Here is a 55,250-nt window from a genome sequence, read left to right as displayed (position 1 = left end):
TAGGCGGTCTGTGCGAGGAGCATGTCCAACCCCTTCTCTCTGGTCTGCCGGTCCGCCCGTGCGGGCGTTCCGGGTCAGGGGCCGGAGTCGCTCCGGCCGGTGGTCCCCGGCGTCGTCGCGGCGGCCGTCGCCGGTGCCGTGGCCCGGTCCTGACGATCGCCCGTGACCGACACCGACGTGCCATCCCGGACGGGTGATTGCGGGTCCGCGACGGCGTCCGCGTCCGAGGTGGGCGGCGTCGGGAGTGCCCGCTCAGGCGCGCGCGGCTGGTCGAGGAACTGCACGATCCCGAGCAGGACCACCAGCGCGACGACGATCCACAGGACGTCCCAGCCCGACGGCCGGTCGATCAGCACGAGCACGAGCGCGGCGAGGACCACCAGGCCCGTCCGCAGCAGGGTGAGGTGGGCGTGCACCCACGGCCCGACCGGACCCTCGGCGAGCCACCGGCCGACCGCGCCGCGCCGCAGCGACGCGACGCCGCCGGCGAGCGCGGCCCGGAGCCGGACCGCGGCGGGCGAGGGGCCCGTGACCCACGCCGCCAGCGTGACCACCAGGCCGATCACGAACAGCGTGCGCAACGCGGCCCGGACGAAGCGCACCACGATGTCGAAGGCCGAGGACACCGCGGCGGCCGACGACTCGGCGACGCCGCCGACGACGAGCCCCCGCACCGCGAACAGGGCCAGGGCCAGCACGAACATCGTCGCCATCACCCCGATGCCGACGACCATGGTCGCGCGCCGCCGGCGCCGGGCCAGCAGGACCCCTCCGATCAACAGGGCCAGGGTGACCCAGGGCAGCCACGTGGCCGTGACGTCGAGCAGGTGGTACAGCGTCTGGGCGCGGATCAGGGTGCTGGCCGGGAAGAGGTCGATCGTGGGATGGATCGCGGGGATGCGCGCCGCGAGCTCGAACCCCGACGCGACGAGCCGCTGCTTCGCGGCCTCGATGAACGGGTAGAGGTCGAGGACGACCTTCCCGCCCTGGATGCCGATCGCCGAGGACTGCCCCTCCAGCACCGCGGCCATCTGCTGGTGCGACAGCGTGAGCGCCTGCTGCGCCGCGGCGACGAAGGCGGGGCTGGCCACCACCTCGTGCACCTTGTCGCCGACGAAGGAGCGGGTGCCGTCCGCGAGCGGGCCGGTGAGCCCGTGCAGCCGGTCGGCGATCGGTGCGGGCAGCCCCTGGGCGGCCAGCGCGTCCACCGCCTGGTTCGCGAGCTGCTGCACGTCGACCTGGGCGAAGATCTCGGCGGTGACCCGGTCGGACACCACCGTCTGCACCGCCGGGTCCTGGAGGACCGGCCCCACGGTCGCCACGAACCGGTCCGTGTCGGCGAGCTGGTTGTGCGTCCACACCGCCAGCACGGACACCGGGACCAGCAGCAGGCCCAGGACCAGCAGCACCGCCGAGCCGACCGAGGCCCACCGGATCGGGCCGCGCCGACGCTTCGGCGGCGGCGGTGGCGGCGGTGCGGCACGCAGCGCGGCGAGCTCGGCACGCAGCCGCTCCAGCTCCGCCCGTTCCTCGGCGGTCAGCGGCGCCACCGGTGCGGCGGTACCGGTCGCGGCCGCCCGATCGGGCGGAACGGGCTGGTCGGGTCGGTCGACGACGGACATCGTGGCCCTCCTCGCCTGCGGCGCCCGGACCAGCGCACCATCCGACGGGCGGCGCCGGCCGGCATCACCTCGTCCGGGCGAGCGGACCGTCGCCGTCCGCTCAGGGGAGCGGATCCGGCAGGACCGAGACGAGCGTGAGCCCGAGGGCGTCGAGCTGGGCGATGATCCCGTGCAGGTGCGAGTCGTCCAGCACCTCGCCGTCGATCACCGTCTGCGGGGGCAGCTCCGTGATCCGCATGTCGCCGAGGGCGGCACGCGCCTCCTCGGACAGGACGCCGTCGACGCGGAACTCGTAGTGCATGGGGCATCGGCTCCGTTCTCGTCGGCGGCGCGGTCAGCCGGAAGCGAGGCTGCCCGGCGCCGGGGGGCCGGTCCTCATCCGTGACGAGTGAACGGGCCGTGTGGCCCGGCCGCTGCGGTCACCGCGGGCCGGCACCCGCCACCAACGGGAACCCCCGCAGGATCTGCTGCAGGTGCATGACCTGCCGGGGAAAGTCGGCGATGGTGAACCCGACGACGTCCACGACCCGGTCGAGGTCCGCCACCACCCGCCTGGCCTCGGCGCTGGTGAGCCCGCCCGGCTCGGCGCCCAGCCCCAGCGGCTCATGACGGGCCTCCCTCCGCGCCGCCCCCTCAGCCTGCCACCGCGCGGTAGCGGCCGGGCTCCACCTCCGCGACGACCCCCGTGCGGACGAGCCGGGCGATGTGCTGCTCGGCGGTGCGCGCCTCGACGCTCTCCACGTGCGGGGCCTCGACGTGCGGCCGGTAGACGAACCGGTGGTCGACGACGTCGGCGAGGCTCCGCGGCTCGGCCAGGAACTCCGTCAGCGCCTCGTCCCGCCGCCCGATCACCTCCCGGTACGCCCGCAGCCGGCGGCGGAACTCGTCCGCCCCCTCGACCACGCCCTTCTGGTGGAAGGTGCCGAACCAGCGCGCGTCGACGGACCCGCAGATCTCGATCGACCGTTCGAAGCCCTCGAGGCTGCTCACCCGGTCCCCGTAGTACGGCCCGAACGAGGTGAGGTCGATGTCGGCGATGTAGAGGAAGCCGTCCGGCTCGACCAGCAGCCCGCAGTGCCCCGCGGTGTGCCCGGGCAGGTGCACGACGGTCGCCGTGCGGTCGCCGAGGTCGAACCGGTGACCGTCCGGCACGCCCACGGCGTCCGGGCGGCTGCGCACCCTGAACTCCGCGGCCAGGGAGTCCGCGAGCTCCGCCGTGGCGTCCGCGGGCAGGCCGTAGCCGGCGAGCAGCACCTGCGTGTCGCGGACCGCGGGCAGGTCGGCGGTGTGCACGTGGACCGGGGCGTCGAACGCGTCGATCGCCACCAGATGGTCCTCGTGGGCGTGGCTGACGACGACCGCGTCCGCCGCCGGGAGGGCGTCCTGCTCGACCAGCGCGAGCGACGGGTCCACGAGGAGCGTGCCCGCGCTGCCCCGGACCAGCAGCGAGTTCCCGTACGGGTAGCCGCCGCCGTTCGCCGCCCGCAGCAGCGTCACCTGCCCGTACTCCTCGGGTGTCCAGCCCGTCGTCCCCATCGACGCCTCCCGTCGCGCACCATCGCCTCCCGCTAGTTCTGCCTTGTGGCCACGGCCCGCGTCAAACGGCCTGCACTAACCTCGGGGCGTGGATCGGGGGAACCTGCGGATCTCGGACACCGACCGTGAGGCCGCCGCGCAGAGGCTGCACCTCGCGATGTCCGAGGGCCGCATCACGCTGGCCGAGCTCGAGGAGCGCCTGGGCGCCGTCTACGCGGCCAGGACCTACGCCGAGCTGGAACCGCCGTTGGCGGACCTGCCCGCGCCGTCCGGCCCGCCCGCCGCACCGCAGGTACAGGTCCCCGCCGTCCGCGAGGACGTGCACCTGAACACCGAGATGGGGTCGATCAAGCGGACGGGCGACTGGCCCGTCCCGCCGAACCTCCGGCTGACGACCAGCATGGGCTCGATCCACCTGGACCTGACCGGGACCGCGACGCCGCCCCGGATCGCCGTCGACGTCGCCACCGGGATGGGGTCGATCACGATCGTCCTGCCGCCCGGCGGCTCGGCGGACGTCGACGGCGTCACGACCTCCTGGGGAACCGTGTCGACCAAGGTCCCGCACACGCCCTCCGGGTCCGGGCCGCACCTCGTGGTGACGGGCAGCGCCGGGATGGGCAGTGTGACGATCCGGCACGCCCGCAAGGGGTTGAAGGACTGGTTCGGCGCCTGATCAGCCGAGCGTCGTCTCCGCGGCACCCGACGGTTCGGGGTCCGGGAGCCGCCGCATCCGCAGGGAGTTGGTGACCCCGAGCGCGGCGGCGAGCAACGGTACGAGCAACCCGATCTGCAGCGCGAACGGGCGGGCCTCGGTGTTGATCCGGATGATCTCCTGCCGGATCGCCTCGGGCTGCGTGGCGAGCAGCTCCGCGAGCCGGGTGTTGCTCATCAGCTCGGCGTCCTCCTCCAGCACCTGCGCCACCTGCTGTTTCTCGGCGGGCGGCAGCACCGTGCTCGCCTCGGTCTCCGCCGTGAAGGTGTAGGCCAGGGCGGCCAGCATGATCGCGCCGGCGAAGGCGAGGCCGAAGGAGAGCCCGAACGACCCGGCCGCCGAGTTGACCCCGGCCGCCTCGCTCACCCGCTCCTCCGGGACCGGGGACAGCGTGTAGTTGTTCAGCTGCGACACCAGCAGGCCCAGCCCCGCCCCGGCGATCACGAGCGGGCCCACGAGCACCCAGCCCGTGTCGGCGCGCGGCACGAGCGGCAGCAGGACGAGGATCCCGATCACCACCAGCCCGAAGCCGACGCCCACCACGGTGGCGGGTCGGCGCTTCCCGCTGCGCTTCCCGGCCAGGATGGCCAGCCCGAACATGCTCAGCGACAGCGGCGCGATCGTGAGGCCGGCCTCCATGGCGTCGTACTCGAGGACCATCTGCAGGAAGATCGGGAGCACGATCATGGTGCCGCCCAGCGCGACCTGCTGCAGCAGCTGCTGGGAGACGCCGACCCGGAAGTGCGCCGAGGAGAACAGCGCGGGGTCCAGCAGGGCCGGCTCCGCCCGGCGCGCCCGGTGCCGCAGCCAGAACACCAGGCCCACGAGCCCGAGGACGCCGATCGCCAGGACGAGGCCGACCCGCTCGCCGCCCTCCTGCCACACCAGGATGCCGAGGACCAGGCCGCCCATCCCGACGACCGAGAGGCCCGCGCCGACGACGTCGACGCCCCGCGGCCCGGCGTAGGGGACGTCGCGCACGAGCTTCGCGCCCCCGAGCACCACCGCGATCACCACGACCTCGAGCACGAACCCGACCCGCCAGGACAGGTAGGTCGTGATGAAGCCGCCGAGCAGCGGGCCCACGGCGGCGGCGATCGCGGCGGCGGCCCCGACCAGGGCGTACACCTGCTTGCGCGCCGCGCCGTCGAAGTTGCCGTGGATGAGCGACTGCATCGCGGGCAGCAGCAGCGACGCGCCGATCCCGCCGATCACCGCCCAGAACACGATCACCGCGGTCAGGCCCTGCGCGAAGGCCATCGCCGTCGCGCCCACCGCGTAGCCGAGCAGCCCGAGCACGTAGGCACGCTTGCGCCCGATGAGGTCGCCGACCTTGCCGCCGATCAGGATGAACGCGGCGGACACCAGCGCCTCGAGCGCGATCGCCGACTGCACTCCGCTGACCGTCGTCCCCAGGTCGCGGACCACGGCGGAGATCGACACGTTCATCAGCGACGTGTCGACCACCAGCACGAACATCGCCATGGCGAGCAGGAGTCCGAGGAGACGGCTGCCTCCCGCGCCCTCCGCCGCCCGCGGGTCGTCCCCGCCGCTGCTCACGTCCCGGTCCCGGCCGCGCCGTCAGGCCTGCTCGGCGTGGTACGGGACGAGCGCCCAGATCACGATCACGTTCAGCGCGATGAGCATCAGGCCCCAGACCGGGAAGTGCGGGAGGAACGCGAAGTGCGCCACGATGTTCAGCGCGGCCGCCGTGATGCCGAGCGCCCGCGCCCAGGACGCACCCCACAGCACGCCGGCGCCCGCCGCACCGAGCAGCACGGCCAGCACCAGGTGGATCCAGCCCCAGGTGGTCAGGTCGAGCATGTAGGTGTACTGCGGCGTCCGCACCACGACCTGGTCCTGGACGATCGACGCGATGCCGGTCAGGACGCCGCAGGCTCCGGCGAGCAGCATCAGGACGGCGGCGAACAGCGCGAAGGTGGTCGTGTACTCCGTCCGGCCCCCGGGCGTCGCCGCTCCGCCCGACTCGGCGCGATGCGGCGTGGCGTGCGTGCTCATCGTGGACTCCCTCCGGCGGTCCGGGTCTCGGGCGTCACGCTGACCCCTCCGCACCGCCGCGGCCCCATCCCGGACGGGTGAATCGACTTCCGCCCGCGGGTCGCAGACTCCGCTCCGGGTGGACGACGGCGACGGGGAGGCGCGGTGGGCGCGGAGAGCGAGCGGGTGCGGGGGTTCGCGAGCCTCGACGAGGGGCTGCGGTCGGGGGACCCGTGGTACCGCTGGGGGCCCTACCTGAGCGAACGGCAGTGGGGCACGGTCCGCGAGGACTACAGCCCGGACGGCGAGGCCTGGTCCTACCTGCCGCACGACCGGGCCCGTTCCCAGGCCTACCGCTGGGGCGAGGACGGCCTGGCCGGGTTCTCCGACGTCGAGCAGCGGCTCTGCCTCGGCCTCGCGCTGTGGAACGGGCGCGACCCGATCCTCAAGGAACGGATCTTCGGGCTGACCGGCCCCGAGGGGAACCACGGCGAGGACGCCAAGGAGTACTGGTGGTACCTCGACGCCGTCCCGTCCCACGCCTGGAACCGCTGGCGGTACCACTACCCCCAGGGCGCCTTCCCCTACGAGGACCTGGTGGCGACCAACGGGGCGCGCGGCCGGCACGACCCGGAGTACGAGCTGCTCGACACCGGCGTCTTCGACGACGACCGCTACTGGGTCGTCGAGGTCCACTACGCCAAGGCGGACCCGGACGACCTGCTGGTCACCGTCGAGGTCACGAACGCCGGCCCCGGACGGGCCGAGCTGCACGTCCTGCCGACGTTCTGGTTCCGCAACACCTGGTCCTGGGAGCCGGACGCCACGCCGCCGGCGATGCGGGCGACCGGGCCCGCGACGGTCGCCGTGCCGCACCCCTTCCTCGGCGACCTGGAGCTGGCCGCCGGCCCGGCCCCCGATGGCGCCGGACCCGAGTTGTTGTTCTGCGACAACGAGACCAACCTCCGGCGCCTCTACGGGACACCCGGGCCGGAGTACCCGAAGGACGGGATCAACGACCACGTCGTGCACGGCGCGGCCACGGTGAACCCGGAGGGCGCCGGGACCAAGTGCGCGGTCCGGTACCGGCTGGCCGTCGACCCCGGCGCGACCGTGGAGCTACGGCTGCGGCTGCGCCCGGCGGACCGGCCGGGCGACCTGGGCGAGGACTTCGCGCGGGTCCGCGACCGGCGGCGCGCGGAGGCGGACGAGTTCTACGCCGAGCTGACGCCCGCGGCGGCCTCCGCCGACGAGGCGAACGTGATGCGCCAGGCCTTCGCCGGGCTGCTGTGGAGCAAGCAGTTCTACCACTACGACGTCGCCCGCTGGCTCGACGGCGACCCGGGCCAGCCCCGGCCGCCCGCCTCCCGGGAGCACGGGCGCAACGCCCGGTGGCGGACCTTCAACTCCTTCGACGTCATGTCCATGCCGGACAAGTGGGAGTACCCCTGGTTCGCCTCCTGGGACCTCGCCTTCCACTGCGTCGCGCTGGCGCACGTCGACCCGGGCTTCGCCAAGTACCAGCTGATCCTGGTGTGCCGGGAGTGGTTCCAGCACCCCGACGGCGCCCTGCCCGCCTACGAGTGGGACTTCGGCGACATCAACCCGCCGGTGCAGGCGTGGGCCGCGCTCGAGGTGTTCGCCCTCGACGGCGCCCGCGACGTCGACTTCCTCTCCCGGGTCTTCGACAAGCTCCTGGTCAACTTCACCTGGTGGGTCAACCTGCAGGACTCCGACGGCTCGAACGTCTTCGAGGGCGGCTTCCTCGGCCTGGACAACATCGGCCCCATCGACCGCTCGCACCTGCCCCCGGGTTTCGTGCTGGAGCAGTCCGACGCGACCGGCTGGATGGCCGCCTACGCACTGGCCATGGCCGTCATGGCGGCCGTGCTGCGGGCGTCCGGCCAGCGGCCCGCCGACGACCTGGTGCGCAAGTTCCTCGAGCACCTCGCCGCCATCCGCGGCGCCGTCGAGGCCGAGGGCCTGTGGGACGCGGAGACCGGCCTGTTCGCCGACCGGCTCGTCGCCCCCGACGGCACGGTCGTGCCCGTCGCGGTGCGCTCGATGGTCGGTGTGATCCCGATGCTCGCCGCCGGGGTCGCGGACGAGACGACGCTGCGGCGCGCGGCTGCCGCGGGCAAGCACGTCTCCCGGCTCCTGGACCGCAAGGGCCTCGGCGACGAGGCCGACCTCGCCGCGCGCGGGCTGCTGCGCGGCGGGCCGGGGAACCGGCAGCTGCTGCTCGGCGTGGTCGGCGTCGACAAGCTCGAGAGCCTCTTCACCCAGCTCTTCGACCCGGCGGAGTTCCTCTCGCCGCACGGCCTGCGCTCGGTGTCCGCCTACCACCGCGAGCACCCGTACGTGCTCGACGCGCCCGGCCTGCACGCCGAGATCGACTACGAGCCGGCCGAGTCGACCGTCGCGATGTTCGGCGGCAACTCCAACTGGCGCGGGCCCGTGTGGTTCCCCGTCAACCACCTCGTGGTGACCTCGCTGGAGCGCTACCACCGCTTCTTCGGCGACGACCACACCGTCGAGTACCCCACCGGCTCCGGCAAGCGGCTGCGCCTGGACGAGGTCGTGGCGGACCTGTGGGAGCGGCTGGTGTCGCTGTTCCTGGTCGGCGACGGCGGCCGCCGGCCCTGCTTCGGCGGGGTCGAGCGGCTGCAGCGCGACCCGCGTTGGAAGGACAACCTGCTGTTCAACGAGTACTTCCACGGCGACGACGGCGCGGGGCTGGGCGCGTCGCACCAGACCGGCTGGACCGGGCTGGTCGCCGACGTGATCCGCCGCCGGCACGGCGCCGTCGACCCGGTCGGGGACGTGCTGCGCACGCTGCGGGAGCAGGGGCCGGACCGGTGAGCGGGTGCCCTGTGCTGCCCGGGTCCGTCGCCCCGCTGGGGGCCACCGTGCGCGCGGGTGGCACGAACTTCGCCGTGGCCTCGCGGGCCGACGCGGTCGAGCTCTGTCTGTTCGACGGCGTGGACGAGCGCCGGCTCGTCCTGCCCGAGTACGACGCCGGGGTCTGGCACGGCTTCGTCCCGGGCGTCGGTCCCGGTCAGGCCTACGGCTTCCGCGCCCACGGGCCCTACGAGCCCGCCCGCGGCCTGCGCTACAACCCGGCCAAGCTGCTGCTCGACCCGTACGCGCGGGCGGTGACCGGCGAGGTCCGCTTCGGCCCGGAGGTGCTCGGGCACGACCCGGACGACCCCGGACGAGCGAGCATGCTGGACTCGGCCGCGCACGTCCCCCGCAGCCTGGTCGTCGGCCGCCCGGCGACGACCTCCGAGCCGGCGCCGCTGTACTCCTACGCCGACACCGTCGTCTACGAGGTGCACGTCAAGGGGTTCACTGCGACCCATCCCGGCGTGCCGCCCGCGCTGCGCGGCACCTACGCCGGGCTGGGGCACGACGCCGCCGTGGCCCACCTCGTCGGGCTGGGCGTGACCACCGTGGAGCTGCTCCCGGTGCACCACCACGTGTCCGAGGCGTTCCTCCCGGCGCGAGGGCTCACGAACTACTGGGGCTACAACACGATCGGCTACCTCGCCCCGCACCCCGGGTACTCCGCCGAGGTCCGGCGCGGGCGGCCCGGCGGGGAGGTCGCCGAGTTCCGGGCGATGGTCGAGGCGCTGCACCGGGCGGGTCTGGAGGTCGTGCTCGACGTCGTGTTCAACCACACCGGGGAGGGCGACCCGCACGGCCCGACCCTGTGCCACCGCGGCCTCGACAACGCCGGCTACTACCGGCTCGACCCCGCCGACCCGCGCCGCTACCTCGACACCACCGGCTGCGGCAACTCCCTCAACACGACGGACCCGTTCACGCTGCAACTGGTCATGGACTCGTTGCGGTACTGGCTGACCGTGATGGGCGTCGACGGGTTCCGCTTCGACCTGGCCCCCACCCTCGCCCGCGACGACGGCGGGTTCGACCGCCTCGCCGCCTTCTTCGACCTCGTCTCCCAGGACCCGGTGGTGTCGCGGGCCAAGCTGATCGCCGAGCCGTGGGACGTCGGGCGGGCGGACAGCTACGACCTGGGCCGGTTCCCGCCGCTGTGGCGGGAGTGGAACGGCCGGTACCGCGACACGATCCGCGACTTCTGGCGCAGCCACGACGGCCTGCTCGGCGAGTTCGCGACCCGCTTCGCCGGCTCCGCCGACCTCTACGGCGGCCGCGGCCGCCGGCCCACCGCCTCGGTCAACTTCGTCACCGCGCACGACGGGTTCACCCTCGCCGACCTCGTGGCCTACGACCGCAAGCACAACGAGGCCAACGGCGACGACAACCGCGACGGGACGGACGACAACCGCTCGTGGAACTGCGGCCAGGAGGGCCCGACCGACGACCCCGAGGTGCGGGCACTGCGGGCCCGGCAGCAGCGCGCCCTGCTCACCACGCTGCTGCTCTCGTTCGGGGTCCCGATGCTGCTGGGTGGCGACGAGCTCGGCCGCACCCAGCGCGGCAACAACAACGCCTACTGCCACGACGACGAGCTCACCTGGTTCGACTGGGCCCACGTCGACGGCGACCTGCTCGCCTTCACCCGCACGCTGATCGCCCTGCGGCGGTCCCATCCCGTGTTCCGCCGGCGCCGGTTCCTGTCCGGCGTCGACTGGCGGAACCTGCGCTGGTACAGCCCCGCCGGCACGATCCTGACCGCCGCCGAGTGGGCGGACCCGTCCGCCCACTGTGTCGCGACGTACCTCGACGGCCGGGACTCTCCCGACCGGGACGCCGAGGGCCGGCTGCTGCTCGACGACGACTTCCTCGTCCTGGTCAACGCCTGGTGGAAGCCCGTCGGGTTCACCGTGCCGGCGCTGCGCACCGGCCAGGTGTGGGAGCCCGAGATCGACACCTTCGACCCCGCCGCGCCGGGCGCCCACGGCAAGCCCACGGCCGGCGACGTCGTGACCGCGGGGCCGCGCTCGGTCGTCGTCCTGCGGGCCCCCGCCGACTGAGGTGCCGCGGGCCGCTCGTGAGGGGCGGCGTGCGGCCGCGTAACCCCGGTGTGATCGGGTGCGACCTTGGCCGCATGACGGTCATCGAGCGCGTCCGTTCGGCCGACGGCACCGAGATCGCCCTCGAGCAGGTGACCGACGGGCCCCGGCGCCTGCTGCTGGTCCCGGGCGGTCCCGCCGGCCGGCGCCGCTGGGCCCGCACCGCAGCCCTGCTCGACGGCCACTACGCCTGCTGGCTGATGGACCGCCGCGGCAAGGGCGACTCCGGCGACACCCTGCCCTACGCGTTCGCCCGCGAGTTCGAGGACCTCCGGGCCGCGACCGGGCGCCTGGCGAGCCAGGGGCCGCTGAGCGTGGGGGCGAACTCCAGCGGCGCCTCCGTGGTCCTCGGTGCCGCGGTGCGCGGCCTCCCGGTCTCCGAGCTGTTCCTCTACGAGCCGCCGTGGCCGGTCGACGGCCCGCTGACCCCGCCGGCGACCATCGACGCCCTCGACGTGATGATCACCGACGGCGACCGGGCGGGGGCGGTGACGCGGGCCCTGACCGAGGTCGTCGGCGTGCCGGCCGCCGCCGTGCCCGGCCTGCGCACGCTGCCCACCTGGGCCGAACGCGTCGCGCTGGTGCACACGTGGACCCGCGAGATGCGCGAGGTCGACCGGCTCCCCGGGATCGACGCCCTGGCCGCGGTCGACGTGCCCGTGTTGCTGCTGCTCGGCGACCGCAGCCCGGACCACCTGCGCCGGGCCACGACGGCGATCGCGGCCGTGCTCCCGCGCGCGACGGTCGTCCCCCTCCCGGGCCAGGGCCACGGCGCGCTCGACGAGGCGCCGTCGGTCGTCGCCGAGGCCCTGCTCGCCCGGGTCACACCGAACTAGTCCTCAGCGCGGCCCGGCCAGCCCCGCGGCGGTGTCGTCGAGCGACACCGCGGCCCGGCCCGCCTCGAGGCGGGCCACCGGGACCCGGAACGGGCTGCACGAGACGTAGTCCAGCCCGATGTGGTGGAAGAAGTGCACCGAGTCCGGGTCGCCGCCGTGCTCGCCGCAGACCCCCATCTTCAGCCCGGGCCGGGTCCGCCTGCCCTCCTCGACGGCGAGCCGGACGAGCCGCCCGACGCCGATCTCGTCGAGGGTCTCGAAGGGCGACACCGTGAACACGCCCTTGTCCAGGTACAGGGCGAAGAACGCGGCCTCGACGTCGTCGCGGGAGAAGCCCCACGCCGTCTGCGTCAGGTCGTTGGTGCCGAACGAGAAGAAGTCGGCGGCCTCGGCGATCCGCCCGGCGGTGAGCGCGGCCCGCGGCAGCTCGATCATCGTCCCGACCGGGATGTCGAGCGCGACGCCCTCGCGCTCGGCGATCTCGGTGAGGATCCCGTCGGTCTCGTCCCGGATCAGGTGCAGCTCCATCACCGACCCGACGAGCGGCACCATGATCTCCACCTGGGGCCGGCCGCCGGCCGCGATCCGCTCCGCGGCCGCCTCGGCGGCGGCCCGGACCTGCATCGCGAACAGCCCGGGCACCACGAGGCCGAGCCGCACGCCGCGCAGCCCCAGCATCGGGTTCGACTCGTGCAGGCGCTCGACCGCGGCGAGCAGCGCCTCGTCCGCGGCGGGATCCTCCCCGCGTTCCCGGGCCACGGCCACGCGGACCGCCAGCTCGGTGCGGTCGGGCAGGAACTCGTGCAGCGGCGGGTCCAGCAGCCGCACGGTCACCGGCAGGCCGTCCATCGCCGCGAACAGGTCGGCGAAGTCGCCGCGCTGCAACGGCCGCAACGCGTCGAGCGCGGCGGCACGGGCCTCGGCCGAGTCGGCGAGGACGAGCCGCTCGATCAGCGCCCGCCGCTCCCCGAGGAACATGTGCTCGGTGCGGCACAGGCCGATGCCCTGGGCCCCGAGCCGGCGGGCCCGGGCGGCGTCCTCCGCCGTGTCGGCGTTGCCGCGCACGCGCAGCCGCCGGGTGGCGTCGGCGTGGGACAGGATGCGGTGCACAGCGACCACCAGCTCGGCGGTCTCCTCGTCCGCGCTGTCCAGCACCGCGTCGAGACCCTCCTCGAGGTAGCGGGCCACGGGCGACGGGATCACGGGGACGTCGCCGAGGAAGACCTCGCCGGTGGAGCCGTCGATCGCGACCATGTCGCCCTCGCGCACCACGACCTCGCCGACCCGGGCCGTGCGGGCCGCCGCGTCGACGTCGATCGCCTCGGCCCCGCACACGCAGGTGCGGCCCATCCCCCGCGCGACGACGGCGGCGTGCGAGGTCTTGCCGCCGCGGCTGGTCAGCACCCCGGCCGCGGCGATCATGCCCTCGAGGTCGTCCGGGTTGGTCTCGCGGCGGACCAGGATCACGTGCTCGCCCGCCGCGTGCCGGGCGACGGCGGCGGCCGAGTCGAACACCGCCGCCCCGACCGCGGCGCCCGGCGACGCCGCCAGGCCCGTCGCGAGCCGGGTCCGCTCGGCGGACGGGTCGAACTGCGGGAACATCAGCCGCGCGAGCTGCTCGCCGGTGACCCGGTGCAGCGCCTCGTCCAGGGTGATCAGCTGTTCGTCGACGAGCTGGGCCGCGATCCGGAACGCCGCGGCGGCGGTCCGCTTGCCGACCCGGGTCTGCAGCATCCAGAGCGTGCCGCGCTCGATGGTGAACTCGATGTCGCAGAGGTCGCGGTAGTGCGTCTCCAGCCGGCGCATCACGGAGTACAGCTGGTCCGCCGACGCCCGGTCCCGCTGGGCGAGGTCGGCGAGGGTGAGCGTGTTGCGGATGCCGGCGACCACGTCCTCGCCCTGCGCGTTGGGCAGGTAGTCGCCGTAGACGCCCTGCTTGCCGGTGGCGGGGTCGCGCGTGAAGCACACCCCGGTGCCGGAGTCCGCGCCGAGGTTGCCGAACACCATGGTGCAGACGTTCACCGCGGTGCCGAGGTCGTGCGGGATCCGCTCCCGACGGCGGTAGAGCCGGGCCCGCTCGGTGTTCCAGGAGTCGAACACGGCCTTGATCGCCAGGTCGAGCTGCTCGCGCGGGTGCTGCGGGAAGGGCCGGCCGGTCTCCTGCTGCACCACCTTCTTGTAGGCCTCGACCAGCTCCTCGAGATCGCCCGCGGTGAGGTCGACGTCCTGGCTCACCCCGCGCTCGCCCTTCATCGCGTCCATCGCGTCGGCGAACAGCTCGCCGTCGATGTCGAGCACGGTCTTGCCGAACATCGCGATCAGCCGCCGGTAGGAGTCCCAGGCGAACCGCTCGTCCCCGGCCACCGCGGCCAGCCCGCGCACCGACGCGTCGTTGAGCCCGATGTTGAGGACGGTCTCCATCATCCCGGGCATCGAGAACTTGGCGCCCGACCGCACCGAGACGAGCAGCGGGTCCTCGGGGTCGCCGAGCTGACGGCCGATCCGGTCCTCCAGGGCCCGCAGCGCCCGGGTCACCTGCACCCGCAGTTCGGCCGGTACCACGCCGTCGGCCAGGTAGCGCCGGCACGCCTCGGTGGTCACCGTGAAGCCCGGCGGCACCGGCAGCCCCAGCCGGGTCATCTCCGCGAGGTTGGCACCCTTGCCGCCCAACAGGTCCTTCTGGTCCTTGCCGCCCTCGGTGAACTCGTAGACGTACTTCTGCATCGGCCACCTCACACGTCGTCGGGCAGAGGATCCTCGCCCCGCAGTCGAGCCGGGGATCCGATGCTGCCGCGCCGCGGGCCCGGGGGCCAGACCCGGACGCCGGATCACCGCGGCCGCGACGCGCGCGAGGGGCCCGCCTCCCCCGGCGGGAGGAGGCGGGCCACGCGCGGCGATGGACCCGTACGGGCACCGCGGTGGGAGCGGACCGGCGAACACGGACGGGCCGGGGTGGGTCGCGCACCACCCCGGCTCCGGGTCCGGCACTCTGACGTCGGCCCGGTCCGCGTCCCGCACCTGGGGGGCGGGTGTGGGCTGCACGCACCGGGTCGACCTGGTTCCAGCGTGCGGCGGCGCGGCCCGCCGGGCAACGGCCGAACCTGCGCATTCGAACCTGCCGTCTCGCTGCGCCCGGGGCCGGGGAGCGGCACCCTGATCCCGTGCCAGTCGCCGCACCGGACCACACGGATCGTCCGCTGACGATCCAGCAGGTCAGCGCGCTGCTCGCGGTGCCGGTCTCCACGCTGCGCACGTGGGAGCACCGCTACTCGGTGCCCGGCGTCGTCCGCACCCAGGGCGGGCACCGCCGCTACCCGGCGCAGGTGATCGACGAGCTGCGGATCATCCGGGACGAGATCGCCCGCGGCCGGCGCGCCGGCGACGCCGCGACGACCGCCCGTCTGCTGGTGGACTCCGACGAACCCGGCCGCGACCTGGTGGAGCGTTTCCTGGAGGCGGCGCGCGCCATGGACCAGGGCGGGGTCCGTTCCTGTCTCGACGACGCCGCCGGGCGGCTGGGCCTGGGCGCCACGGTCGACCTCGTGCTCGTGCCCGCGATGCGCCGGATCGGGCACTGGTGGGAGATCGGGAGCTGCGACGTCGGCCACGAGCACCTGGCCACCGAGGCCGCGCGCACCTGGCTGTCGCGGATCGTGGCCTTCGCGCCCGAGCCGCGCCCGGGCGGGTGCGTCCTGCTGGCCTGCGGCCCGCGTGACCTGCACTCGCTGGGGCTGGAGGCGTTCGGCATGCTCCTCGCCTCGGACGGACGGTCCTGCCGCGTCCTCGGTGCGCGGACCCCCGTCCCGACCCTGACGATCGCGGCGGAGACGCTGGACGCGGCCGCCGTCGTGGTGGTCTCCCACCTGGCCGTCGGCCGGCGTCCGGCGGTCGCCGCCCTGTCCGCCATGGCGGCCCAGGGCAGGCCGTCCTTCTACGCCGGCAACGCGTTCCTCACCCGCCCGTCCCGCCGCCGGGTCCCCGGCCGCTATCTGGGTGAGAGCCACCGCGAGGCGGTCCACCTGCTCGAGGAGGCCCTGGCCGAACGGCCGCTCGACGAGCCGGGCTGACCGCCGGGGTGCGGGCGGGCCGACCGCCCGTCCCCCGCCGTTCACCCTCCTGTCGCCCACGTGGGTGAGGCTGGCGCCATGGACGACGAACACGGCGCCGGGCCCCGAGGTGCCGGGGACGCTCGCGATCCCGGGTGCGCGGTACGAGGTGGACGACTCCGACGACGACCCCGTGAGGACTACACCGAGGCCACGGAGGCCATGTTCTTCTACACCGACACCGCGGACGCCCCGTGGACGGTGATCAAGAGCAACGACAAGAAGCGGGCCCGGCTGGAGGCGATCCGGCACGTGCTGGGGCTGTTCGGCTATCCCGGCAAGGACCCGAGCGTCGCGACCCCGCCGGACCCGCTGATCGTCGGGCCCGCCGCGTCCGCCTTCGAGGCGGGTGAGGGCCGCGCCGTGTTCCCGCCGCCGGCCGTCCACCCGCCGCGCTGACGCCGCTCCGCCCGGCGGGCCGACCTCTCCCGCAGCCTCAGGGCGGCCCGGTCGCGCAGCTCGTCGATCCCCTTGATCGCCGTCTGGACGAACGGGATCAGATCGCGGATCACGTCCGTCACCGCTGCGACGGCGTCGCGTCGCCCGGTCGACGAGATCCACGTGCTCGGCACGAGTGCCACGGTGTCCACCCCTTCGCTACGGCCCTGACGGTGGAGCCGTAGTCAACCCCGGATGGAGCAGCGGCGCCACGGCTGAGGGCCCTCCCGGCCACCTGTTCACCGACAGGTCAGGTCGAGGCCACCTCGACCGGCCGATCGGCGCCTACCCTCCGTACCGGGGCTCGTCCCGGCACACCTGCCCGGGCCCGCGCGGAGGGAGGCCGACGTGACCGTCCGGGGATCCGGCGTCGGTCTGCGCCTCGTCCGGGCGTGGGCCCGGCTCGTCGGCGCCGTGGTCGTCGGCGGCCTGACGGCCGCGGTGGCGGTCGCGTGGGCCGGCGCCGAGCTGGGCCGGGCGGTGCGTGGCGAGCGGCGGCGGAGCACGCCGGGCCGGCGGCCGGGCTGCGTCTGGTGCGGGTACCGGCACACCCGCCATCCCGTCCGCGTGCACGCGGACGGGATGGCCGTCCGGCTCTACGAGCGGGTCACGGCGTAGCGGCCGGGCCGCAGTGCAGCCGGGCCCGAGCCCGTCGAGCACGATCGCGAGCCCGCTCGCGACCACCCGGAACGGATGACGAGGCCGGGGGACCGGCCGTCGACACTTCCCTCGGATGCCCGACGAGCCGTCCGGGCCCGCGACCGATCCCGATCGGAGACGACGATGTCCGACGTCGAGGTGACCTACAAGGAGCCCGTGACGCGGGAGCAGACCGCCCGCACCCTGTCCGCGCTGGCCGAGGCCCTCGCCGACACCGGGAAGGTCGAGCTCACGCTGGGCACCACGAGCATGACCGTGCGCGTGCCCGGCGAGGTGCAGTGCAAGGTCGAGGTGGAGATCGACGAGGACGAGGTGGAGTTCGAGGTGGAGCTCCGCTGGTCGACGGCGAAGCGCCGGCACCCGGACCTCGCCGAGCCCCCGGCCCAGGCGAGCGGCGACGGCGGGCGGACCGAACCCGCCGCGGACGCCGCGGACGCCGTCGACTCCACCGAGTCCGGTGACTCGGGTGACTCGGGCGACTCCGCCGACTCGGGTGACTCCGGCGACTCCGCCGACTCCGCCGACTCGGCCGACTCGGCCGACACCGGCGACACCGGCGACACCGGCGACACCGCGAAGCCCAAGGCGACCAGGCACGACGGCGCGCAGGAGACCCCCGCACCCGCCAAGCGCCCGGGGCACCGCCGCAAGGCCGGGGCGCGCTGAGCCGGGTGCCGACCCGGCCCGGCCGGCCGCCCGAACCCTGTCGTCAGCTTCCCGTCGCGGTATCCCGCCCCGGGCCCGGCCGCTCTGAGGCAGCACGGAACTCCGGCGGTGGGAGGGCGGCATGAGCACGGGCACGACGACGGACATCGAACGCGGGGAGTACCTGCTCGACAATCGCGAGGTGGGGGCGGCGGCCCGGTTCGCCGCGCTGTCCGCGCTGTTCGACGGGACGACCTTCCGGCACGTGGACGCGCTCGGGCTCGCGCCCGGCGCCCGCGTCTGGGAGGTGGGGGCGGGCGGCCCCTCCGTCCCGCGCGGCCTCGCCGAGCGCGTGGGGCCGGACGGGCTGGTGGTGGCCACCGACATCGCGCCCGAGGCCTTGACGGCGGTGGAGGCGCCCGGCGTGCGCGTGCTGCGACACGACGTGACCGCCGACGACCCGCCCGGCACCTTCGACCTGGTGCACGCCCGGCTGGTCCTCACGCACCTGCCGGACCGCGCGGAGGCTTTGCGGCGCATGGTCTCCGCCGTCCGTGTCGGCGGGCACCTGCTCGTGGAGGACTTCGACGTCGACCTGCAGTCCGCGCCGTGCCTCACGCGCTCGACCGGCCCGGACGATCTCGTGCAGGACCGGGCGCGCCGGGTCCGGAAGGCGTTCCTCGCCCTGCTCCTCGGCCGGGGTGCGGACCTGAGCTACGGCCGGGAGCTCCCCGCGCTCCTCCGCGAGGCGGGGCTCCGGGAGGTCGGCGCCGACGCCGTGCTGCCCCTGCCCTCGCCGGCGGGCGCGATCCTCGAGGCCGCCAACGTCACGCAGCTGCGCGCCCTGCTGCCCCGAACGGGGCTCGTCACCGATGCCGAGGTCGCCGCCCACATCGACGACCTGACCAGCGGGGCCCTGCCGGTCGCCGTCCCGCCGCTCGTCTCGGCGTGGGGGCGCCGCTGAGCGTCACCGGCGACTCGCGGTGCGTCAGGTCGCGACGCCGTGGTGGGCCAGCTGTGCGTGGTGGGCGTGGCCCTCGGGTCCGTGCGGGCTCACGTGCAGCGTGGCGTCGACCAGCTTCGGCACCTCGTGCAGCAGGCGGTGCTTGGCCTCGGCGGCGATCGCGTGCGCGGCGACCACCGACAGGCTGCTGTCGACCTCGAGGCCGGCCTCGGCGCGCACCCGGTGCCCGACCCAGCGCAGCCGCAGCTGCTCGATCCCGCGCACCCCGGGCACCGCACGCAGGGCCGCGTCCGCCCGGTCGACGAGCTCCGGGTCCACGGCGTCCATGAGCCGCCGGTAGATGTCCCGCGCCGCGCCCCGCAGGACGACGAGGATCGCGACCGTGATCAGGATGCCGACGATCGGATCAGCCAGCGGGAACCCGGCCAGCACCCCGAGCGCGCCCACGACCACGGCGAGCGAGGTGAACCCGTCGGTACGGGCGTGCAGCCCGTCGGCTACCAGCGCGGCCGAGCCGATGCGCCGGCCCACCCGGATCCGGTAGGCCGCGACGAGCTCGTTGCCCGCGAACCCGATCAGGCCGGCCGCGACGAGCACGCCGAGGTTGCCGACCGGCTGCGGATCGACGAGGCGGCGGACGGACTCGTACCCGGCGACCACGGCCGACAGGGCGATCATCGCCACGATGAACACCCCGGCCAGGTCCTCGGCGCGGCCGTAGCCGTAGGTGTAGCGCCGGGTGGGCCGGCGCCGCCCCAGCACGAACGCGATCCACAGCGGGACGGCGGTCAGCGCGTCGGAGAAGTTGTGGATCGTGTCGGCCAGCAGCGCCACCGACCCGGTCAGCACCACAACGGCGGCCTGCGCCAGCGCCGTCACCAGCAGCGCCGCCAGGCTGATCTTGAGGGCGCGGATGCCGTCGGCGCTGGCCTCCAGCGCTGAGTCGACGGAGTCCGCCGCGTCGTGGCTGTGCGGCGTGACGACCGAGCGGAGGAGCCGGAGCAGGCCGCCGGACCGGTGGCCCTCATGTCCGTGTCCGTGCCCGTGCCCGTGGCCGTGGCCGTGCTGTCGAGCGGCGCCCCGCACCTCCGTCATGGTTGGCAGGATGCCCAGCTCAGGGGCATTATGCAACCATGCGCGCGCACAAGGACATCGCAGCTGCCAGTCCCGTGCGGGAGCCACTGGATGCCGACGTGGTGGCCCTCGCCGCCGATGTCCTGCGGCAGTTGGGCGACGCGACCCGGTTCCACCTGCTCGGCCTGCTCGCCGAGGGCCAGCAGGACGTGACCACGCTCACCGCGCGGGTGGCCGCGTCACGTTCCTCGGTGTCGCAGCACCTCGGTCGGTTGCGCCTGGCCGGGCTGGTCGGCGCCCGCCGCGAGGGGCGGCGGATGGTCTACCGGCTCACCAGCGACCACGTGCGGAGGCTGGTGGAGGAGACGTACGCGTTCGCCGAGCACGTCGGCCATCGCATCCCCCACCACGACTCGGAGTGACGGCGGCACCCCCGGCCGTGCGTGACCCCGATGCCGTATTGCTCCGGACCGGTGACGCTGATCTGATGGCGGTCCCGGAGGCGCCCGGCCTCCGGTCGCGGTCCAGGGCCCGGTCAAGCAGTCGGCCGTCTTCTTCCTCGTGCAGGAGGTGGCGATGCCGGATGTGTGCGCGGACGACCCTTGCGGTGCCGGGGCCGGCGATCCGTTCGTCCCCCACCTGACCACCGCTGCCGAGGCGCGCGGCGACGCGGTCGTGGTCCACGTGACCGGGGAGATCGACGCGGAGACCGCCGCGGAGTTCCGGGACGCCGTGACGCGGCTCCTCGACGGACGGCTGATGGTCGTGGTCCTGATCGGCGTGGCCTTCCTGGGCTCGGCCGGGTTGGCCGCGCTCCTCGGGATCCGGGACCGGGCCGTCGCGTCGGGGGCCGTCGTCCGGTTCGTGGTGGGCGGCAACCGGGTGGTGATCCGGCCGCTGACGATCACCGGCGTGGCCCGCGAGCTCGAGCTGTACGACGAGCTCGGGCCGGCCCTCCGGGATCCCGCACCGGGCGCCGCCTGAGTCCGAGCGGCGTCGGAGCGGCGTCAGTCCCCGACCGGCGTCCGTGCCCCCGGATCGGCCGGCCCCCCGAACTCATCGGTGCGCGCCGACCGCCGCCGGAGCGCGGTCGGGGGCCGCGGCGACGGCCTCGCCCAGGTCCTGGGCGGGGTTCCCGCCCCAGTGCGCCCCGGCCGGGACGTCCTCGCCCTTCATGACGAACGAGTCCGGCTCGATCTCCACGGCGTCGCCGACCGACACGCCGTAGTGGACGAGGGCACCGACGCCGAGGGTGACCCCGGCGCCGAGTGCGGAGCGGTCGGACTTGAAGGCGCCGTCCTCCTGCGAGTGGCACTGGATGATGCTGCCGATGTTGAGCACGCAGTCGTCGCCGACGGCTACCATGGTGCGCTCGGTGATCGACGCACCGTCGTCGAACACGCGCCGGCCGATCCGCAGGCCGAGCATCCGGGCGACGATGTTGTGGTACGGAGTGCCGGCCAGCAGCCGCTCCAGGGGCGGCATCGTGAGCTTCCAGTAGCGCTCGTGCCGCCAGAAGCGCACGTCGTAGATCGAGCAGGACTTCGGCCGGAGGGGACGGAAGCCCGCCACCGCCCGCTCCCAGAAGATGTACCAGAGCAGCGAGAACAGCACGCTTGCGGCGACCTCGGCGGCGAAGGCGACCGCGCCGAGATCGGCGTAGTGGTCCACGGCCACCATCGCCAGCAGCAGCAGCCCGAACACGTGACCCCACCGGACGAGCAGGGCGAGGGCGAGCGTGACGGCGTTGTGCGTGTTCTTCCGGCGCAGCAGCCGGCGCCGTTCGTCCCGGGTGATCTCGAATCCCCGGTCCCGCTGGACGGTCCTGGGGATCTCGAACGCGGGTGACCCGAGCAGGCCGACGCCCTCTCGGACCGGCCCGTCGATCGGGATCGCGACCTTGGTGGCGAGCAGGCAGTCGTCGCCGGTCCGGCCGCCGATGGGGTACGCGACGTGGTTGCCGAGGAAGTTCCGGGCACCGATCGAGACCCTGGAGGTCCGGAACGAGGTGTTCGAGAAGTCGGCGTTGTTCACCGACAGCCCGTCCGCGATGACGGTGCCGGTGCCCACCGAGACGAGGAACGGCGTCTCCTGCCCCACCAGGGAACCGAAGTTCGAGCCGGTCTGCTCGACCTTCCCCAGGTCGTAGCCGAGCAGTGAGAGATAGCCGACGATGTACGAGCTGTCACCGAAGAGCGTGACGAACAGCTTGACGTTGGTCAGCCGGGTGACGGTGCGGTGCAACGAGTACCGGATCCCGTGCACCGGGTACACGCGGTCCGGCCGCACGAACGGGGCGAGCAGCCGCGGCACCGTCAGCACGACCACCAGCCCGACGATCAGGCCGCCGAACACGATCGCGACCGACCCGAAGAGCGCGTCGAGGTAGAACTCCGGCGTGGTGTACCCGACAGCGCCGGGATCCACCAGGGTCCGCAGCCGCGGCACCTCGGTCAGCAGGAGGAACAGCCCGCCGAACCCGAGCGGCAGGTAGATCGCGAACAGCGTGAACAACTGGCTCGTCACGTAGGTGACCCTGCGCAGAGGCTGCACCCGGAGCGCGGGCACGGCCCGGAAGTCGGTCTGCGTCGGGACCGGCGGCGAGCCGTGCCGGCGCTCCCCCGCCGGCACGGACTGCCCACGGTGCAGGGAGGAGGCGTGCCCCAGCTGGGCGCCGTCGCCCATCGCGGTGCCGATGTCGAGCACGCACTTCTCCCCGACCACGACGTCGCGGCCGAGCGTGACAGGTCCCTGCTGGATCTTCCCGGCGTGCGCGCGGTAGCCCAGCAGGTAGGCGTCCTTGCGGACCACGGTCCCGGCGCCCAGCGAGATCAGGTCCGTGCAGATCGGCACGAAGCGGGTGAGGATCACGACGTTCGGCCCGACCTTCGCGCCGAGCAGGCGCAGGTACAGCGTGTACAGCGGCGACCCCACCATGAGCAGCACCAGCGGGTTGCCCCGCACGAGCGTCTTGACCAGCCAGAACCGGACGTAGCGCAGGCTCCAGACCGGGAACTCCGTCTCCTTCCAGCGCCCGATCAGCAGCCACTTCGCCACGACCGGCATCAGGGTGAGGGCCAGGAAGGCCACGGCTCCCGCCACGAGCGAGCGGAGGTAGATCTCGACCAGCCCGACGCTCGACGAGATCCAGATGTAGGCACGGTCCATGACGAAGCCCGTGCCCGTGACGTAGAGCAGGAAGATCAGCAGCTGCAGGACGCCCGTGAGCACGTATCCCGCGGTGCTGTGCCGGACCGGGACGACGGCCGCCGGGGCGGCCGGGGCGGGCGGCGCCGCGCCCGTCGGGCCGGCAGCAGCGGCGGCCATGCCGTCGAGCGTCGGGGTGGCGTAGACGTCGCGGATCGAGATCGACGGCAGGTCGTCGCGCTTGCGCAGCCGCGCGCAGAACCGGGTCATCACCATCGAGTCGGCGCCGAGGTCGTCGAACACGTTCCGATCGGTCGGCACCTGCTCGACGCCCAGCACCTCGGCCAGCACCCGGGCGAGCCCCTGCACGACGTCGGCGCGGGACGTCGAGGGCGCGGGCACCTGCGGCACGGGCGTGGCTGCCGCGGCGAGCCCGGCGAGCGTCGGGTGCGCGTAGACCTCCTTGATGGAGATCGACGGCAGGTCCGGCCGCGTGCGCAGGCGCGCGCAGAACCGGGTCATCACCATCGAGTCGGCGCCGAGGTCGTCGAAGACGTTGCGGTCGGTCGGGACGTGCTCCACCGCGAGGACATCGGCGAGCACGCCGGCCAGCGCCGCGGCCAGGCCCGCGTCCGCTGGGGCCCCGGGCCTCGGCGCCGGGCGCGCCGCCGGGGCGGTCGGCGCCGGGAGGCCCGCGCGGTCGACGTGCCCGTCGGGTCCGATCGGGAGGGCGTCGAGCCGGACCAGGACCGCCGGGACGGGGCTCCCGGTCAGGCGTTCGCGGAGCCGGGACGAGACGGTCCGCTCGTCGAGCGGGGACGCGTCGGCGCGGCAGGTGTAGAAGCCGACCAGCCCGGGGTCGTCCGGGGCGAGGTCCCGCACCGCGGCGGCCGCGGAGCCGACGCCGGGCACGGCCAGCATCGCCGACTCGACCGCGCCGAGGTCGACCCGCTCGCCGCGGAGGTCCGCCTGCAGGCCGAGCCGGCCGCGGTACTCGATCCGCCCGGTGTCGTCGACCCGCCCGAGATCGCCGGTCCGGTGGATCCGGCCGGACGGGTTGCCGGGGATCCCGAGGAAGTCCTCGACCTCCGCCGGACCTCCCGGCCGGTACCCGCAGGCGAGCCCGAGCCCGGCGAACCCGACCTCCCCGGTCTCGCCGTGCCGCAGGGCGATCGGGAAGTCGGGATCGAGCACGACGCCCGCGTAGGTCGGCAGCGGTACGCCGATCGATGCCGGGGTGTCCGGGTCGGCCTCGGTCCAGGCGGCCGCCACCGCCGCGCCCTCGGGCACGTACGCGGTGAGGAGGCGCCGGCCGGGCCGGTACCACCGCGCGACGAGGGGCTGCGGGCACGGTTCCCCCGCGACGACCAGCAATCGCAACGCGGGCAGGTCCGGCTCGACCGTCGAGAGCAGGGTCGGGGTGGTGCACCACGCGGTCACGCGACGATCGGCGATCTCGGTGTGCAGCGCGCGCCCGGACAGGGTGGGATCACCGGGCACGAGGGTCGCGCCCGCGACCCACGCCATCCACGTCTCCGCGATCCCGCCTCCGGTGAAGAGCGGTCGCCCCTGGTACACGCGGTGGCCGCCGATCCCGAACGTCTCCGACGCGATCCGCACCGCGTTGCAGAGGCCGCGGTGGTCGATCGCCACCGCCTCCGGGACGTCCGAGGCGCCGGGCGCGTACAGCACGAAGGCGGGCAGGTCGGCGCGCTCACCCCGCTCGGCCGGCTGCAGCCGGCCGGGGCTCATCTCCGCGATCAGCCGCGCGGCGGCGTCGATCGCGACGACCTCCCCCGTGCTCTGCCGCAGCGCGTCCCGCAGGTGACTGCGCCCGAGCACCACGCGCGCCCCCGAGTCGGCGACGACGAAGGCCAGCCGGTCCGCCGGAGCGCCGGGATCGAGGGGCACGCAGGTCCCGCCGATGGTGAACACGGCGAGCTGGGCGACGCAGGCGTCGACGGGGTCGTCGAACAGCAGCGCGACCCGGTCACCCGCGCCGGTCCCGCGCACCCGCAGGTAGCGGGCGAGCCGGTTGGCCCGCGCGTCGAGCTCGTCGAAGGTCAGCGCGGCGCCGGGGGCGTCGACGGCGAGCTGGGTCGCGCGCCCGTACTCCCGGATCCAGTCGCACCGCTCCTCGAACACGGCGTCGAGCCGCTCGTGGCGGCGCACCCGCCAGCCCTGCGCCTCGTGCCGGTCGACGACCACGAGGTCCGACAGCGGGACGTCCGGGCGACGGACGGCACCCGGGAGCTCGGGACCGGGGTCCCGTGGCGTGACGATCGACATGAGGCCCCCACCCCAGCACGACATCTGCTGCGCCACACGACGGAGATCGTCGCTGCGACGGTTCGTCTGGGCCGTCCGAGGGTGTCCCCGGCGGGGCCCTCGGAACAATGGGGACAAGTACCCGGCGACGAGATTTTGCCGTCGTCTCACCTGGGGCTTCCGTGATGAAACAGACATATCGAAGAATGGCCGGGATTCGGCCCCGTCGCCGTTCCGCGAATCGGACGAGGCGCTCTACCCGAGCGTTGCGCCGAACAGCACTCCCAGGCCGTAGGTGACCAGGGCTGCGCCCCCGCCGATCGCGAGCTGGCGCAGTGCACGGCGCAACGGGGGACCGCCGGAGAGCACGCCGACGACGGCGCCGGTGAGCATCAGCGCGATCCCGACGAGCACTCCCGAGACCGCGACGGCGAGACCGCCCGCCAGGCCGACGAAGAACGGCAGGATCGGGATGGCGGCACCGGAGGCGAAGAACAGGAAGCTCGACAGCGCGGCGCCGAGGCTGCTGCCCACCACGTCGTGCCCCTCCGGGGCGGGGTTCGTCGCGGCCACCGCGAGGGCGGGGTCGTTGCTGCGCAACACCTGCTCGGCCCGCCGGCGGGCCTCGTCGGCGCTCAGCCCGCGGGCCCGGTAGACCAGGGCGAGCTCGTTGGCGTCGACGTCGAGCTGCGGCAGGACCCGGGAGGCGTCGCTGATGTCCGGGGCCGAGGCCGCCAGCAGCTCGCGCTGCGAGCGCACCGACACGTACTCCCCCGCCCCCATCGACAGCGCCCCCGCGAGCAGCCCGGCGAGGCCGGTGAGCAGGACCGCCGTGCGGCTCGCCCCGCCGCCGATCACGCCGAGGACGAGCGAGAGGTTGCTGACCAGGCCGTCGTTCGCGCCGAAGACGGCGGCGCGGAAGGTGCCGGACACGCGCGCCCGGCCGCGGACCGCCAGGCCCCGGACGACCTCCTCGTGGATGCGCTCGTCGGCCGCCATCGCCGGGGTGGCGTCGACGTCCGAGCGGTAGGTCGAGCGGGTCTCCGCCCGTTGCGCCAGCGCCAGCACGAACACCGAGCCGAACCGCCGTCCGAGCAGCGCCAGCAGCCGCATCCGCAGCGAGCCGCGCCCGGCCGAGGCCGCGTCGTCACCGAGCAGGTTCGCCCAGTGGGCGATGTGCCGCTCCTCCGCCTCGGCGAGCCCGAGCAGGATCTCCCGCTCGTCGCCGCTGCGCCGGGCGGCCAGGTCGCGGTAGACCTTGGCCTCCTCGCGCTCGTCGGCCAGCATGCGGCGCCACCGGCGGCGGCTGGCGCGGGACGTCCGTGCCGGAGGCTCGTTCCCCGTAGGGCTGTCGGGCATGGGCGACAGTCTGCGCCCGACCGGTGGTCCGCGCGTAACCCTCACCCCCGCCCGGGCGACCTCCCCGGGGTCGGAAGAGGTGAGCGCGATGGTGCAGAGCTCGACCCCACGTTCCCGGCTCCGCCGCGGCCTCGGCGTGTGGGAGGCGATCGGGCTCTCCCTGGCGCTGATGGCGCCCTCGATGGCCGCGAACATCAACCCGCAGGGCACGGCGAGCTCGGTCGGCCGCGCGGTCCCCCTGGCCTTCGCGCTGGCGACGGTCGGCGTCCTGCTCGTCGCCTACACGTTCGTGCGGCTGTGCCAGCGGTTCCACCACGCGGGCAGCGTCTACGGCTTCGTCGGCGCCACCCTCGGCCCGCGCGCCGGTGTGGTCGCCGGGTGGTCGCTGCTGGGCACGTACGTGTTCTACGGGGTCGTCACCTCGACGGCGGCGGGCATCTTCGGCGCGGACGCCCTGCGGGTGCTGGGGATCTGGCCCGACCAGCCCCGCTGGGCGGGGTTCGCCCTGGCGGCGATCGCCCTGCTCGGCGTGCTGGCCCTCGCCGTCGTCCGGGTGCGCGGCGGCACGCGGGTGCTGCTGACGATCGAGGGCGTGACCGTCGGGTTGATCCTCGCGGTGTGCGTGGTGGTCCTCGTCAGGCTGGCCGGCGGGACGGCGCCGGGCGGGCACACCCTGGACGGATCGGTGTTCAGCGTCGCGCCCGGCACCGGGGTGTCCGCACTGTTCCTCGGCGTGGTGTTCGGGTTCCTCTCCTTCGCCGGCTTCGAGGCCGCGGCCACGCTCGGCGAGGAGGCCCGCGACCCGCGCCGCAGCATCCCGCGGGCGATCCTGGGCACGGCCGTCTTCGGCGGCGTCTACTTCGTGTTCGTGACCACCGTCGAGGTGATGGGCTTCGGCACCGACCCGGCGGGGATCGCGGCGTTCACGGCGTCGTCGTCGCTGCTCGGCGACCTCGGGGCGGACTACGTCGCCGGCTGGGTCGGTCACCTGATCACGGTGGGCGCGGCGGTCAGTGCGTTCGGCTGCGCGCTCGCCTGTGCCGTCGGCGCCTCCCGGCTCCTGTTCGCCCTGACCCGCGACGGCGTCGGGCCGGCCGCGCTCGCGGAGGTCTCCCCGCAGCGCGGCACCCCGGTGCGGGCGACGTGCGTGGTGGTGGGCGCGATGTACCTCGAGGTCGCGCTCGCGTGGTTCGTGCTGGGCTCGGCGCCGTTCACGCTGTTCCAGGCCTCGGCGACGATCGGCACGCTGATCCTGCTGGTGGTCTACGCGCTCGCCACGATCGGCGCCGCCCGGCTGCTGTTCTTCTCGGGGCACCGGGAGGTGGCGGCATGGGAGGTGGTGGTCCCGGCGCTCGCGCTTGTCCTGCTGGGGTACACGCTGTTCCGCAACATCGTCCCGTACCCGGAGAGCGGCGCGGGGAGCTATCCCGCGATCTCCGCGGCCTGGATCCTGCTCGGTGTCTTCTGGGTGCTCACCCGGCCCGGCAGGGCCCGCGCGGCCGGCGCCCGGCTCACCGCGAACGAGGGGCTCGCTCCCGCGGTCACCCCGCCGGGATGAGGTCGACGCGATCTTCCGCGCGGCACGCTCCGCTCGGCGGCCGGTCGGAGGGGGTGGCACCGCGGTGCGACGACGGCGGTTCACGACGCTGCTCGGCCTGCTCGTCGTCCTGGGCCTCGCTCTGGCACCCGGTTCCGCCGCCGGGTTCGGCACGATCGACAGCGGCGGGCAGAGCCGCGAGCACGAGCGGATCACCCGGGCCGCTCTGAGCTGCGCCGGCACGGCCGGTTCCGACCCGGACTGCTTCCAACCGTTGACCATGGACTACCTCGCCGGGCACGACCGCGAGTTCGGGGCCGTCGGCTCGCCGGACCGCGACGAGCTGTCCGACCCGGCCGCGCACTGCGACGACGCGGACTACGTGGCGGGCACCTACCCCCGCACCCGCGACCAGGCCACCGCCTCGCTCGTCGACTGCCTGAACCACATGCGCATGCGGTTCGGCGAGGGGCTGGAGGACGCGCAGGGCCTGCTCGGTCCCGACGGCGAGGTGCTCCCGGCCGAGGTCGGGTCGCACCCGGAGTGCCGGTCCCGCGAGCAGCGGGAGGAACGGGCCAAGTGCGCGACCCTGGAGGCGTTCGGCCGGGCCCTGCACGGCGCGCAGGACTTCTACGCCCACAGCAACTGGGCCGACGAGCCCGACCCGGCGCGCCCGATCGGGGACGAGAACCCGCCCGGGCTCGCCCTCCCCGCGCCCAGTCCCCTGCTCGACCTGCGCGGCAGTGCGGCGCCCGACCCGCCCGACGCGCTCAGCACCGGGTGCTTCGTGGCCCGGGACGAGGTCCCCGGCGTCGGGGCCTGCCAGCTGCGCGTCACCCACGCCGGGCTCAACAAGGACCGCGGGCAGATCGACCCCGTCACCGGCGCGGCGACGGACCCGACGACGTCGCGCGGGATGGTCGGCACCAACTTCGCCAGGGCCGTGACCGGCGCCGTCACCGAGACCCACCGCCAGTGGCAGGACTTCCGCTCCGAGCTGGTCGCGCGGTACGGGACCGAGCGGGGCGAGCGCATGGCCTGCGCGCTCAGCCACGACGACCCCGTCAACGACTGCGCGGGCACGAACCTGACGGTGGCCGTCGCCGTCGCCGTCGGGCTCGTCGTCGTGGCGGTCGCGGCGATCCTCTGGCTCCGGCGCTCGATCAGGCGATCGGGACGCGGTCCGGACGGATCGGCCGGGGCAGCAGGTCCCGCCCGGTGAGGTAGGCGTCGACCGCGGCGGCCGCGGCGCGGCCCTCGGCGATCGCCCACACGATCAGCGACTGGCCGCGCCCCATGTCCCCGGCGACGAAGACGCCCTCGGCGGTGGACATGAAGTCCTCGTCGCGCAGGACGTTGCCGCGCCCGTCGAGCCGGACGTCCAGCTGCGCGAGGAGGTCGCCCTGCTCGGGGCCGGTGAACCCGAGGGCGATCAGCGCGAGCTGGGCGGGGACCTGCGTGGTCGCCCCGGCGGGGTGGAAGCGCTTGGTCTCGTCGCGGAAACCCTCCACGAGCGTGACCGCCCGCAGTCCGCCGTCGGCGTCCCCGTGGAACTCGACGGTGTCGACCGAGAACAGGCGCGCCCCGCCCTCCTCGTGCGCCGGCGACGTGCGCAGCACCGCCGGATAGGTCGGCCACGGCATCTCGGGGGTGCGCCGCTCCGGCGGGCGGGGCCGGATGTCGACGTGCGCCACCGAACGGGCGGCCTGGCGGTGCACGGTGCCCAGGCAGTCGGTCCCGGTGTCGCCGCCCCCGATGATCACGACGTCCTTGCCCTCGGCACTGATCGGGGACTCGCCCAGATCCCCCTCCTGCACCCGGTCCGCCCAGGTCAGGTAGTCCATCGCGAGGTGCACCCCGGCCAGGTGCCGGCCCGGCACTGGCAGCTCGCGCGGGGCGGTGGCGCCGCAGGCCAGCACGACGGCGTCGGACTCGTCGCGCAGCCGGTCGGCGTGCACGTCGACGCCGACCTCAACCCCGGCCCGGAACGCCGTGCCCTCGGCGAGCATCTGCGCGAGCCGCCGGTCGAGCCGGCGCTTCTCCATCTTGAACGCGGGGATGCCGTAGCGGAGCAGGCCGCCGATCCGGTCGGCCCGTTCGCAGACCACCACGTCGTGACCCGCGCGCGTGAGCTGCTGGGCGGCGGCCAGCCCGGCCGGGCCCGACCCGATCACCGCGACCGACCGGCCCGTCCGACGCGGCGGCGGGAGCGGCCGCACCCACCCCTGGCCCCAGGCGTGGTCGACGATCTGCAGCTCCACCTGCTTGATCGACACCGCGTCGGCGTTGATGGCCAGCACGCACGACTCCTCGCAGGGGGCCGGGCACAGCACGCCGGTGAACTCGGGGAAGTTGTTCGTGGCGTGCAGCCGCTCGCTCGCCTCGCGCCAGCGCCCGCGGCGGACCAGGTCGTTCCACTCGGGGATGAGGTTGCCCAGCGGGCACTCCGCGTGGCAGAACGGGACGCCGCAGTCCATGCAGCGCCCGGCCTGCGCGCGCAGCGCCGGCTCCGGTAGCGGCTCGTACACCTCGCGCCAGTCGCGCAGCCGCACGTCCACCGGCCGCCGCGGCGTGGGCCGGCGTTCGGTGCGCAGAAAACCCCAGGGGTCAGCCACGGCGGGCCTCCCGTCGGTGTGGTCCACGTACGGTGCACCCCCGGGCGGCGCCTGACAACGCCCTACTTCGTGCGGACCCGGTCGGCGGACGTTGCGTGCCGGAATCCGCACTAGCATGACCGGGGTCACAGCGCGCGCACCGGAGGTCGAGCCGATGACGTCTGCACCCGCGACCGCTCCCGAGGACATCGCCGTCGAGGAGGCGGGCCACGTCGACGTCCTCATCGTCGGCGCCGGAGTCTCCGGCATCGGGGCCGCTCATCACCTGCAGGAGAGCTTCCCCGACCGGACCTTCCTCCTGCTCGACGCCCAGCCGGACCGCGGCGGGACCTGGTGGACCCACCGGTACCCGGGCGTGCGCTCGGACAGCGACCTGTTCACCTACGGCTACCGGTTCAAGCCGTGGCGCGGCCCGTCGATCGCCGCCGGGGAGGAGATCCTCGCGTACCTCGACGAGGTCCTCGACGAGGACGACCTGCGCCGGCACATCCGCTACCGGCACCGGGTCGTCGCGGCCACCTGGTCCTCCGAGGAGCGCCGGTGGGCCGTCGAGGTCGACCAGGAGGAGACGGGTCGGCGCCTGCGCTTCACCACGGACTTCCTGTGGATGTGCCAGGGCTACTACAACCACGCCGAGCCGTACCGACCGGAGTGGGAGGGCGTGGACCGCTTCGGCGGCACGATCGTGCATCCCCAGGACTGGCCCGAGGACCTCGATCTCACGGGCAAACGCGTGATCGTCATCGGCTCGGGCTCGACCGCCTCGACGCTGATCCCGGCGATCGCCGAGACGGCCGACCACGTGACGATGCTGCAGCGCTCGCCGTCCTACTACTACGCCCCGCCCCTCACGCACGAGCTCGCCGTCCAGCTGCGGGCGCTGGACATCCCGGAGGAGTGGACCCACGAGATCCTGCGCCGCCAGTACATGTCTCAGTACCACTGGCTGGCCCGGACGTCGCTGGACGCGCCCGACGAGGTCCACACCTATCTCATGGAGTCGATGCGCCCGCTGCTGCCGGAGGGCTTCGACGTCGAGAAACACCTCACCCCGCGCTACCGCCCGTGGCAGCAGCGCATCGCCATCGTGCCGGACGGCGACTTCTTCGCCGCCCTGCGCGCGGGGAAGGCGTCGATCGTCACCGACGGCATCGCGGAGTTCACCGAGACCGGGATCCGGACGGCCTCGGGCCAGGAGCTCGAGGCGGACGTCGTGGTCACCGCCACCGGCTTCAACCTCTCGGCCTTCGGCGACGTGGCGTTCACCGTCGACGGCGAGCCGGTCGACTTCACGCGGAAGGTCACCTGGCGCGGGGTCATGATCAGCGACGTGCCGAACATGGCCTACGTGTTCGGCTACTTCCGGCACAGCTGGACGCTGCGCGTCGACCTCGTCGCCGACCTGGTGTGCCGGCTGTGGGAGCACATGCAGGACAAGGGCGCCACGATGGTCGTCCCGACGCTGCGGCCGGGCGACGCCGACATGCCGCTGCTCCCGTGGTCGGACCCGGAGAACTTCAACTCCGGCTACGTGATGCGCTCCCAGCACGTGCTCTTCAAGCAGGGTGACCGCGAGCCGTGGACGCACATGCTCGAGCACGAGGAGGAACAGGAGATCCTGCCGAAGGCCGACCTCGACGACGGCCTCGTCTACCGCTGAGTCCGCCGGTGTCCGCCACGCTCACGACCACGGACCGGGTTCCCGTCGGTGGCGGGGTGATCGTGGCGGAGCGCGGGGTGGTGGTGACGCAGCCGGTGGAGGGCACGTTCGTCGCCTTCTCCACGACCTGCCCCCACCGCGGCTGCGCGGTCCGGGCCGTGGCCGCCGGGACGATCAACTGCTTCTGCCACGGCAGCCGCTTCCGCATCGCCGACGGCGCCGTCGTCGGCGGGCCGGCGGAGGAGCCGCTGCGGCGGCTGCCGGTCGTGGTGGTCGGTGCGGAGATCAGGGTGGGTGACGAGGCGGCCGACCCGGGCTGAGCGACGTCAGCCGGTCGGCGCGGGCGGGGTCGGCCGACCGCCGTGGGCGACGGTGGTGGCCTGGTCGACGACGGCGGCCCGCCACTCCGGCGGGACCACGGCGAACACGCCGTCGTCGACTGCACTCAGGGCCTCGCGGGCGACGTCGGCGGGGTCGGCGCCGACCGGGGACATCCCGGTCGCCACCAGGGCCGGACAGATCATGCTGATCCCGACCGGCGTGCCCTCGAGCGCCATCGCCGTGTGCGCGACGACCGCCGCCACCGCGTGCTTCGACGGGCCGTACGCGCCGCCTCCGGGGAAGACCGTCATCCCGGCGAGGGACGCGGTGACCAGCACGTGCGCGGACTCCGCCGCCGCGAGCAGCCTCGGCACGAAGGCCCGCAGGCCGTTGACCACGCCAGCGACGTTCACCCCGAAGACCCGGTCCCACTCCGCGGCCGGCACCTCCCAGGGCGCGCCGACCGACGGTCCGACGATCCCGGCGTTGAGGCAGACGAACCGGGCGCCGGACGCGTGCTCGGCGAGCCGCTCCACCGCCTCCGGGTCGGCGACGTCCACGACCACACCGGACCCGCCGAGCCGCTCGGCCGCCGCGTGCACACCCGCCTCGTCGACGTCCGCGAGGACCGGCTCGGCGCCCCGCCCGCGCAACTGCTCGGCCAGCGCGAGACCGATTCCGCCGGCCGCACCGGTGACCACCGCGGTGAACGGCCGGCCACAGCCCCACGGGCTGGTCAACGGAGCGGTCATGCGCCCCAGGCTAGAGGGCTCGGCCGACCACGGTCGCCGGCCGGTGGCCGTCCCACGGCAGCGCCTTCTCCAGGTCGGCCGCCACGGCGAGGAGCATGCCCTCGCCGGCGTACGGACCGGTCAGCTGCACACCGATCGGCCAGCCCTCGTCGGTCCGGCCGAGCGGGAGGGAGATCGCCGGGTTCCCGGTGACGTTGGACAGCGCGGTGAAGCCGGCGGTGGCGAAGATGCGGTCGTACCAGCCGCGCGCGTCGAGGGAGTCGTCGTCGGCGTCGAGGTGGCCGAGGGGCGTGTTGGGGACGTTCATCGTCGGCGTGAGGATCAGGTCGAACCGCTGGTGGAAGGCGGCGACGGCCCGGGTGGTCGCGTTGAAGACCCGGTCGGCGGCGAACAGGTCCGCGGCCCGGAGGGTGCGCCCGTGGTCGGCGCAGGCACGGGTGGTGGCCTCGAGGTGCTCGGGTCCGGGGTCGACACCGAGCGCCGCGGCCAGGGAGTCCACGCCGTCGGCGAGGAAGCTCGTCCAGGCGATCAGGTTGGCGTCGTCGAACGCGGCGGCGTCCACCGCGGGGGCGGCGAGCTCCACCGTGTGCCCCAGCTCCTCGAGCGTGCGCCCGACCGCCTCCGTGGCCGCCGCACAGCGCGGGTCGACGGTGCCGAGGCCGGAGAACGCGGCGGTGTGCAGGGCGATCCGCAGCGGCCGGCTCCCGGCGCGGACCTCCTCGGCGAAGGGCCGGACGGGCTCCGGCAGCAGGTACCGGTCGCCCGGCTCGTACCCGTGCACGGCGTCGAGCAGGCCTGCGCAGTCCCGCACGGTGCGCGTCACGGCGAACTCGATGCCGAGGCCGAGCAGCGGGTCGGCGTAGTCCGGGCCGGGCGACGTCCGTCCGCGGCTGGGCTTGAGCCCGACCAGCCCGCACGCCGCCGCCGGGATGCGGATCGAACCGCCGCCGTCGTTGGCGTGGGCGACGGGCAGCGCGCGGGCCGCGACCAGGGCGGCCGAGCCGCCGCTCGACCCGCCCGGGCTGCGCGTGAGGTCCCACGGGTTGTGGACCGCTCCGGTCGCGACGGGCTCCGTGCTGGCGTTGAAGCCCAGCTCCGGGGTGGCGGTGACGCCGAGGGTCGCCAGCCCGGCACGCCGGAAGCGGGCCATGAGGTGGGTGTCCGCGGGCATCGGCACCCCGTCGCCGAGCAGCCGGCTGCCGGCGCGCTGCGGGACTCCCGCGGCGTGCACGATGAGGTCCTTGATCGCGAACGGCACACCGGCGAACGGCCCGTCCTCCGCGTGGTCGAGCGGGGCGGCGAACCGCTTGCCGACCAGTGCGTTCAGCTCGGGCTGCACGGCGTCGAGGGCCTCCGTCGCGGCGGCCTGCACCTCGCCGGCCGTGACCTCGCCGGAGCGGATCAGGGCGGCGAGCGCGGTGGCGTCGAGGTCGGCGTACTCGTCGGGCTTCATGGCGTCCTCCGTGGTCGGGAGGCGCGACGGTACGGACGCCCGCGCCGGTGCACATCGGTCGGTTGACGGATGCCCGGGCAGTCGCCGTCGTCCCTGGGCAGGGGGCTGCGGGCCCGGTAGCGTGCGCCGCGTGACCGCCCTCACCGCGGCCCGTGAGCTGCGGTCCTTCCTGCGGCGCAACGGCAGCCGCACCCCCGGCGCGGCGTCCGCGGCGCTCGAGGCCCTGCGCCCGGTGGTGCCGGCGGACTGTCTGGCGTTGTCGCTCTGGGACCCCGCGACGTCGCGGCACCGCACGCTCGCCACCTCGTACCCGCCTGCGGTCACGGCCCTGCTCGACGGGCGCATGCACACCGATCCACTGTTCGACTCCGTCCGGTCCGGCCGCGTTCCGGTCCGGGTCCGGGACCTGGCGCCCCGCCGTCGGCACGGCGAGATCTTCGAGCGAATCATCACGCCGCTCGGCTTTCGCGACGGCGTCACCCACTGCCTGTTCGCGGCCGACGGGCGGTACGTCGGGATGCTGAACGCGAGCACGCTCGACGCCCGCCATCCGGACGACGACACCGTCGCCCTGCTCGACCTGCTCGGCCCCGACCTCGCCGCCGCGCTCGACCCGGTCGCCGCTCCCCGGTCCCCCACCGAACGGCTGGTGCGCGGGGAGGTCGACGGGTTCGTCGCGGGTGCCGACGGGACCGTCACCCCGCTCTCGGCCGCGCCGCGCCCCGACCTCGTCGCGCCGCCGTCGCCGCTGGCCGGCGTGGTGGCGCAGCTCCGCGCCGGCGTCCCGCCCGCAGCCCCGGTCCTGCACCTCGTCCGGGATGCCGCCGTGGTCGCCGTCGAGCTGTACGCCTCCCCGTCGGGCGTGGTCGTCCTGCACCGCGGGGCGCCCTCGCCGGCCGGGCTCACCGTACGGGAACTGCACGTCCTCGACGGCGTCGCCCGCGGCCTGAGCAACACCGAGATCGCCGCCGCCCACGGCATCGGCGGCCGGACGGTCGCCACGCACGTCGAGCACATCCTGGCCAAGACGGGCTGCCGCAACCGGGTCGAGGCCGCGCAGCTGGCCACGCGGTGGGGCCTGCTGGTGGCCCCGCCGCGCTGAGCGCTCCGGCCCACGCGGGCGATCTCCGACTGGGCCACGGCGCGCTCCCGCAGCGGAACGGTCGTGTGGGCGGTCGGCCTGCCGAGCGGGACGGCCAGGGTCCTGCGGGCCTCGCCCGGCGTCAACGGTCCGTCCGTACGCAGACCTGCGTAGCCGGGAACGGGCCTTCCGCCGGTACCGTCTCCGGGACGGTCACCAGCTACTCCGGGCAGGTGGAGACATGTCGAGCACCCTGCTTCCCCCTGGCGCGGGCCGCCGCTTCGGCCCCTTGATGACGACCAAGGTCGAGTTCGGCCAGAGCGAGGACTTCGCCGTGTTCGAGTCCGCGCTGCCGCCGCACGCCGACGGCCCGCCGCCGCACCTCCACCGCGTCTACGACGAGGCCTTCTACGTCCTCGAGGGGGCGATCGCCATCACGGTCGACGGCACCACGACGGAGTGCCCGGCGGGGTCGTGCGCCTTCGTCGGCCGCGGGGCGGTGCACGGCTTCGGCAACCCCGCACCCGAGCCCGCGCGGCTCCTGGTGATCACCACGCCGGAAGCGATCCGGCTCGTCGAGCAGGCGAACGAGCTCATGGCCCAGGAGCCGCCCGACCGCGACGCGATCCTGGCGTTGTTCGCGGCCCACCAGAGCGAGCTCGTCGGCCTTCCCACGCCCTGAACCCGGGCGTTCCGGGGACGCCGCGCCACTAGGGTCGGACGAATGCCCGTCCGCGTGCGCGATGTCATGACCCGGCGGCTCGTCACGGTGCAGGCGGACGATCCCGTGGACCTCGCGGCCCGGCGGATGCTGCGGGCGGGGTTCAGCGCACTGCCCGTGGTGCGGGGCGTCGACCGGCTGGTCGGGATCGTCAGCCTGGTCGACGTCCTGCGCCACCGGGAGGACGGCGCGTCCGCCGGCGCGACCGTCGGGTCGATCATGACCACGGACGTGCTGACGATGTCGCCCGCGACGAGCGCCGCCGTCGTCGCGCACCGGCTGCGCACCTACGGCGAGCTGCGGGTGATGCCGATCGTGGAGCGCGGGCTCCTGGTCGGGGTTGTCACCCGCAGCGACCTGCTCCGCGGCCCCCGGGAACAGCCCGGGCTGCTGTCGCGGCTGTTCGGCCGGACCACGCTGCCGGATCCCGTGCCGGCCCGGATGCCGCGGGAGCGCCGCCCGGACGCCCGGACGGTCGGTGAGGTGATGACCAGCACCGACCTGGTCGTCGTCCGGCCGACCACACCCTGCTCGCAGGCCGTCGAGCTGCTCCTGACCCGCCGGTTCAGCCTGTTGCCGGTGGTCGAGGACGACGGCGGGCTGGTCGGCGTGGTGAGCGAGGCCGACCTGCTGCGCGACCCGCTCGACGGCAGCCGCAGCGGGCCCCCGCGGACCGTCGGCGCCGCGATGACCCGCTCCCCCACCGTCGTCCGGCCGGACACGCCGCTGGCCGAGGCCCGGCACCTGGTGGTCGACCGGGGCTTCCGGGTCCTGCCGGTGACCCGCGGCCGACGCCTCGTCGGGATGCTCAGCCGCAGCGACCTCGTCTGAACGGGCCGGTCAGGCCGGCCGCGCCACCCCGGCGATCAGGAGCGCGCCACCGAGGACGAGCAGCCCGGTCCCGATCACCGGGACCAGCCGGGGCCCGTGCCGGCTCGTCTTCTCCAGCACCATCAGCGCGGTGAGGCCGAGCATCCACAGCAGGCTCGCCGCCCCGGTCACCACCATGACCAGCATCAACGCCCAGCAGCACCCCACGCAGGACACCCCGTGCCGCAGGCCGAGGCGCGCCGCCCCCGCCGGGCCGCGCCGGTACTCGCGGCGCAGCACGGTGGCCGGGCTGCGGCAGGCGCGCAGGCACGCCTCCTTCAGCCGGCTGAACTGGAAGCCGCCCGCGAGCAGGATCGCCAGGCCGAGCAGGACCTCCGGCCGGGCGGCGAGCCACGGGACCGCGCCGGTCGCCGCGGCCACGCCCAGCGCCACGGCGAAGGCGAGCCCCGCGACGGCCGTCCACACCGCGAGATAGCCGCCCAGCAGCGCCGGCAGCGCCCCGCCCGGCTGCGGCGCCCGCGCCCGGACGTGCGCGAACAGCCGCACCAGCGGCACGACCGTCGGCAGCATCATCGCCCCGACCATCACCAGCCAGGCCACGAGGAACGCGCCCGGCCGGGGCACCGCGGGACCGTGGTGGTGGCCACCCGCGAGCACGAGCCAGCCGCTGAGCAGCCAGCACGCGCCCGCGGCGGCCCACAGCCCGGTCGCGGGGTCGCGCAGCCGGGCCGGGACCGCAACCGGGGACATCAGCCGGTGAACCGGAAGTGGCCCTGCACCGAGTTGAAGCCGGAGATGTCGATGTCCGGGCGGCCGAGCTTCTTGCCGCTGCGCCGGTACACCGACGCCGTGCCGGGATACGCCGGCGAGCCCGGGATGGTGGAGAACACCGAGTCGGACAGGGTGGTCGGCCTCCCGGTCGCGCCCACCAGCTGCTCGAACTCCGCCTCCACCACGTCGCCGATCTTGAGCGTGCCCTTGCCCTCCTCCACCGTCGCGGAGAAGGGCGCCCGCTCCACGCCCACGACCTCCCCGACCAGCGCGGCGAGGTCCGCGATCGGACCGCCGAGCCCGCCGGTGAACACGTCGAGCAGCGCCTTCTCCTGCTCCTTGGAGCACCGGTCGTCGACGTAGACCATCGCGGTCCAGTTCCCGGCCAGCACGTTGCCGGGGATGTAGGCGAGCAGGGCGAGGCCGCGGTCGGACACGTCGACGCCCTGCACGGTGCCGCTGTCCACGTACCAGACGACCGAGCCGTCGCACATGCCGCCGTCGGGATCGAGGCCCACCCAGCAGGGGCAGACCGCCTTGCACGTGCAGACCTCCAGCAGGCGCCCCTCGACCACGTAGGTGCCACTCTCGGTCTCGGTTGTGGTCATCGCCGTCCCTCCTTCCCACCGCCCGGCGGCAGTGTGACGGAGACCACAGAAATGAGCCAGAGGTCGATCCGCGAGCGGTCGCTACCGGCGCGTGACCTCGCCGAGGCCCGTGACCTCTTGGTTCACCTGCGGCGAGCCCTCGTACCGGATGCTGCCGACGCCGGTGACCCGGGCCTGCAGGGTGCGGCTCACGTCGACCACGGCCGAGCCCGCCCCGCCGACCGTCACCTCGGCCTCCTCGGAGGTGAGGTTCGCGGCGTCGTACTCGCCGATGCCGGTCAGGTCGACCACCTGGCGGGTCACCCGCCCGGACACGACGACCCGGGCGGCGCCGCCGTGCGTGACCGCGAGCTCGGGCCCGTCGAGCCCGGTCACTGTGACCGCACCGGCACCCGACACCGTCAGGCCGGTCAGCTGCTCGACGGTGACCCGGTAGTTGATCACGTCGGCGTTCGCCGGGATCGTACCCTCCTTGATGCCGAGCTTGAGCGTGGTGCCCTGCACCTCGCTGGTGAGCGAGGGCAGGATGCCGTCGTCCGCCCGGATCTCGAGCGACCCGGTGCCGGTCTGCTCGATGGTGAGGGTCCCGGCGGAGGCGAACTCCACCGAGTCGAAGCCCGGCACCGGGCGGTTTTCCGTCCGCACGTTCCCCGACCCGGTCGCGACCGTGGTCTGGCCGCAGGCCGCCACGAGAACGAGCAGCGCGGTCGCCGCGATCAGGCGCGCGCGAGCCTTCCAGAAGGTGACGTGCCCCATCGTCCACCGTCCGTTTCACCGAACCGCCCGTCCGTACGGTCCCAGACGACGGCGTTCCGGGCCACGGGGTTCACGATGCGTCGAGCGATCCGGCGCGGGCGGTGACGACCCGCCAGACCAGGTCCGTCATCGCCCGGACCTGCAGGTCGAGGTCGTCGGGGAAGGGCCTGCTCGTGAACTCGTAGAACATGTAGCGGTAGGTCAGCAGCACGAGCATGACCATCTCGGTGCGGGCGAGGTCGCGGTCCGCACCGGCGAACTGGCCGAGGTAGAGCGGGAAGGCCTGCTCGACGACCTCGTGCAGGTGCGGCAGGGTCCGCTCGCGCAGCCCGACCTCCACGGCCTCGGCCTGCAGGAACGCGCCGATCAGCGAGGCGTGCTCGCGCCAGTGCCGGAAGCCCTCGCGCACCATCGCCTCGACCCGCTCGCGCGGCACCGGCCCGGCGCCGTCCATGAGGTTGAGCGTGGCCGGCGCCCAGGTCTCGTGCTGCGCGCCGACGAAGCCGAGCAGCGCGAGCTTGCTCTCGAAGTGCAGGTAGAAGGTGGCGCGGGAGGTGCGGGCCGAGGCGGCGATGTCCTCGACCGTCGTCGCGACGTAGCCCTTCTCGGCGAACAGCGCGATGCCCGCCTCCACCAGGCGGCTGCGGGTGAGCAGGCGCTGCTCCTCGCGCAGCGTCGGGCGCCGGTCGTCCGGTGCGACCCCGCTGCGGCCCGCGGCTGCGCTCATCGTCCCGTCCTCGTCCACGGAGTCCGACGACGGCGCGACGTGCCCGCGCGCCGTCGTCGGCGACCCTAGTGGCACGGACCCGGCCCGCCCTCGTGCGCGGCCGGTCCGGCGTCGTCAGGCGGTGAGAGCGTCGTCGTAGGTGACCGGTTCCTCGAGCGGGATGGCCTGCACCGCCGGCAGCACCTCGCGGGAGAACAGCGCGACGTTCCTCTCCGCGACCTCGCGGGGCATGTCGCCGTAGCGCATGACCAGCATGAGCTCCTCGGGCCGGAACGCGGCGGCGATCCGGCGCATCTTCTCGATGCACTGGTCGGGAGTGCCCCACACGTGGTTGGCGAGGTAGGCGTCGCCCATCGCCTTGGCGGCGTCGCCGACCTGCTCGAGCGCGGCGGACTGGGCGGCGTAGTGCTCGTAGCCCTTGGTCGTGGCGAAGTGGTTGCTGTCGAGCTCGTAGTTGCGCCGGGCGCTGTCGGCGTACTCCGGGATGAACCGGCGGGCGTGCTCCTCGGCCTCCTGCTCGGTCTCGCCGCAGAACACGTTCATGTGGATGCGCGGCCGGGCGGGGGCGTAGCCGGCGGCGGCGCGGGCGCGCCCGAACTCGGCGAGCTCGGCGTGGTAGTCGTCCCACGGGCGCTGCGGGATGATCAGCGGCTTCAGGCCGAAGCGCGCGCCGATCGGGGCCGACGACGGACTGCCCCAGGAGAAGTGGAAGTTGTCGATCAGCTGCTGCGGGTCGCGCGGGCGGGGGCGCATGGTCACGTCGTCGAACGTGTAGTGCTCGCCGTGGAAGCTGAAGGACTCCTCGGTCAGCGCCAGCTTCACGACCTGGATCGCCTCGTCGAAGCGGCCGCGCGACTCCCCCATCTCCAGGCCGAGCTGGGCGAACTCGCGCCGGGCCGCGCCGCGGCCGAACCCGATGTAGGGCGTGCGGCCCTCGCCGAGCAGGTACTGCAGGACCGTGATGTCCTCGGCGACCCGCAGCGGGTGGTGCCACGGCAGCACGACGACCATCGTCCCGACGTCGATCCGCGAGGTCGCCCCGGCGATGTAGGACAGCAGCTGCACCGGGTTGGGGATCATCGTGTACGGGCTGATGTGGTGCTCGACCGTCCACAGCGAGTCCCAGCCCTGGTCCTCGGCGGCGAGGGCCGCGTCCAGCTCCTCGCGGTACCGCCGGCCGTCGGTGGCGGGGTCGAGGGCGGGGACGTCCTCGCCGCGCTCCTTCGCCTCGTAGCGGTCCCAGTCCGCGTAGTTCTGGAAGAACATCGTCATTCCGACACGCACAGCGGTGCCTCCTTATCGGTGCTGGTGGGGGTCGGGTTCGTTCAGGCTCGGGTTCAGGCGAGGGCGCGCCGCAGGGCGGCGATCAGGGCCGCGGTGCGGGGCTCGCCGAGCAGCGACGCACCGAGCTGGTTCTGGACGTAGCCGAAGCCGACGCGCGAGGTCACGTCGCCGAAACCCAGCGCGCCCCCGGCGCCCTGGTGCCCGAACGAGCCCTCGCCGAGCAACGGCGAGGCCGGCGTCGGGAGCTGGAAGCCGACGCCGAACCGGCTCTCGCCGACGGTCACGAGGTCCGGCCCGCGGACCTGCTCCGTGCGCGCCCGGTCGAGCGCCGCCCCGGACAGGATCCGCACGCCGTCGACCTCGCCGACGCAGGCCGCGTACAGCCGGGCGAGGGAGCGGGCGTCGGTGACGCCGTTGGCGGCCGGCTGCTCCATCCCGTAGATCGCGGGGTCGTTCCAGGTGGCCGCGTGCGGGGTCGGGAGCGCGCCGTTGGTGGACAGCACCCGGGCGAACAACGACGACGGGTCGCTCATCGCCGCGACGACCCGCAGGACCAGCTCCTTCGCCGCCAGGTCGGTGATCAGGTCGAGCTCGGCCGGGTCGGGCACGCCGTCGATCAGCGGGGCGACCGTGCCCGACAGCTCGGCCGGCAGCCCGACCCAGAAATGCAGTCCGAGCGGCCGGGCGATCTCGTCGGCGAACACCGTGCCGAGCGTCCGGCCGGTGACGCGGCGGACGAGCTCGCCGGTGAGCCACCCGAAGGTCAGGGCGTGGTAGCCGTGCGCGGTCCCGGGCGCCCACAGCGGCTCCTGCCCGGCGAGGGCCTCGACGACCGGCGCGCCGGCGATCAGCTCGGCCCGGGTGAGCGGCGCGGACGGCACCGGGAGGCCCGCCTGGTGGCTCAGCAGCTGGGCGACCGTGACGGCGTCCTTGGCCGCGGCGCCGAACTCCGGCCAGTACCGGGCGACCGGGGCGTCGAGGTCCAGCTCGCCGCGTTCGGCGAGGAGGTTGACCACCATCGCGGTCGCGCCCTTGGTCGCGGAGTAGACGAGCCCGACGGTGTCGCGCTCCCACGGCCGCCCGGTCGCGGGGTCGGCGAGGCCGCCCCACAGGTCCACCACGGGCGCGCCGTCGACGTACACCGCGACCGCAGCCCCGACGTCGCCGCGCTCGGTGAAGTTGCGGGCGAACTCGTCCCGAAGCTCCTCGAAGCCCGCCTCGACCTGCCCCTGGACCTGCACCGCAGTGGTCATCCGTCCTCTTCCGGTCGCCGCCGGACCGAACTGTACGAACGATCAGTTCCGGTCCGGCACCCCCGAAAGTGACACTCGGTGGCGCCCCGTCTCGTCGATTGACACTGCGTCAGCGAGCGTCCTACCGTGATCAGGACCACGACGAGGTGGGGCTGGGGATGGGCTCTCCGACATGTCCGCAGGTCCGCGAGTCGTCGCTCTCGGCAGTCGTCGCCGAGCTGCGCGAGCTCGCCGGGCGGATCGGCGACGCGCAGTTGCGCGCCGAGATCATCGCGGGGTGCGACCGGCTCGGGGGCGGCCCGCCGGAGCTCGCCGACGCCCACCCCACCCCACGCGAGCTCGACGTCCTCGCCCTGGCCGCCGCGGGCTACCGCAACGCCGACATCGCCGGCCTGCTCGGCACCTCCACGAACGCCGTGAAGTCCCAGCTACGGCGGGCCATGCGGCGGCTCGGGGTGCGCACCCGGCACGCCGCGGTCAGCGCGGCGCGAGCCCGCGGCCTGTTGCGGTGAGCCCTGAGGGGCCGCTGTCAACCACCGACCGCGAGGAGGTGCGCCGGATGTTCGCGCGGCTCCGGCGGGCCGCGACGCACGAACCGGCGCTGCGCGGGCGGCTGACCGGGCTGCAGGCCCGGCTCGTCGAGATCGCCGCGCCGGGCCGACCCGCGACCGCTGCGCCGGCGCTGTCCGCCCGCGAGATCGACGTCCTCGCCCACACCGCCCTCGGCCTGCGCAACGGCGAGACCGCCGCGCTGCTCGGGGTGTCCGCGGAGACCGTCAAGAGCTACCTGCGCAGCGCCATGACGAAGCTCGACGCCCACACCCGGCACGAGGCGGTGCTGCGGGCCCGCGAGGGCGGCGCGATCCCCTGAACGGGTCCGCTCAGGTGCGGCGGTGGTGCAGCGCGACTGCACCGTGCGCGTGGACCTGGGTGCCGTAGGGACCAGTCCGAGGCCGGGAGCTCGCCGTCGAAGAGCCGTAGCCCGCCGCCGACGAGCGTCGGAACCACGTGGGCGGTCGGGCTCATCGGCCGGTCAGGAGCCGACCGGTTCCCGGCGCAGGGAGCGGAGCAGGAGGACGAGCGGGGTCCACGCCTCCTCCAGGGCCGCGTCCGGGTCTCCCGCGGCGGCGATCCACAGCGCGGCCTCGTTCATGGCGCCGTTGAGCAGGGCCGCGGCCGCCGCCCGCGACACCGGACGCAGCTCCCCCGAGTCGGCGAGGGTGTCGAGAACCTCCTCGAGCAGCCGACCGGACTGCGCGGCGTCGTGCTCGCGCCACGTCTCCCAGCCGAGGACCGCGGGGGCGTCGACGACCAGCACCCGGCGCACCCGCGGGTCGACGCTCGCCGCCAGGAAGGCGCGGCAGCCGCGCTCCAGCCGCTCCCACGGCTCTCCCCTCGCGGCCTCCTCGATCGCCGCGGCCACCGACCGCTGCACGTCGCCCAGCACGGCCTCGAACAGGGCCTTCTTGCTGCGGTAGTGGTGGTACACCGCCCCGCGCGTCACCCCGGCCGCCGCCGCGACCTACCCGGTCCTGATGAGCGCCGACGTGCCCGCCGCCGGGCGCTTCTACCGCGAATGGTTCGGCTTCACGACGACCTTCGAGGCCGACTGGTACGTGAGCCTTCGGCGCGATGCGTGGGAGCTCGCGATCCTCGACCCGGCGCACGCGACCGTCCCGGCCGGGCACGGCCGACCCGCCGGCGGGATGCTGCTCAACCTCGAGGTCGACGACGTCGACGCCGAGTACGCCCGCCTCGTCACCGAGGGCGGGCTCGCGCCGGTGCTGCCGCTGCGCTCGGAGACCTTCGGGCAGCGGCACTTCATCGTCGCCGGACCGGACGGGGTGCTGGTCGACGTGATCACGCCGATCGACCCCGCCCCGGAGTACGCCGCGAAGTTCGCCGGCGATGCCTCGGTCTCCTAGGGCCGGACCCGCACGACGACCTCGGCGTCGGTGACCCGCTCGACGCCGACGGTGAAGCCGCCGGCCTCGGTCTGCCCGCCGACCGGCACCCGGACCTGCTGCCCGGCGACCTGGATCTCGGCCACGTCGTTCTCCACGCCGACCAGCCGCGCCTCGACCCCGAGGACGGAGACGGACGCGTTCCCGCTGCGCGGGAAGGTGACGGTGCAGCCGTCGAGCCCGCACTGGGTGCTCGACGACCCGCCCCCGCACCCGGCCAGGCCGAGGGAGAGGACGGCCGCGGCGAGGCCGGTCAGGAGCCGGCGGGACCTCGGGAGTGCGCGCACGGCCGAGATCCTAGCGCCGGGTTTGTCTGGTTCCCCGAGGCCGCCCACTCAGAGCGCGGCCGCAACGGCTCCGGCGAACGCACGGTCCATGTCGTAGACCGGCTCCCAGGTGATGTGGACGACGTGGGCGTAGTTCTGCATGTGGAAGACCTGGTATGCGGCGAAGGAGTCCGGGTCGTCGACCTCGATGAGGACGTAGCCGCCCCATGCCGTGCCGAGGCTCTTCTGGTGCGCGACACCCTTGTCCACGTTGCCGTAGTTTCCGGTCCTGGCCATCGCCCGGAAAGCCTCGGCCCATGCGGCGTCGATGTCGGCCTTGGTCACGCCGTCCCGGTAGACGAACTTCTGCAGGTACATCTGGCCCATGGCCCCTCCCGGTGCCTCGATCGGACCGGGCGACGGTCCCCGGGGCCGTCGGCCGCGGATAGAGCCGGAGGGCCCCCGCCGCGTCAGGAGGCCGCGTAGAGGGCGATCACGAGCAGCGGGGCGAGGACGTCGTACCAGCGGATGAATCCGGCGTTGCCCGCCTCCCGGTTGCCCTGCGGCACGATCTGCACGACGTGCCCGACCGCGGCGCCGAGGTGAAGATCGCGAAGGCGAGCACGGCGGCGAGCTGGAACTGCCGGTCGAAGCCGCTGGGCGTGAGCGGCGGCACGACGGCGCCCGTCGTGATCCACTGGCAGGGAAGTCCCCCGCGACCGCGATCACCCGGGAGCCCGCCCGTGCCGCTCGACCCGCAGTTCCGCACCGTCCTCGACACCCTCGCCGCGGCCGGCTTCACCGGCCTGACCGGCGGCGACGCGCTCACCGTGCGCGAGCGGTACCGGACGCTGGCACTGGCCCGGCGCGGGCCGGGGTTCGTGCCGGAGCCGGTCGCCGCGGTGGAGGACACGACGGCCGACGGCGTCCCGGTGCGGGTCTTCACGCCGGCGCAGGACCGCGGGCTCGCCGTGGTGTACCTGCACGGCGGCGGCTGGGTGATGGGCGACCTGGACACCCACGACCCGCTGTGCCGCCGCGTCGCCAACGCGCTCGGTGCGGTCGTGGTGTCCGTGGACTACCGGCTCGCGCCCGAGCACCCCTTCCCCGCCGGGCTCGACGACGCCCTCACCGTGCTGCGCTGGACGCTGGCCCGCCACCCCGACCGGCCGGTCGGCGCCGCCGGGGACAGCGCGGGCGCCTCGCTCGCCGCCGGCCTCGCGCTGCGGGCGCGCGACGCGGGCCTCCCGCTGGCCGGCCAGCTGCTGTTCTACCCCGCCACCGACCCGGCGATGACCTCGCCGTCGGTGCGCGACAACGGCGAGGGCTACTTCCTCACCCATGCCGACATGGTCTGGTTCCTCGAGCAGTACGTGCCGGGCGGCGGGACCGGCGTACCCGAGGTGAACCTGTTGGCGGCCGAGGTGGGCGGGGTGGCGCCCGCCGTCGTCGCGACCGCGGAGTTCGACCCGCTCCGCGACGAGGGCGCGGCCTACGTCGAGCACCTCGCCGCCGCGGGCGTGCCGGTCGAGCACGTGCCCGGGCCCGGACTCATCCACGGCTACGCGGCGTTCCTCGGGGTGGTCGACGCCGCCGACGCGACGGCCGTGCAGGCCCTCGACTCCTTCGGCCGGGTGCTCGCGAGCTGAATCCGGTGGCGCGATGATCATCGGGACGGCACGCTGCCGTGCGGACGACACGACCGGAGGGACCGGGGCCCGGGAGCGGGTACCCGGACGGGGAGCGGGCACGAGCCCGAGGGCCGGCGGGTGAAGTCCGGCTCATGACGGCGCGCGACGGGCAGCGCAGGGGTTCGGCTCCCGCTCACGGTGCAGCCCAGCACGACGCACACGTCATCCGCGCACGCACGACTGCGCACCACCAAGTGCCGGCCCCGTCCGGGGAGGGTGGGTCAGGGGACCCCCGCGCCCCGGTCTCCCGTCAGCCGACCGGCGCGAGGCGCTCCGCCCGCTCGAGCAGGGCGACGACGTCGTCGCGGGTGCGGTCCGGCGCGTCGTTCCACGCGGTGAGGTCGCGGATCACGGCCGCGCCCCACGGTCCGCGCAGCGCCGGCGCCCGCCGCTCGGCCGCGCCCGGCAGGCATCGCCAGACGTGCGCGATCCACGGCATCGCGTCCCGCTCGACGTTGACCAGCCGGCCCCCGCGGTGGGCCGCGACGGTCAGCGCCGCCACCAGGCAGGCCTGCTCCACCTCGTCCGGCCGCGGCGGTCCGGCGAGCAGCCGCGCCACCCTCGACGGGCGGTTGTCCGTGCACCAGCCGTGCTGCAACCACCCGCGCTCCACGATCCCGCGGGCCACCGCGAGAACACTCCGCTCGGGCGTCCGGCGGAGGGGCCGGACCCCGGGCTCGATCAGACAGACGGCCATCGCCGCTCCTCCCGCTCGCTGCCCCACCTCGCAGTGTGGGCCGGGAGCCGCCTGCGCGGTAGGGCCCTTCATCGCCGCTCCTGGCACACCGCCCGGACCGCGCCGACCAGTCCGGCCGGATCGTCGGCGTGCAGGTGGACCGCGGTGAGCGTGACGGTCCTGTGGCGCGGCAGGTCGACCACGACCGGTTCGCGGAGGAGCACCTCGACGGTCGTCTGGTTGCCGACGGGGAGGTGCAGGACGCCGTCGTCGACCTGCACCGTCCGGCCGTCGCGGGTCCGGCGGACCTGCCGGACCCGGTCGACGGCCACCCACGGCACGGTCGAGTCGACGGCCCGGCCCGCCCGGACCCGCAGTCCGGCGGGCCCCACGACGTGCGGGTGCACGGTGACGCCGGCGAGGATCCCCAGCGCGAAGAGGACGCCCCACACCCCGGTGGCCAGCAGCAGCACGCGGAGCAAGGTGAAGGCGGGGCTCCACGGCACGATCACGTCCACCGCCACGACCTCGAGCGCCGAGAGTGCGGTGAAGACGATCAGGGGCGGCAGCATCGGGCCGCGATAGGCGAACGCCCGCCCTCCCGCCTCGACGTCGGGCCTGCGGCCGACCCAGCGCAGCAGGCGACGCGGGCCTCCCGCGCGCGAGCCCCAGAGCGCGCCGGGGTCAGCAAGCAGACCGTGTACGGCCACTTCGGCGGCAAGGAGTCCCTGTTCGCGGCCGTGGTCGGCGCGGTGCGGGAGAGCGCCGCCCCACCCGCGGACCCGGGCCCGATCCTCGACCCGGCCGATCTGCACGGCTCGCTCGTGAGGTTCGTCGAACGGATGCTGGTCCGCACCCAGGACCCGCAGGTCGCCGCCCTGCGCCGGCTGGTGATCGGCGAGCTCGGGACCCGTCCGGAGCTGCGCGACCTGTGGAACGCCGACGGCCCGAGCCGACTCCTCGACGCGCTCGCGGCCGAGCTCACGGCCCTGACCGCCGAGGGCGTGCTCGACGTGCCCGACCCCCGGCTGGCCGCCCGGCAGGTCGTCGGGCTGTGGACCTTCGAGGGCAACGACCGCTCCCGGTACGGGGTCGACCCCCTCACGGCCGCCGATCGTCGCGAGATCGCCGAGGGTGTCGCCGGCCTGGTCCTTCGGGCCTACCGGCGGTGATACGGCCGGGGCCCGTCGCGCGAGCATCGGGAGGAGAACCTCCCTTCCGACCCTGAGGTGACCATGGACGGCACGGCGGCCCGGCACCACGCGACGTTGATGGCGGTCGCGCGCGGCTACCAGCGCTCGCAGGCTCTGGCGGTGGCGGCCGAGCTGGGGATCGCCGACCTGCTCACCGAGCCCCGCCCCGTCGTCGACCTCGCGGCGGCCACGGGCACGGACGCCCCCGCGCTGTACCGCCTCCTGCGGGCGCTGGCGTCGATCGGCGTGTTCCACGAGGACGACGAGCAGCGGTTCTCGCTGACCGCGATGGGCCGGCTGCTGCGCCGCGACCATCCCTGGTCGATCGATCCCGCCGTGCGGATGTTCTGCGCGGACTACCAGTGGCGGGCGTGGGGCGAGCTGGGCTACAGCGTCCGGACCGGCGGCAACGCCCTCGTCCACACCCTGGGGACGGACGTGTGGGAGCACCGCCGCCGGGACCCCGCCCAGGGCGAGCTGTTCGACGCGGCCATGCGGACCATGGCCACGTCCTACGCCCCCGGCGTCCTGGCCGCGCACGACTTCGGGAAGTACGCGGTGGTGGCCGACATCGGCGGCGGGACCGGCGCGATGCTGACGGCGATCCTCGCCGCCCACCCCCACCTGCACGGCATCCTCGCCGAACAACCCGAGGTACTGCCTCGCGCCGCGCGTCAGCTCGCCGCCGCCGGCGTGGCCGACCGGGCCCGCCTGGTCGAGTGCGACTTCTTCGACGAGGTGCCGACGGGCGCCGACGCCTACGTGATGCTGCGGGTCCTGCACGACTGGCCCGACGACGCGGCCGCGCAGATCCTCCGCCGGGTGCGCGCCGCGACGGCCCCGACCGCCCGGCTGCTCGTGATCGACGCGGTCGTCGGGCCGCCGAACGAGGACCCCCAGACCGCCTTCCTCGACCTGATGATGCTCGTGTCCGCGGGCGGCCGGGAGCGCACCGAACCGGAGTGGCGCGACCTGCTCGCGAGCGCCGGCTTCCGGGTGGGAACCATCGTTCCCGCAGGTCCGGGGCGGTCGGTGATCGAGGCGGTCCCGGACTAACGGTCGGTGGCGGCGGTCGCGGCCGGGGGTCGCGGGCGGGGGTCGCGCGGGTGTCGCGGGCGGCGACCGGCGGGCCGCCGTCCGTTCGGACGCCCCAGCGGTGCACGCGGCCCTCGGTGCACCGCATCTGGAAGGCCGCCGCGACTGCGTTCACGCTGCGGACGCCGCACACCCGTCGGAGCGCGTCCCAGGCCCTCGACCGGCCCTCTCAGCGCACACGGCGTATGCGCCCCCGGCAACGCCCGATCACCGGGCGATGGTCGCTGTGCCGACCATCGCCACTCACAGGATGGGGACGGGCGGGCTGAGCAGGGTCACCACCGTGCCGTCGGCGGGCGCCGGGCCGCCGCGGTGGATCAGGACCTCCGCCATCAGCACGGACATCATCGGCAGCCCGCGGCGCCGGTTGACGTCCTCCTCGGGGCCGGGCCGCGGGAGCCAGCGGCCGGTGTCGCGGACCCGGACCCGGAGGCGGCGCTGCCGGTCGACCGGCTCGACCTCGGCGACGACCTCGACCGTCCCGTCCGGGGCCCCGGGCGGGAAGGCGTGCTCCACGGCGTTGCTCACCGCCTCGTTGACGGCGAGGAGGACGTCGAGGGCCGCGTCGTCCGGCCACCCGAGCTGCGCCAAGCGGCGGCGCAGCCCGGTGCGCACCAGGCCCAGCGTCTCGAGCACGGCGGGGAGGCGGATCTCCCAGGCGTGTCCATGCCCGGCGGCACGGGGCGCGGCACGACCCGGGCCCGCGCCCGGAGGCGGGCCCGCACGGTTCGACTGGTCCCGAGGCGCTGGCACTACCCGAGAGTGTGACGCGCCTCGCCCCCACAGGACCAGCCGGGCCGCCGCACGGCGTCCCGCCGGGTCAGCTCCCGCTGCCGTGCGGCTCGCCGAGCGCCTCGGCCACGTCGTAGTACAGGGCCAGCACGCGCTCCAGGCCGGTGATCTCGAGCGGCCGGACGACGGGCCGGTTGTGGTCGACGACCACCCGCAGCGGCTCGTCCTGCCGCTGTGCCGCTCGGTGCGCAGCGACCAGCGCACTCAGCCCGGCCTGGTCGAGGAACTCGACCTCCGTCATGTCGACCACGATCACGTCCACCGCGGGGTCGGCGAGCGCCCGGCCGACGGCCGCCTCCACCCGCGGGGCGGTGAACATGTCCACCTCCCCCGCGACCGTCACCACCATTGCGGGCCCCGCCCGGCGCGACTCCACGCGCAGCAGCTGCTCGGCCGCGGGAGCCTGGTCACCCGTCACGCGCCACAGTCTTCCCGGCGACGTGGCCGTTCCGACAGGGCCCCACGCCTCCGGTCCCGGGCGGCGCGCCCCTCACCCGACGTGCGCGTGGCCGGGCTCGGTGACGGCGTGCCGGAGCCGCTGGCGCATGGCCGGGTGCATCGCCAGCCGGTCGAGCCGGTCGACGGAGACCCAGTCCGCCTCGGTCGTCTCCTCGCCGTCCGGCCGTGGGTCCCCGGACTCCGGCCGGGCGTGCACGCAGACCGCGAACTGCTGGCGCACCTCGCCGGTGCCGTCGACGACGACGTGGCCGGGGTCGCTGTAGACCCCGGCCACCCGCAGCACCTTGATCGCGACCCCGCTCTCCTCCGCCACCTCCCGCTCGGCCGCGTCGACCGCCGACTCGCCGATCTCGACGCGGCCGCCGGGGAGCTCCCAGAACCCGTCGTCGGCGCGCCGCACGAGCAGGACCCGGTCGGCGTCGTCGCGCACCACGGCGAAGACGCTCGGCGCGACGAGGGTGGGCCGCGGCGGGTCCGGATGGTGGTAGTACTCGGTGCGGGCCATGGTCACGGCACGGTCGCATCGGGACCACAGGGCTGGGAAGTGACGAAAGCCCCGTTCCGCGGCCCCGCCCCGCTGCTCCGATCGCTCCACCCGACCGACCTTCACCCCGCCGGGGCGAGGCGCGGGGGCGGCCGGCCGCCCATCGTCCGACGCACGGCGAGCGGGGGAGGTCGCGGTGCCTGCGGGGGACGAACGGACGGCCACGACCGGCACGGGGCGTGCACCGTGCTGAGCGGCGACGAGGAACGCCTGCTCACGGCGATCGAGCGCCAGCTCCGTGCGGAGGACCCGGAGCTGGACAGACGGCTCGGGCGCGGCCTCGGGCCGCCCGCCGGCAGGCGCCGCTGGCTCCTGCCGGTGCTGGTCACGCTGGCCGTGCTGTGCATCCTGGTCGGCCTGGTCGTCGCGGAGGCGGCGGTGTTCCTCGGCGGGCTGGCGCTGGCCGGGACGGCGTGGATCGTCGTCCACCGGCAGCGGCGGGGCCGGCGGACCTGACCGTCACCCCGGTCGCGGCGCGGTCCACCGCGCGCCGGTCTCCCGCCGGAAGGCGTCGACGGCGGCGTCGAGGGTCGGGAAGAAGTGCGCGGGGTCGATGGTCCCGGTCAGCTCGTAGCGGTCGATCTTGCGGCGCACGGGGTCCTTCATCTCGGCGAACACGAGGTGCACGCCGCGGCCGTTGAGGGCGACGTCCAGGTCGTGGAGCATGTCCGCCGCCGTCGTGTCGACGTCCGTGATCGGCTCGGCGGCCACGACGATCCAGCGGGGCGCCGGGTCGCTGCGGCTGCGCCGTTCCAGCTGCTCGCGGAAGGTGCGGGCGTTCGCGAAGAAGAGCGGTGCGTCGAACCGGACGAGGACGCAGCCCGGCAGCAGCTCGGCCTCGGGGTAGCTGCGGACGTCGTGGAAGCCCGGCAGGCCGGGCACCCGGCCGAGCACCGTCTGGTACGGCCACCACGCGCGGCGGAACACGTTGCCGATCGAGAGCGCGACGGCCACCGCGATCCCCGGCAGCACGCCGAGCAGCACCACCCCGAGGAAGGCCGCGACCGACAGCGCGAACTCCGTCCGCCGCACCCGGAACAACCGCGCCGTCCCCCGGACGTCGGCGAGGGAGGCCGACGCGGCGATCACGACCGCCGCGAGGGTCGGCTGGGGCAGGGTGCGCAGCAGGCCCGGGGCCACCAGCAGGATCAGCGTGATCGCGGCCGCCCCGACCAGGCCCGTCACCTGCGTGCGCGCCCCGACCTGCACCGCCACGGCCGTGCGGGACCCGCTCGTGCTGACCGGGAATCCCTGGAAGAAGCCGGCCGCGAGGTTCGCCACGCCGATCCCCACCATCTCCCGGTTGCCGTCGATCGTCCGGCCCTCCCGCGCCGCGAACGACGAGGCGGTCGAGATCGTGTCGGTCACCGAGACGAGCGCGATGCCGGCCGCCCCGGCGAGCAGCGGGAGGACGTCCGACAGCCCGATCAGCGGCAGGGTGGGCGGCGGGAAGCCCTGCGGGAGCGTGCCGACGAGCACGACGCCCCGCTCGTCCAGCCCGAACAGGGCCGCCGCGAGCATCGACAGCACGACCACGACGAGCACCCCGGGGATCCGTGGGAGCACCCGCCGCAGCACCCCGATGAGGATCAGGCCCCCGAGGCCGACGGCCAGCGCCGCCGGCACGACCTCACCGGCGAGCACGCCCTGCACGAACCCGGCGACCTCGCCACCGAAGCCCTCGGCGTCGACCGAGAACCCGCAGAGCTTCGGGAGCTGCCCGACGAAGATCGTCAGGGCCAGCCCGTTCATGTAGCCGATCATCGTCGGCTTCGAGATCAGGTCCGCGACGAACCCGAGACCACCCAGCCCGGCGACCATCATGATCGCGCCGGTCATCAGCGCGAGCGCCGACGCCAGCACGACGGCGCGCTGCGGGTCGCCGTCCGCCGCGACGAGCGGGAGGACCGTCGCCGCGATCATCGGGCCGAGCGAGGAGTCCGGCCCGAGCACGAGGATCCGCGACGGGCCGAAGACCGCGTAGGCGAGCAGGCAGAGGATCGACGTGTACAGGCCGGTGATCGCGGGCAGCCCCGCCAGCTCCGCGTAGGCCATGCCCTGCGGCACGAGCAGCGCCGTCAGGACCAGGCCGGCGACGAGGTCGCGGGGCAGCCACGCCCGGCGGTAGGACCGCAGCATCGCCAGGCCCGGGACCGGCGACGACTCCCCGTGCACGCCGCCCAGCATGGCGCGACCGGCGGCGCGCCCCCTCACCCCGGCGGTGTGGGCGGGTCCGTCTCACCCGTGCGGGGTGACGGCCCCCGGCCGCCGCAGGTCCATCGTCGGGCCGTGGCCCGCACACCCGACCGTCACGGCAACGGGGTGGCGACGGGCGGCTCCCCCGCCGCGTCGACCCGTCCCGGGCTGCCCCGCAGGCTGTTCCGGCACACCCCGCTCAGCCGGTACCGGTGGCACAGCGAGGAGGACCTCTCCCAGGCGATCTACGGCACCGTCATCGGCGCGGCCGGGATCGCGGTCGGCAGCGCGCACGGGGACCTCCGCGAGATCGTCCTCACCGTGGTGGTGACCGTCGCCGTGTACTGGGCCGCCGAGCGGTACGCGGACGTGCTCGCCGCCGCCGTCCACGCCGGCGGCCGGGCCGAGCGGGTGCGGGCGGCCCTGCGTCGCGGGCTCCCCGTCGTCGAGGCGGGGCTGACGCCGCTCGTGCTGCTGGTCGTCCTCGCGCTGTTCACCGGGCGCCTCCCGCTCGCGGTGTTCGTCGCGCTCGGCCTGGCCACGGTCATGCTCGGCGGCTTCGGGCACGTGGCGGCCCGCCGGGCCGGGGCCTCCGTGGCCCAGGCGGTCTGCTGGGGCCTGTGCAGCGCGGCGCTGGGGGTGCTGGTCATCGGGCTGAAGATGCTGCTCCACTGAGGCGGGGACGACTCCGGGGGGCGGCATGCAGGTCGTGGTCGTGGGCGCGGGTGCGGCCGGATTGATGGCCGCGCTGCTGGCCGCGCGCGCCGGACACCGGGTCACCGTGCTGGAGCGCGAGGCGCTGGAGCCCGCCGGGTCGGTCGAGGAGGCCGCCGGCCGGGCCTTCCGGCGCACCGCGCCGCAGATCGTGCAGCCGCACGTGCTGCTCGCCCGCTACCGGCTCCTGCTGCGCGACCACCTGCCGGACGTCCACGAGGGGCTGGTCGGCGACGGCGCCGTCGAGTCCCGGCTCGACGCCCAGCTCCCGCCCACGCTCCGCGGCCTCTCCCCCGAGCCCGGCGACGACCGCTACACCATGCTGCTCACCCGGCGGTCGACGCTGGACCGGGTCCTCGACGCGCGCGTGCGGGCGGAGCCCGGGATCACGCTGCGCACCGGCGCGACCGTCCGCGGGCTGTGTACCCGGGGCGGCGCCCCGCCGGAGGTCACCGGCGTCCGTCTCGACGACGGCGAGGTGGCCGCCGACGTCGTGGTCGACGCGTCGGGGCGGCGGTCCCGGATCGACGGCTGGCTGGCCGACGCGGGCGCGCGGGCGCGGCCCGTCGTCACGGCCGACTGCGGCCTCGCCTACTACAGCCGGCACTACCGGCTGCGGAGCACCGACGGCCTGCCCGGGCGCGCGGACAACCGCACGATCCTCCCGCTCGACGAGTTCGTCGCCGGGATGTGGGGCGCCGACAACGGGACCGTCGTGCTGGGCCTGTGCCCCCTGGCCGAGGACCACCGGTTCCGCGTCCTACGGGACGCCGAGGTGTTCACCGCGGTCTTCGACACCGTGCCGGGCCTGCGGGGCTGGCTCGAGGTGCTGGAACCGATCAGCGACGTGTTCCCGATGGGCGGCCTGCACAACACCCTGCACCGGCTGGTCGACGCCGACGGCCCGGTCGCCCTGGGGCTG

At 74.7% G+C, this 55,250-nt stretch carries 57 protein-coding genes and 1 pseudogene (2 of these 58 running past the window's edge); 27 read left to right on the top strand and 31 right to left on the bottom strand.

Features of this window, described 5'->3' with window-relative positions:
• The 5 genes from ACQP04_RS04470 to ACQP04_RS04450 form a co-directional block, all read right to left on the bottom strand.
• Nucleotides 1–23: the start of an SHOCT domain-containing protein gene (locus ACQP04_RS04470; RefSeq protein WP_433505800.1), read on the bottom strand. It extends 412 nt beyond the left edge of the window; 23 of the gene's 435 nt are visible here — the first part of the coding sequence; its start codon is at nt 21–23; the stop codon falls past the left edge of the window.
• A gap of 51 nt (nt 24–74) precedes the next feature.
• Nucleotides 75–1,622 carry a hypothetical protein gene (locus ACQP04_RS04465; RefSeq protein ID WP_433505799.1) on the bottom strand — a complete coding sequence of 516 codons (1,548 nt, stop codon included), beginning with the start codon at nt 1,620–1,622 and terminating at the stop codon, nt 75–77.
• Between the two features lie 100 nt (nt 1,623–1,722).
• Entirely contained in the window at nt 1,723–1,923 is a 201-nt protein-coding gene (locus ACQP04_RS04460; RefSeq protein ID WP_037047765.1) for a hypothetical protein, read from the bottom strand.
• A gap of 118 nt (nt 1,924–2,041) precedes the next feature.
• Nucleotides 2,042–2,167 (bottom strand): hypothetical protein, encoded by a 126-nt coding sequence (locus ACQP04_RS04455; protein ID WP_433505798.1) that lies wholly within the window; start codon nt 2,165–2,167, stop codon nt 2,042–2,044.
• Nucleotides 2,168–2,255: 88 nt separating this feature from the next.
• Nucleotides 2,256–3,158 carry an MBL fold metallo-hydrolase gene (locus ACQP04_RS04450; protein ID WP_433505797.1) on the bottom strand — a complete coding sequence of 301 codons (903 nt, stop codon included), beginning with the start codon at nt 3,156–3,158 and terminating at the stop codon, nt 2,256–2,258.
• An 88-nt stretch (nt 3,159–3,246) separates the two neighbouring features.
• Between ACQP04_RS04450 and ACQP04_RS04445 the strand changes: the two genes are divergently transcribed.
• Nucleotides 3,247–3,834 carry a DUF1707 SHOCT-like domain-containing protein gene (locus tag ACQP04_RS04445; protein ID WP_433505796.1) on the top strand — a complete coding sequence of 196 codons (588 nt, stop codon included), beginning with the start codon at nt 3,247–3,249 and terminating at the stop codon, nt 3,832–3,834.
• Here ACQP04_RS04445 and ACQP04_RS04440 read toward each other — a convergent pair whose 3' ends face one another.
• Both ACQP04_RS04440 and ACQP04_RS04435 read right to left on the bottom strand, forming a co-directional pair.
• Nucleotides 3,835–5,433: an MFS transporter gene (locus ACQP04_RS04440; RefSeq protein WP_433505795.1), complete on the bottom strand. Its 1,599-nt coding sequence runs from the start codon at nt 5,431–5,433 to the stop codon at nt 3,835–3,837. It lies immediately after the preceding gene.
• Nucleotides 5,434–5,454: 21 nt separating this feature from the next.
• Nucleotides 5,455–5,892 (bottom strand): DUF7144 family membrane protein, encoded by a 438-nt coding sequence (locus tag ACQP04_RS04435; RefSeq protein WP_433505794.1) that lies wholly within the window; start codon nt 5,890–5,892, stop codon nt 5,455–5,457.
• Between the two features lie 144 nt (nt 5,893–6,036).
• On the opposite strand from ACQP04_RS04435, the gene ACQP04_RS04430 reads away from it, so the two are divergent.
• From ACQP04_RS04430 to ACQP04_RS04420, 3 genes are all read left to right on the top strand, one after another.
• Nucleotides 6,037–8,733, top strand: coding sequence for an MGH1-like glycoside hydrolase domain-containing protein (locus ACQP04_RS04430; protein ID WP_433505793.1), 2,697 nt, complete (start codon nt 6,037–6,039; stop codon nt 8,731–8,733).
• Nucleotides 8,730–10,832, top strand: a complete 2,103-nt coding sequence (gene glgX, locus ACQP04_RS04425; protein ID WP_433505792.1) for a glycogen debranching protein GlgX — start codon at nt 8,730–8,732, stop codon at nt 10,830–10,832. The genes ACQP04_RS04430 and glgX overlap by 4 nt, the downstream gene beginning before the upstream one ends.
• Before the next feature lie 74 nt (nt 10,833–10,906).
• The gene (locus tag ACQP04_RS04420) at nt 10,907–11,707 is read left to right on the top strand and encodes an alpha/beta fold hydrolase (protein ID WP_433505791.1); all 801 of its coding nucleotides are present in this window, start codon (nt 10,907–10,909) and stop codon (nt 11,705–11,707) included.
• 3 nt (nt 11,708–11,710) lie between these two features.
• Here ACQP04_RS04420 and ppdK read toward each other — a convergent pair whose 3' ends face one another.
• The gene (ppdK, locus tag ACQP04_RS04415; RefSeq protein WP_433505790.1) at nt 11,711–14,431 is read right to left on the bottom strand and encodes a pyruvate, phosphate dikinase; all 2,721 of its coding nucleotides are present in this window, start codon (nt 14,429–14,431) and stop codon (nt 11,711–11,713) included.
• 437 nt (nt 14,432–14,868) lie between these two features.
• Here ppdK and ACQP04_RS04410 point away from each other — a divergent pair, with 437 nt between their 5' ends.
• The 5 genes from ACQP04_RS04410 (at nt 14,869) to ACQP04_RS04390 (ending at nt 18,520) form a co-directional block, all read left to right on the top strand.
• On the top strand, nt 14,869–15,774 hold the full coding sequence (locus ACQP04_RS04410; RefSeq protein WP_433505789.1) for a MerR family transcriptional regulator: 906 nt from the start codon (nt 14,869–14,871) through the stop codon (nt 15,772–15,774).
• A 78-nt stretch (nt 15,775–15,852) separates the two neighbouring features.
• Nucleotides 15,853–16,212: a hypothetical protein gene (locus tag ACQP04_RS04405; protein WP_433505788.1), complete on the top strand. Its 360-nt coding sequence runs from the start codon at nt 15,853–15,855 to the stop codon at nt 16,210–16,212.
• 387 nt (nt 16,213–16,599) lie between these two features.
• On the top strand, nt 16,600–16,869 hold the full coding sequence (locus tag ACQP04_RS04400; RefSeq protein ID WP_433505787.1) for a hypothetical protein: 270 nt from the start codon (nt 16,600–16,602) through the stop codon (nt 16,867–16,869).
• A 165-nt stretch (nt 16,870–17,034) separates the two neighbouring features.
• On the top strand, nt 17,035–17,577 hold the full coding sequence (locus ACQP04_RS04395) for an amphi-Trp domain-containing protein (RefSeq protein WP_433505786.1): 543 nt from the start codon (nt 17,035–17,037) through the stop codon (nt 17,575–17,577).
• Nucleotides 17,578–17,698: 121 nt separating this feature from the next.
• Nucleotides 17,699–18,520 (top strand): methyltransferase domain-containing protein, encoded by an 822-nt coding sequence (locus ACQP04_RS04390; protein WP_433505785.1) that lies wholly within the window; start codon nt 17,699–17,701, stop codon nt 18,518–18,520.
• A 24-nt stretch (nt 18,521–18,544) separates the two neighbouring features.
• Here the strand turns inward: ACQP04_RS04390 and ACQP04_RS04385 are convergent, their stop codons facing one another.
• Complete coding sequence (locus tag ACQP04_RS04385; protein ID WP_433505784.1) at nt 18,545–19,615, bottom strand: cation diffusion facilitator family transporter; 1,071 nt, start codon at nt 19,613–19,615, stop codon at nt 18,545–18,547.
• Between the two features lie 38 nt (nt 19,616–19,653).
• Here ACQP04_RS04385 and ACQP04_RS04380 point away from each other — a divergent pair, with 38 nt between their 5' ends.
• Nucleotides 19,654–20,016, top strand: a complete 363-nt coding sequence (locus tag ACQP04_RS04380) for an ArsR/SmtB family transcription factor (RefSeq protein WP_433505783.1) — start codon at nt 19,654–19,656, stop codon at nt 20,014–20,016.
• Nucleotides 20,017–20,170: 154 nt separating this feature from the next.
• The gene (locus tag ACQP04_RS04375) at nt 20,171–20,578 is read left to right on the top strand and encodes an STAS domain-containing protein (protein WP_433505782.1); all 408 of its coding nucleotides are present in this window, start codon (nt 20,171–20,173) and stop codon (nt 20,576–20,578) included.
• A gap of 72 nt (nt 20,579–20,650) precedes the next feature.
• On the opposite strand, the gene ACQP04_RS04370 is transcribed toward ACQP04_RS04375, so the two are convergent.
• On the bottom strand, nt 20,651–25,030 hold the full coding sequence (locus tag ACQP04_RS04370) for a Pls/PosA family non-ribosomal peptide synthetase (RefSeq protein WP_433505781.1): 4,380 nt from the start codon (nt 25,028–25,030) through the stop codon (nt 20,651–20,653).
• A gap of 234 nt (nt 25,031–25,264) precedes the next feature.
• Nucleotides 25,265–26,296, bottom strand: a complete 1,032-nt coding sequence (locus ACQP04_RS04365) for a VIT1/CCC1 transporter family protein (protein WP_433505780.1) — start codon at nt 26,294–26,296, stop codon at nt 25,265–25,267.
• A 160-nt stretch (nt 26,297–26,456) separates the two neighbouring features.
• Between ACQP04_RS04365 and ACQP04_RS04360 the strand changes: the two genes are divergently transcribed.
• Both ACQP04_RS04360 and ACQP04_RS04355 read left to right on the top strand, forming a co-directional pair.
• On the top strand, nt 26,457–27,926 hold the full coding sequence (locus ACQP04_RS04360; RefSeq protein WP_433505779.1) for an APC family permease: 1,470 nt from the start codon (nt 26,457–26,459) through the stop codon (nt 27,924–27,926).
• A 64-nt stretch (nt 27,927–27,990) separates the two neighbouring features.
• The gene (locus ACQP04_RS04355) at nt 27,991–29,127 is read left to right on the top strand and encodes a hypothetical protein (protein ID WP_433505778.1); all 1,137 of its coding nucleotides are present in this window, start codon (nt 27,991–27,993) and stop codon (nt 29,125–29,127) included.
• Here ACQP04_RS04355 and ACQP04_RS04350 read toward each other — a convergent pair.
• Nucleotides 29,069–30,520, bottom strand: coding sequence for a glutamate synthase subunit beta (locus tag ACQP04_RS04350; RefSeq protein WP_433505777.1), 1,452 nt, complete (start codon nt 30,518–30,520; stop codon nt 29,069–29,071). The genes ACQP04_RS04355 and ACQP04_RS04350 overlap by 59 nt on opposite strands.
• 154 nt (nt 30,521–30,674) lie before the next feature.
• On the opposite strand from ACQP04_RS04350, the gene ACQP04_RS04345 reads away from it, so the two are divergent.
• Nucleotides 30,675–32,180, top strand: a complete 1,506-nt coding sequence (locus tag ACQP04_RS04345) for a flavin-containing monooxygenase (RefSeq protein ID WP_433505776.1) — start codon at nt 30,675–30,677, stop codon at nt 32,178–32,180.
• A gap of 8 nt (nt 32,181–32,188) precedes the next feature.
• A complete protein-coding gene (locus tag ACQP04_RS04340; protein ID WP_433505775.1) occupies nt 32,189–32,500 on the top strand; it encodes a Rieske (2Fe-2S) protein in 312 nt (103 codons plus the stop codon).
• Between the two features lie 6 nt (nt 32,501–32,506).
• Here ACQP04_RS04340 and ACQP04_RS04335 read toward each other — a convergent pair whose 3' ends face one another.
• Nucleotides 32,507–33,253 (bottom strand): SDR family NAD(P)-dependent oxidoreductase, encoded by a 747-nt coding sequence (locus tag ACQP04_RS04335; protein ID WP_433505774.1) that lies wholly within the window; start codon nt 33,251–33,253, stop codon nt 32,507–32,509.
• Between the two features lie 10 nt (nt 33,254–33,263).
• The gene (locus ACQP04_RS04330; protein ID WP_433505773.1) at nt 33,264–34,706 is read right to left on the bottom strand and encodes an amidase; all 1,443 of its coding nucleotides are present in this window, start codon (nt 34,704–34,706) and stop codon (nt 33,264–33,266) included.
• A gap of 130 nt (nt 34,707–34,836) precedes the next feature.
• Between ACQP04_RS04330 and ACQP04_RS04325 the strand changes: the two genes are divergently transcribed.
• The 3 genes from ACQP04_RS04325 (at nt 34,837) to ACQP04_RS04315 (ending at nt 37,339) form a co-directional block, all read left to right on the top strand.
• A complete protein-coding gene (locus ACQP04_RS04325) occupies nt 34,837–35,808 on the top strand; it encodes a response regulator transcription factor (protein ID WP_433505772.1) in 972 nt (323 codons plus the stop codon).
• A gap of 220 nt (nt 35,809–36,028) precedes the next feature.
• Nucleotides 36,029–36,469, top strand: a complete 441-nt coding sequence (locus ACQP04_RS04320) for a cupin domain-containing protein (RefSeq protein ID WP_433505771.1) — start codon at nt 36,029–36,031, stop codon at nt 36,467–36,469.
• A gap of 42 nt (nt 36,470–36,511) precedes the next feature.
• Nucleotides 36,512–37,339, top strand: coding sequence for a CBS domain-containing protein (locus ACQP04_RS04315; protein ID WP_433505770.1), 828 nt, complete (start codon nt 36,512–36,514; stop codon nt 37,337–37,339).
• Between the two features lie 9 nt (nt 37,340–37,348).
• Here ACQP04_RS04315 and ACQP04_RS04310 read toward each other — a convergent pair whose 3' ends face one another.
• The 6 genes from ACQP04_RS04310 to ACQP04_RS04285 form a co-directional block, all read right to left on the bottom strand.
• The gene (locus ACQP04_RS04310; protein ID WP_433505769.1) at nt 37,349–38,089 is read right to left on the bottom strand and encodes a DUF2182 domain-containing protein; all 741 of its coding nucleotides are present in this window, start codon (nt 38,087–38,089) and stop codon (nt 37,349–37,351) included.
• The gene (locus ACQP04_RS04305) at nt 38,089–38,718 is read right to left on the bottom strand and encodes a DUF1326 domain-containing protein (protein WP_433505768.1); all 630 of its coding nucleotides are present in this window, start codon (nt 38,716–38,718) and stop codon (nt 38,089–38,091) included. Before ACQP04_RS04305 ends, ACQP04_RS04310 begins: the two co-directional genes overlap by 1 nt.
• Nucleotides 38,719–38,799: 81 nt before the next feature.
• On the bottom strand, nt 38,800–39,474 hold the full coding sequence (locus ACQP04_RS04300) for a GIN domain-containing protein (RefSeq protein ID WP_433505767.1): 675 nt from the start codon (nt 39,472–39,474) through the stop codon (nt 38,800–38,802).
• Nucleotides 39,475–39,544: 70 nt separating this feature from the next.
• Nucleotides 39,545–40,201, bottom strand: a complete 657-nt coding sequence (locus ACQP04_RS04295; protein ID WP_433505766.1) for a TetR/AcrR family transcriptional regulator — start codon at nt 40,199–40,201, stop codon at nt 39,545–39,547.
• A 114-nt stretch (nt 40,202–40,315) separates the two neighbouring features.
• Nucleotides 40,316–41,485 carry an LLM class flavin-dependent oxidoreductase gene (locus tag ACQP04_RS04290; RefSeq protein WP_433505765.1) on the bottom strand — a complete coding sequence of 390 codons (1,170 nt, stop codon included), beginning with the start codon at nt 41,483–41,485 and terminating at the stop codon, nt 40,316–40,318.
• 53 nt (nt 41,486–41,538) lie between these two features.
• Nucleotides 41,539–42,738 carry a serine hydrolase domain-containing protein gene (locus tag ACQP04_RS04285; RefSeq protein WP_433505764.1) on the bottom strand — a complete coding sequence of 400 codons (1,200 nt, stop codon included), beginning with the start codon at nt 42,736–42,738 and terminating at the stop codon, nt 41,539–41,541.
• 158 nt (nt 42,739–42,896) lie between these two features.
• On the opposite strand from ACQP04_RS04285, the gene ACQP04_RS04280 reads away from it, so the two are divergent.
• Together ACQP04_RS04280 and ACQP04_RS04275 are read left to right on the top strand one after the other, a co-directional pair.
• On the top strand, nt 42,897–43,250 hold the full coding sequence (locus ACQP04_RS04280; RefSeq protein WP_433505763.1) for a response regulator transcription factor: 354 nt from the start codon (nt 42,897–42,899) through the stop codon (nt 43,248–43,250).
• 47 nt (nt 43,251–43,297) lie between these two features.
• Complete coding sequence (locus ACQP04_RS04275; RefSeq protein ID WP_433505762.1) at nt 43,298–43,609, top strand: response regulator transcription factor; 312 nt, start codon at nt 43,298–43,300, stop codon at nt 43,607–43,609.
• A gap of 162 nt (nt 43,610–43,771) precedes the next feature.
• Here the strand turns inward: ACQP04_RS04275 and ACQP04_RS04270 are convergent, their stop codons facing one another.
• Together ACQP04_RS04270 and ACQP04_RS04265 are read right to left on the bottom strand one after the other, a co-directional pair.
• Nucleotides 43,772–44,161, bottom strand: a complete 390-nt coding sequence (locus tag ACQP04_RS04270; RefSeq protein ID WP_433508299.1) for a hypothetical protein — start codon at nt 44,159–44,161, stop codon at nt 43,772–43,774.
• Between the two features lie 33 nt (nt 44,162–44,194).
• Nucleotides 44,195–44,248, bottom strand: a pseudogene (locus ACQP04_RS04265) (TetR family transcriptional regulator); the annotation flags it as partial.
• Between the two features lie 25 nt (nt 44,249–44,273).
• On the opposite strand from ACQP04_RS04265, the gene ACQP04_RS04260 reads away from it, so the two are divergent.
• Nucleotides 44,274–44,663 carry a VOC family protein gene (locus ACQP04_RS04260; protein WP_433505761.1) on the top strand — a complete coding sequence of 130 codons (390 nt, stop codon included), beginning with the start codon at nt 44,274–44,276 and terminating at the stop codon, nt 44,661–44,663.
• On the opposite strand, the gene ACQP04_RS04255 is transcribed toward ACQP04_RS04260, so the two are convergent.
• The 3 genes from ACQP04_RS04255 to ACQP04_RS04245 form a co-directional block, all read right to left on the bottom strand.
• Nucleotides 44,660–44,989, bottom strand: coding sequence for a hypothetical protein (locus tag ACQP04_RS04255; RefSeq protein WP_433505760.1), 330 nt, complete (start codon nt 44,987–44,989; stop codon nt 44,660–44,662). The two genes, ACQP04_RS04260 and ACQP04_RS04255, sit on opposite strands and share 4 nt — an antisense overlap.
• A 48-nt stretch (nt 44,990–45,037) precedes the next feature.
• Entirely contained in the window at nt 45,038–45,355 is a 318-nt protein-coding gene (locus ACQP04_RS04250; RefSeq protein ID WP_433505759.1) for a hypothetical protein, read from the bottom strand.
• 83 nt (nt 45,356–45,438) lie between these two features.
• Nucleotides 45,439–45,546, bottom strand: coding sequence for a hypothetical protein (locus ACQP04_RS04245; protein WP_433505758.1), 108 nt, complete (start codon nt 45,544–45,546; stop codon nt 45,439–45,441).
• Nucleotides 45,547–45,549: 3 nt separating this feature from the next.
• Here ACQP04_RS04245 and ACQP04_RS04240 point away from each other — a divergent pair, with 3 nt between their 5' ends.
• Nucleotides 45,550–46,617, top strand: a complete 1,068-nt coding sequence (locus ACQP04_RS04240; protein ID WP_433505757.1) for an alpha/beta hydrolase — start codon at nt 45,550–45,552, stop codon at nt 46,615–46,617.
• 292 nt (nt 46,618–46,909) lie between these two features.
• On the opposite strand, the gene ACQP04_RS04235 is transcribed toward ACQP04_RS04240, so the two are convergent.
• Both ACQP04_RS04235 and ACQP04_RS04230 read right to left on the bottom strand, forming a co-directional pair.
• Nucleotides 46,910–47,356 (bottom strand): DUF6197 family protein, encoded by a 447-nt coding sequence (locus tag ACQP04_RS04235; protein ID WP_433505756.1) that lies wholly within the window; start codon nt 47,354–47,356, stop codon nt 46,910–46,912.
• A gap of 68 nt (nt 47,357–47,424) precedes the next feature.
• Entirely contained in the window at nt 47,425–47,907 is a 483-nt protein-coding gene (locus ACQP04_RS04230; protein WP_433508530.1) for a hypothetical protein, read from the bottom strand.
• Nucleotides 47,908–47,916: 9 nt separating this feature from the next.
• Between ACQP04_RS04230 and ACQP04_RS04225 the strand changes: the two genes are divergently transcribed.
• Both ACQP04_RS04225 and ACQP04_RS04220 read left to right on the top strand, forming a co-directional pair.
• A complete protein-coding gene (locus ACQP04_RS04225) occupies nt 47,917–48,507 on the top strand; it encodes a TetR/AcrR family transcriptional regulator (RefSeq protein WP_433508298.1) in 591 nt (196 codons plus the stop codon).
• 63 nt (nt 48,508–48,570) lie between these two features.
• On the top strand, nt 48,571–49,584 hold the full coding sequence (locus ACQP04_RS04220; protein ID WP_433505755.1) for a methyltransferase: 1,014 nt from the start codon (nt 48,571–48,573) through the stop codon (nt 49,582–49,584).
• Nucleotides 49,585–49,866: 282 nt separating this feature from the next.
• Here ACQP04_RS04220 and ACQP04_RS04215 read toward each other — a convergent pair whose 3' ends face one another.
• The 3 genes from ACQP04_RS04215 to ACQP04_RS04205 all read right to left on the bottom strand — a co-directional run bounded on the left by ACQP04_RS04215 (nt 49,867) and on the right by ACQP04_RS04205 (nt 51,379).
• A complete protein-coding gene (locus tag ACQP04_RS04215) occupies nt 49,867–50,259 on the bottom strand; it encodes an ATP-binding protein (RefSeq protein WP_433505754.1) in 393 nt (130 codons plus the stop codon).
• A gap of 184 nt (nt 50,260–50,443) precedes the next feature.
• Nucleotides 50,444–50,833, bottom strand: a complete 390-nt coding sequence (locus tag ACQP04_RS04210; RefSeq protein WP_433505753.1) for an STAS domain-containing protein — start codon at nt 50,831–50,833, stop codon at nt 50,444–50,446.
• A gap of 72 nt (nt 50,834–50,905) precedes the next feature.
• Nucleotides 50,906–51,379, bottom strand: a complete 474-nt coding sequence (locus ACQP04_RS04205; protein ID WP_433505752.1) for an NUDIX domain-containing protein — start codon at nt 51,377–51,379, stop codon at nt 50,906–50,908.
• Nucleotides 51,380–51,604: 225 nt separating this feature from the next.
• Here ACQP04_RS04205 and ACQP04_RS04200 point away from each other — a divergent pair, with 225 nt between their 5' ends.
• Complete coding sequence (locus ACQP04_RS04200) at nt 51,605–51,874, top strand: DUF3040 domain-containing protein (protein WP_358200732.1); 270 nt, start codon at nt 51,605–51,607, stop codon at nt 51,872–51,874.
• A gap of 3 nt (nt 51,875–51,877) precedes the next feature.
• Here the strand turns inward: ACQP04_RS04200 and ACQP04_RS04195 are convergent, their stop codons facing one another.
• The gene (locus ACQP04_RS04195; protein ID WP_433505751.1) at nt 51,878–53,632 is read right to left on the bottom strand and encodes a SulP family inorganic anion transporter; all 1,755 of its coding nucleotides are present in this window, start codon (nt 53,630–53,632) and stop codon (nt 51,878–51,880) included.
• A 75-nt stretch (nt 53,633–53,707) separates the two neighbouring features.
• On the opposite strand from ACQP04_RS04195, the gene ACQP04_RS04190 reads away from it, so the two are divergent.
• Both ACQP04_RS04190 and ACQP04_RS04185 read left to right on the top strand, forming a co-directional pair.
• Nucleotides 53,708–54,289, top strand: coding sequence for a hypothetical protein (locus ACQP04_RS04190; protein WP_433505750.1), 582 nt, complete (start codon nt 53,708–53,710; stop codon nt 54,287–54,289).
• Between the two features lie 25 nt (nt 54,290–54,314).
• Nucleotides 54,315–55,250: the 5' portion of an NAD(P)/FAD-dependent oxidoreductase gene (locus tag ACQP04_RS04185; protein ID WP_433505749.1), read on the top strand. Its footprint extends 525 nt past the window's final position; only the first 936 of its 1,461 coding nucleotides appear in the window; it begins with the start codon at nt 54,315–54,317; its stop codon lies off the right edge, out of view.

It is taken from the genome of Pseudonocardia halophobica (genome assembly GCF_050948485.1).
GTDB lineage: Bacteria > Actinomycetota > Actinomycetes > Mycobacteriales > Pseudonocardiaceae > Pseudonocardia > Pseudonocardia halophobica.
Note: the sequence above shows the minus strand (reverse complement) of the source record. Positions and strands in the feature narration are given on the sequence as shown.

Coding starts and splice junctions, on each gene's coding strand:
- ACQP04_RS04465 (WP_433505799.1), bottom strand. CDS start 1,622: ATGTCCGTCGTCGACCGACCCGACCAGCCCGTTCCGCCCGATCGGGCG.
- ACQP04_RS04460 (WP_037047765.1), bottom strand. CDS start 1,923: ATGCACTACGAGTTCCGCGTCGACGGCGTCCTGTCCGAGGAGGCGCGT.
- ACQP04_RS04450 (WP_433505797.1), bottom strand. CDS start 3,158: ATGGGGACGACGGGCTGGACACCCGAGGAGTACGGGCAGGTGACGCTG.
- ACQP04_RS04435 (WP_433505794.1), bottom strand. CDS start 5,892: ATGAGCACGCACGCCACGCCGCATCGCGCCGAGTCGGGCGGAGCGGCG.
- ACQP04_RS04420 (WP_433505791.1), top strand. CDS start 10,907: ATGACGGTCATCGAGCGCGTCCGTTCGGCCGACGGCACCGAGATCGCC.
- ppdK (WP_433505790.1), bottom strand. CDS start 14,431: ATGCAGAAGTACGTCTACGAGTTCACCGAGGGCGGCAAGGACCAGAAG.
- ACQP04_RS04405 (WP_433505788.1), top strand. CDS start 15,853: ATGGACGACGAACACGGCGCCGGGCCCCGAGGTGCCGGGGACGCTCGC.
- ACQP04_RS04395 (WP_433505786.1), top strand. CDS start 17,035: ATGTCCGACGTCGAGGTGACCTACAAGGAGCCCGTGACGCGGGAGCAG.
- ACQP04_RS04390 (WP_433505785.1), top strand. CDS start 17,699: ATGAGCACGGGCACGACGACGGACATCGAACGCGGGGAGTACCTGCTC.
- ACQP04_RS04385 (WP_433505784.1), bottom strand. CDS start 19,615: ATGACGGAGGTGCGGGGCGCCGCTCGACAGCACGGCCACGGCCACGGG.
- ACQP04_RS04380 (WP_433505783.1), top strand. CDS start 19,654: ATGCGCGCGCACAAGGACATCGCAGCTGCCAGTCCCGTGCGGGAGCCA.
- ACQP04_RS04375 (WP_433505782.1), top strand. CDS start 20,171: ATGCCGGATGTGTGCGCGGACGACCCTTGCGGTGCCGGGGCCGGCGAT.
- ACQP04_RS04370 (WP_433505781.1), bottom strand. CDS start 25,030: ATGTCGATCGTCACGCCACGGGACCCCGGTCCCGAGCTCCCGGGTGCC.
- ACQP04_RS04365 (WP_433505780.1), bottom strand. CDS start 26,296: ATGCTGGCCGACGAGCGCGAGGAGGCCAAGGTCTACCGCGACCTGGCC.
- ACQP04_RS04360 (WP_433505779.1), top strand. CDS start 26,457: ATGGTGCAGAGCTCGACCCCACGTTCCCGGCTCCGCCGCGGCCTCGGC.
- ACQP04_RS04345 (WP_433505776.1), top strand. CDS start 30,675: ATGACGTCTGCACCCGCGACCGCTCCCGAGGACATCGCCGTCGAGGAG.
- ACQP04_RS04335 (WP_433505774.1), bottom strand. CDS start 33,253: ATGACCGCTCCGTTGACCAGCCCGTGGGGCTGTGGCCGGCCGTTCACC.
- ACQP04_RS04330 (WP_433505773.1), bottom strand. CDS start 34,706: ATGAAGCCCGACGAGTACGCCGACCTCGACGCCACCGCGCTCGCCGCC.
- ACQP04_RS04320 (WP_433505771.1), top strand. CDS start 36,029: ATGTCGAGCACCCTGCTTCCCCCTGGCGCGGGCCGCCGCTTCGGCCCC.
- ACQP04_RS04315 (WP_433505770.1), top strand. CDS start 36,512: ATGCCCGTCCGCGTGCGCGATGTCATGACCCGGCGGCTCGTCACGGTG.
- ACQP04_RS04310 (WP_433505769.1), bottom strand. CDS start 38,089: ATGTCCCCGGTTGCGGTCCCGGCCCGGCTGCGCGACCCCGCGACCGGG.
- ACQP04_RS04305 (WP_433505768.1), bottom strand. CDS start 38,718: ATGACCACAACCGAGACCGAGAGTGGCACCTACGTGGTCGAGGGGCGC.
- ACQP04_RS04300 (WP_433505767.1), bottom strand. CDS start 39,474: ATGGGGCACGTCACCTTCTGGAAGGCTCGCGCGCGCCTGATCGCGGCG.
- ACQP04_RS04295 (WP_433505766.1), bottom strand. CDS start 40,201: ATGAGCGCAGCCGCGGGCCGCAGCGGGGTCGCACCGGACGACCGGCGC.
- ACQP04_RS04285 (WP_433505764.1), bottom strand. CDS start 42,738: ATGACCACTGCGGTGCAGGTCCAGGGGCAGGTCGAGGCGGGCTTCGAG.
- ACQP04_RS04280 (WP_433505763.1), top strand. CDS start 42,897: ATGGGCTCTCCGACATGTCCGCAGGTCCGCGAGTCGTCGCTCTCGGCA.
- ACQP04_RS04275 (WP_433505762.1), top strand. CDS start 43,298: ATGTTCGCGCGGCTCCGGCGGGCCGCGACGCACGAACCGGCGCTGCGC.
- ACQP04_RS04260 (WP_433505761.1), top strand. CDS start 44,274: ATGAGCGCCGACGTGCCCGCCGCCGGGCGCTTCTACCGCGAATGGTTC.
- ACQP04_RS04250 (WP_433505759.1), bottom strand. CDS start 45,355: ATGGGCCAGATGTACCTGCAGAAGTTCGTCTACCGGGACGGCGTGACC.
- ACQP04_RS04235 (WP_433505756.1), bottom strand. CDS start 47,356: ATGGCCGTCTGTCTGATCGAGCCCGGGGTCCGGCCCCTCCGCCGGACG.
- ACQP04_RS04230 (WP_433508530.1), bottom strand. CDS start 47,907: ATGCTGCCGCCCCTGATCGTCTTCACCGCACTCTCGGCGCTCGAGGTC.
- ACQP04_RS04220 (WP_433505755.1), top strand. CDS start 48,571: ATGGACGGCACGGCGGCCCGGCACCACGCGACGTTGATGGCGGTCGCG.
- ACQP04_RS04205 (WP_433505752.1), bottom strand. CDS start 51,379: ATGGCCCGCACCGAGTACTACCACCATCCGGACCCGCCGCGGCCCACC.